44 protein-coding genes and 2 pseudogenes are annotated in these 47,729 nt (G+C 64.0%); 18 read left to right on the top strand and 28 right to left on the bottom strand.

What is annotated here, in order from left to right; translation table 11 throughout:
* The 3 genes and pseudogenes from CH293_RS12070 to CH293_RS12060 form a co-directional block, all read right to left on the bottom strand.
* Positions 1-208, bottom strand: a pseudogene (locus CH293_RS12070) (mammalian cell entry protein); the annotation flags it as partial.
* Between the two features lie 152 nt (positions 209-360).
* Entirely contained in the window at positions 361-1,251 is an 891-nt protein-coding gene (locus CH293_RS12065) for a CPBP family intramembrane glutamic endopeptidase (RefSeq protein WP_094720356.1), read from the bottom strand.
* A 94-nt stretch (positions 1,252-1,345) separates the two neighbouring features.
* Entirely contained in the window at positions 1,346-2,533 is a 1,188-nt protein-coding gene (locus CH293_RS12060; protein WP_094720355.1) for an MFS transporter, read from the bottom strand.
* Between the two features lie 53 nt (positions 2,534-2,586).
* Here CH293_RS12060 and CH293_RS12055 point away from each other — a divergent pair, with 53 nt between their 5' ends.
* Positions 2,587-3,777 carry an ROK family protein gene (locus tag CH293_RS12055; RefSeq protein WP_255122829.1) on the top strand — a complete coding sequence of 397 codons (1,191 nt, stop codon included), beginning with the start codon at positions 2,587-2,589 and terminating at the stop codon, positions 3,775-3,777.
* 10 nt (positions 3,778-3,787) lie between these two features.
* Here the strand turns inward: CH293_RS12055 and CH293_RS12050 are convergent, their stop codons facing one another.
* Positions 3,788-4,813, bottom strand: coding sequence for a Gfo/Idh/MocA family protein (locus tag CH293_RS12050; protein WP_019667725.1), 1,026 nt, complete (start codon positions 4,811-4,813; stop codon positions 3,788-3,790).
* A gap of 34 nt (positions 4,814-4,847) precedes the next feature.
* Positions 4,848-5,771, bottom strand: a complete 924-nt coding sequence (locus CH293_RS12045; RefSeq protein ID WP_019667726.1) for a sugar phosphate isomerase/epimerase — start codon at positions 5,769-5,771, stop codon at positions 4,848-4,850.
* A 213-nt stretch (positions 5,772-5,984) separates the two neighbouring features.
* Here CH293_RS12045 and CH293_RS12040 point away from each other — a divergent pair, with 213 nt between their 5' ends.
* Together CH293_RS12040 and CH293_RS12035 are read left to right on the top strand one after the other, a co-directional pair.
* Positions 5,985-7,016, top strand: coding sequence for a LacI family DNA-binding transcriptional regulator (locus CH293_RS12040; protein WP_094720354.1), 1,032 nt, complete (start codon positions 5,985-5,987; stop codon positions 7,014-7,016).
* Positions 7,017-7,138: 122 nt separating this feature from the next.
* Positions 7,139-8,092 (top strand): hypothetical protein, encoded by a 954-nt coding sequence (locus tag CH293_RS12035; protein ID WP_094720353.1) that lies wholly within the window; start codon positions 7,139-7,141, stop codon positions 8,090-8,092.
* Between the two features lie 80 nt (positions 8,093-8,172).
* Here CH293_RS12035 and CH293_RS12030 read toward each other — a convergent pair whose 3' ends face one another.
* Positions 8,173-9,474: an MFS transporter gene (locus CH293_RS12030; RefSeq protein WP_037112604.1), complete on the bottom strand. Its 1,302-nt coding sequence runs from the start codon at positions 9,472-9,474 to the stop codon at positions 8,173-8,175.
* Between the two features lie 64 nt (positions 9,475-9,538).
* Between CH293_RS12030 and CH293_RS12025 the strand changes: the two genes are divergently transcribed.
* Together CH293_RS12025 and CH293_RS12020 are read left to right on the top strand one after the other, a co-directional pair.
* Positions 9,539-9,985 carry a MarR family winged helix-turn-helix transcriptional regulator gene (locus tag CH293_RS12025; protein ID WP_094720352.1) on the top strand — a complete coding sequence of 149 codons (447 nt, stop codon included), beginning with the start codon at positions 9,539-9,541 and terminating at the stop codon, positions 9,983-9,985.
* A 179-nt stretch (positions 9,986-10,164) separates the two neighbouring features.
* Entirely contained in the window at positions 10,165-11,670 is a 1,506-nt protein-coding gene (locus CH293_RS12020) for an MATE family efflux transporter (RefSeq protein ID WP_255122828.1), read from the top strand.
* Here CH293_RS12020 and CH293_RS12015 read toward each other — a convergent pair.
* Complete coding sequence (locus tag CH293_RS12015; protein ID WP_094720350.1) at positions 11,652-12,263, bottom strand: GyrI-like domain-containing protein; 612 nt, start codon at positions 12,261-12,263, stop codon at positions 11,652-11,654. The genes CH293_RS12020 and CH293_RS12015 overlap by 19 nt on opposite strands.
* 180 nt (positions 12,264-12,443) lie before the next feature.
* Between CH293_RS12015 and CH293_RS12010 the strand changes: the two genes are divergently transcribed.
* Entirely contained in the window at positions 12,444-13,808 is a 1,365-nt protein-coding gene (locus CH293_RS12010; protein ID WP_094720349.1) for an MFS transporter, read from the top strand.
* 79 nt (positions 13,809-13,887) lie between these two features.
* Here the strand turns inward: CH293_RS12010 and CH293_RS12005 are convergent, their stop codons facing one another.
* The 14 genes from CH293_RS12005 to CH293_RS11940 form a co-directional block, all read right to left on the bottom strand.
* Positions 13,888-14,679 carry a TIM barrel protein gene (locus CH293_RS12005; RefSeq protein ID WP_094720348.1) on the bottom strand — a complete coding sequence of 264 codons (792 nt, stop codon included), beginning with the start codon at positions 14,677-14,679 and terminating at the stop codon, positions 13,888-13,890.
* Positions 14,676-15,707, bottom strand: coding sequence for a Gfo/Idh/MocA family oxidoreductase (locus CH293_RS12000; RefSeq protein ID WP_094720347.1), 1,032 nt, complete (start codon positions 15,705-15,707; stop codon positions 14,676-14,678). Before CH293_RS12000 ends, CH293_RS12005 begins: the two co-directional genes overlap by 4 nt.
* 173 nt (positions 15,708-15,880) lie before the next feature.
* Positions 15,881-16,519 carry an ABC transporter ATP-binding protein gene (locus CH293_RS11995; RefSeq protein WP_094720346.1) on the bottom strand — a complete coding sequence of 213 codons (639 nt, stop codon included), beginning with the start codon at positions 16,517-16,519 and terminating at the stop codon, positions 15,881-15,883.
* Complete coding sequence (locus tag CH293_RS11990) at positions 16,516-17,427, bottom strand: ABC transporter ATP-binding protein (protein ID WP_094720345.1); 912 nt, start codon at positions 17,425-17,427, stop codon at positions 16,516-16,518. The genes CH293_RS11995 and CH293_RS11990 overlap by 4 nt, the downstream gene beginning before the upstream one ends.
* Positions 17,424-18,245 (bottom strand): ABC transporter permease, encoded by an 822-nt coding sequence (locus CH293_RS11985; RefSeq protein WP_037112617.1) that lies wholly within the window; start codon positions 18,243-18,245, stop codon positions 17,424-17,426. The genes CH293_RS11990 and CH293_RS11985 overlap by 4 nt, the downstream gene beginning before the upstream one ends.
* Positions 18,238-19,308 (bottom strand): ABC transporter permease, encoded by a 1,071-nt coding sequence (locus tag CH293_RS11980; RefSeq protein ID WP_094720344.1) that lies wholly within the window; start codon positions 19,306-19,308, stop codon positions 18,238-18,240. Before CH293_RS11980 ends, CH293_RS11985 begins: the two co-directional genes overlap by 8 nt.
* Positions 19,263-20,876, bottom strand: a complete 1,614-nt coding sequence (locus CH293_RS11975) for an ABC transporter substrate-binding protein (RefSeq protein ID WP_094720343.1) — start codon at positions 20,874-20,876, stop codon at positions 19,263-19,265. Before CH293_RS11975 ends, CH293_RS11980 begins: the two co-directional genes overlap by 46 nt.
* 70 nt (positions 20,877-20,946) lie before the next feature.
* Positions 20,947-21,822, bottom strand: a complete 876-nt coding sequence (locus CH293_RS11970; protein WP_037112620.1) for a sulfurtransferase — start codon at positions 21,820-21,822, stop codon at positions 20,947-20,949.
* Positions 21,819-22,745, bottom strand: a complete 927-nt coding sequence (locus CH293_RS11965) for a TetR family transcriptional regulator (RefSeq protein WP_052059506.1) — start codon at positions 22,743-22,745, stop codon at positions 21,819-21,821. The genes CH293_RS11970 and CH293_RS11965 overlap by 4 nt, the downstream gene beginning before the upstream one ends.
* A 121-nt stretch (positions 22,746-22,866) precedes the next feature.
* Complete coding sequence (locus tag CH293_RS11960) at positions 22,867-23,640, bottom strand: enoyl-CoA hydratase/isomerase family protein (RefSeq protein WP_037112621.1); 774 nt, start codon at positions 23,638-23,640, stop codon at positions 22,867-22,869.
* Positions 23,637-24,398 carry a 3-hydroxyacyl-CoA dehydrogenase gene (locus CH293_RS11955; RefSeq protein ID WP_094720342.1) on the bottom strand — a complete coding sequence of 254 codons (762 nt, stop codon included), beginning with the start codon at positions 24,396-24,398 and terminating at the stop codon, positions 23,637-23,639. Before CH293_RS11955 ends, CH293_RS11960 begins: the two co-directional genes overlap by 4 nt.
* A 101-nt stretch (positions 24,399-24,499) precedes the next feature.
* Positions 24,500-25,330: an NAD(P)-dependent oxidoreductase gene (locus tag CH293_RS11950; protein WP_033188746.1), complete on the bottom strand. Its 831-nt coding sequence runs from the start codon at positions 25,328-25,330 to the stop codon at positions 24,500-24,502.
* 12 nt (positions 25,331-25,342) lie between these two features.
* Positions 25,343-26,533, bottom strand: coding sequence for a thiolase family protein (locus CH293_RS11945; RefSeq protein WP_094720341.1), 1,191 nt, complete (start codon positions 26,531-26,533; stop codon positions 25,343-25,345).
* Positions 26,534-26,566: 33 nt separating this feature from the next.
* Positions 26,567-27,964 (bottom strand): 4-hydroxyphenylacetate 3-hydroxylase N-terminal domain-containing protein, encoded by a 1,398-nt coding sequence (locus CH293_RS11940; protein ID WP_094720359.1) that lies wholly within the window; start codon positions 27,962-27,964, stop codon positions 26,567-26,569.
* Between the two features lie 265 nt (positions 27,965-28,229).
* On the opposite strand from CH293_RS11940, the gene CH293_RS11935 reads away from it, so the two are divergent.
* The 5 genes from CH293_RS11935 to CH293_RS11915 all read left to right on the top strand — a co-directional run bounded on the left by CH293_RS11935 (position 28,230) and on the right by CH293_RS11915 (position 34,620).
* Positions 28,230-29,777, top strand: a complete 1,548-nt coding sequence (locus CH293_RS11935) for an acyl-CoA synthetase (RefSeq protein ID WP_094720340.1) — start codon at positions 28,230-28,232, stop codon at positions 29,775-29,777.
* A gap of 175 nt (positions 29,778-29,952) precedes the next feature.
* Complete coding sequence (locus CH293_RS11930; protein WP_094720358.1) at positions 29,953-31,407, top strand: GntP family permease; 1,455 nt, start codon at positions 29,953-29,955, stop codon at positions 31,405-31,407.
* Positions 31,408-31,475: 68 nt separating this feature from the next.
* Entirely contained in the window at positions 31,476-32,681 is a 1,206-nt protein-coding gene (locus CH293_RS11925; RefSeq protein ID WP_094720357.1) for a CaiB/BaiF CoA-transferase family protein, read from the top strand.
* The gene (locus CH293_RS11920; RefSeq protein WP_094720339.1) at positions 32,681-33,634 is read left to right on the top strand and encodes a hydroxymethylglutaryl-CoA lyase; all 954 of its coding nucleotides are present in this window, start codon (positions 32,681-32,683) and stop codon (positions 33,632-33,634) included. The genes CH293_RS11925 and CH293_RS11920 overlap by 1 nt, the downstream gene beginning before the upstream one ends.
* The gene (locus tag CH293_RS11915; protein ID WP_094720338.1) at positions 33,631-34,620 is read left to right on the top strand and encodes a D-glycerate dehydrogenase; all 990 of its coding nucleotides are present in this window, start codon (positions 33,631-33,633) and stop codon (positions 34,618-34,620) included. Before CH293_RS11920 ends, CH293_RS11915 begins: the two co-directional genes overlap by 4 nt.
* On the opposite strand, the gene CH293_RS11910 is transcribed toward CH293_RS11915, so the two are convergent.
* Positions 34,608-35,390, bottom strand: a complete 783-nt coding sequence (locus CH293_RS11910) for an IclR family transcriptional regulator (RefSeq protein ID WP_094720337.1) — start codon at positions 35,388-35,390, stop codon at positions 34,608-34,610. The two genes, CH293_RS11915 and CH293_RS11910, sit on opposite strands and share 13 nt — an antisense overlap.
* Before the next feature lie 72 nt (positions 35,391-35,462).
* Positions 35,463-36,077: a TetR/AcrR family transcriptional regulator gene (locus tag CH293_RS11905; RefSeq protein ID WP_052059507.1), complete on the bottom strand. Its 615-nt coding sequence runs from the start codon at positions 36,075-36,077 to the stop codon at positions 35,463-35,465.
* A 116-nt stretch (positions 36,078-36,193) separates the two neighbouring features.
* Here CH293_RS11905 and CH293_RS11900 point away from each other — a divergent pair, with 116 nt between their 5' ends.
* From CH293_RS11900 to CH293_RS11875, 6 genes are read left to right on the top strand one after another with little or no spacing between them, the layout of a single operon-like run.
* Entirely contained in the window at positions 36,194-37,771 is a 1,578-nt protein-coding gene (locus CH293_RS11900; protein WP_094720336.1) for a carboxyl transferase domain-containing protein, read from the top strand.
* 5 nt (positions 37,772-37,776) lie between these two features.
* Positions 37,777-39,774, top strand: coding sequence for an acetyl/propionyl/methylcrotonyl-CoA carboxylase subunit alpha (locus CH293_RS11895; RefSeq protein WP_094720335.1), 1,998 nt, complete (start codon positions 37,777-37,779; stop codon positions 39,772-39,774).
* The gene (locus CH293_RS11890; protein ID WP_037112635.1) at positions 39,771-40,937 is read left to right on the top strand and encodes an acyl-CoA dehydrogenase family protein; all 1,167 of its coding nucleotides are present in this window, start codon (positions 39,771-39,773) and stop codon (positions 40,935-40,937) included. The genes CH293_RS11895 and CH293_RS11890 overlap by 4 nt, the downstream gene beginning before the upstream one ends.
* Positions 40,934-41,434 (top strand): MaoC family dehydratase, encoded by a 501-nt coding sequence (locus tag CH293_RS11885; protein WP_369597563.1) that lies wholly within the window; start codon positions 40,934-40,936, stop codon positions 41,432-41,434. The genes CH293_RS11890 and CH293_RS11885 overlap by 4 nt, the downstream gene beginning before the upstream one ends.
* The gene (locus CH293_RS11880; RefSeq protein WP_037112639.1) at positions 41,431-42,246 is read left to right on the top strand and encodes a CoA ester lyase; all 816 of its coding nucleotides are present in this window, start codon (positions 41,431-41,433) and stop codon (positions 42,244-42,246) included. The genes CH293_RS11885 and CH293_RS11880 overlap by 4 nt, the downstream gene beginning before the upstream one ends.
* 56 nt (positions 42,247-42,302) lie before the next feature.
* Entirely contained in the window at positions 42,303-43,121 is an 819-nt protein-coding gene (locus CH293_RS11875; protein ID WP_094720333.1) for an Fpg/Nei family DNA glycosylase, read from the top strand.
* Between the two features lie 37 nt (positions 43,122-43,158).
* Here CH293_RS11875 and CH293_RS11870 read toward each other — a convergent pair whose 3' ends face one another.
* Together CH293_RS11870 and CH293_RS11865 are read right to left on the bottom strand one after the other, a co-directional pair.
* Positions 43,159-43,917 carry an SDR family oxidoreductase gene (locus CH293_RS11870; RefSeq protein ID WP_094720332.1) on the bottom strand — a complete coding sequence of 253 codons (759 nt, stop codon included), beginning with the start codon at positions 43,915-43,917 and terminating at the stop codon, positions 43,159-43,161.
* A gap of 63 nt (positions 43,918-43,980) precedes the next feature.
* On the bottom strand, positions 43,981-44,838 hold the full coding sequence (locus CH293_RS11865; protein ID WP_241483901.1) for a helix-turn-helix transcriptional regulator: 858 nt from the start codon (positions 44,836-44,838) through the stop codon (positions 43,981-43,983).
* A 48-nt stretch (positions 44,839-44,886) separates the two neighbouring features.
* Between CH293_RS11865 and CH293_RS11860 the strand changes: the two genes are divergently transcribed.
* Positions 44,887-45,264 (top strand): VOC family protein, encoded by a 378-nt coding sequence (locus CH293_RS11860; RefSeq protein ID WP_037112643.1) that lies wholly within the window; start codon positions 44,887-44,889, stop codon positions 45,262-45,264.
* Between the two features lie 81 nt (positions 45,265-45,345).
* On the opposite strand, the gene CH293_RS11855 is transcribed toward CH293_RS11860, so the two are convergent.
* The 3 genes and pseudogenes from CH293_RS11855 to CH293_RS11845 all read right to left on the bottom strand — a co-directional run.
* The gene (locus tag CH293_RS11855; protein ID WP_094720331.1) at positions 45,346-46,134 is read right to left on the bottom strand and encodes a 2-keto-4-pentenoate hydratase; all 789 of its coding nucleotides are present in this window, start codon (positions 46,132-46,134) and stop codon (positions 45,346-45,348) included.
* Between the two features lie 122 nt (positions 46,135-46,256).
* A complete protein-coding gene (locus tag CH293_RS11850; RefSeq protein WP_141217171.1) occupies positions 46,257-47,441 on the bottom strand; it encodes an enolase C-terminal domain-like protein in 1,185 nt (394 codons plus the stop codon).
* Between the two features lie 104 nt (positions 47,442-47,545).
* Positions 47,546-47,729, bottom strand: a pseudogene (locus CH293_RS11845) (glyoxylate carboligase); the annotation flags it as partial.

Genomic DNA, 47,729 nt, shown 5'->3' with positions numbered 1-47,729 from the left:
GCACTTCACCGACGATCAACCCGCGAACCTTCACATCCGCATTGGTAGGCAACGCATTACCCACCGAATCGGTCACCAGATCGATACTGACGACCTTCTCGAAGGTCTTGCTGTACGAGGTGACCGACCACGTCACGAACACGATGATCATGAGAAACAGCAGCAGTCCCAGCAGCCTGCGCTTCACCGCGGAGGTGGATTCGATCATTGTTCGGAGCTTAATGTAACCGACGGTAACGTCCACTACGCGGCGTGCGTTACCTGTATCACCTGGAATGCGTCCAAGTGCAGCGCATCACATCTGCCGATCTCGCGTACCGCGGGTACGGATCATGAACCGGTCACGTCCGGGAGTGACGCCTACCGTTCGACGGGCGGCGTTGTCGGCCGCGAGACCTCATCGGACACTGGGTCGGACACTGGGTCGGACACTGGGTCGGACACAGGGGTGGACGGAATCCCTCCGAGGGCGCGTGGCACCAACCACATCGTCAACGCACCGAACATGATCAATATGTTCGCCCACTGGAGAAGTGTGGCGGCGCTGTCGAGCGGAATCACTCGGTCCAGCACCTGGATGTTCATGACGATTCCGTGAACGACGACGAGCACCCACAGTCGCCGGTACTTGAAGTACACCCACACTGCGGCCGCTCCCCACAGCGCGGCCCACACGAAGCCGCCGCCGCCGAAGAACAGGTACAGGAGCCCTCGCATGCACCCGGCGAGGATCATGACCCACCCGATGGGCATTCGACCTACCAAGAGCAACACTGGCAGTGCTGCCAGCAGCGGTTCTTCGCGTAGTCCGGCACACAGGGCGGTGAGCACTGCCAAGGCCGGAGATTCGACGACTGCGGGCACCGAGAAATCGAATCGCGCAACCGAGAGTCGGTCCAGCACGAGAGCGAGGGCCGACGCGGCGGCGATCGCGGCACACCAGGCGACTGCTGCGTCGACGGCCGTTCCTTGCCTGCGCGGGAGAAGTTCCCCGATGTCGGACCGCCGTAGGTACGCGACCGTGGTGATCGCGATCATGCCGAGTGCGAGTTGTACACCCAACACCACGAGGTCGGCGGCTTGATCTCGGACGCTCAGGATCGGCATCGGCGCGTTCGGATCGCGCAATCGCCAGAGAGCGCCGAGGATGCTGACCGAGTACACCGCCGTCCACAGCGACACCAGGACGACTACCAGCGCAGACGTGACCGCCGGGTTCGGGCGATACCAGTCGGCGGCGCGCCTCCACATGCGAGACATTCTCGACCCCGCCTTCGCTTCGTGTCGTCCGCGTCGCTCTGTAGGTGCTGCGCGGTCCGGCCTGTGTCTACCACGAGGGACACGGTCACGACGAGGTGGCGGAGGCCGAAACGGTGGTTCGGGCGAAGGATGCGACGAGCAAACCGGCGGCGACCAACGCTGCTCCCGTGAGTGCGAGGCCGCCGAGGCCGAGCCACGGCAGAACGATGCCTCCCACCCCGGCACCGCCCGCGATCCCCACGTTCGCCGTCGCGTTGATCCACGCGCCTGCGGTTTCCGGTGACGTCGGTTCTGTTCGGACTGCGGCGGACTGGTACATCGACGGAACTCCCCCGAACGCACCGGACCACACAGCGGCGCACACGAGAAGCGGCAACAACCACAGGTGTGTGCTCCCGACTGCCACGATCGATGTCGCGACGAGACCGAGCACCACGAGCATCGTTCGGCGCGGACTGCGGTCGAGCGTACGTCCGGTGAGCCACAATCCGAGCACGCCGCATGCTCCCAGGATCAAAAGCACCGGTCCCAGCGCGGATTCGACGACTCCGGCATTCAGAAGCAGGATGCTGATGTAGGTGTACACGGTGTAGTGGCCGAGGAAGGTGAGCGCGTTGGAAGTCACCACGACCGGGAGACTGCCGTGGCCGCGAGACTTTTCGCGTCGGCCCGCGTCGCCGGGGACTGCAGGGAGAAGGATTGTCACGGCGACGACGGTGGCGGCGGACAGCACGGCAAGTACCACGAACGACGATCGCCATCCGATGGCATTGCCCATCGATGTCGAGATCGGCACTCCCAGTACATAACCTGCCGTGGCACCACCTGCAGCGATCGCCAATCCCCTGCCGAGGTTCGCCGGTCCGACGAGTCGGGGCACGTACCCGATGCACAGAGAAAAGAACAATGCATGCGCGACGCCGCCGATGCCGCGGCCGAACGCAAGCCATTCGAGGGAGTGCGACAGGGCGACGACGAGGTTGCTGACGACGTATCCGCCGAGCGTCGCGACGAGAATCGGTTTACGTGGCAACCGGCGTGTCCAGATGGTCATCGGCACGGCGAGAAGCGCCACAAGTCCCGCATACAGGCTCACCAGAAGGCCTATCGACGATTCCGCGACGCCGAACGATCGGCCCATCACCGGGAGCAGCCCCACCGGCAGCATCTCGGTGGTCACCGCCAAGCACGACGCCAGCGACAGGGACAGCAGCCCCTTCGTATTGGTGCGCAGGCCCCCGTCGGTTCGCGTGCTCGTGTCTCCGGTCGACATCGGACGTAATATACTCAATTGTTGAGTTTAATCAAGTGAGAAGATGATCCGCGATGGCAACCACTTCCGATACGTCCGCGCGCGCTCGATGGCTCGGCGCGGCCCAGTTGACGGCCGTCGTACGCGCGAACCCCGGCATCACCAGGGTCGAAGCTGCTCAGCGTCTGGGCATCGGGAGCGGAGGGGCAACCGAGCTCGTCGCCCGACTGAAGCATGCGCGCATCCTCGACGAAACACCGGCGAAGACACGCGGCCGCGGTCGTCCGACGACGGTCCTCGGACCGCACCCCCAAGGTCCGCTGGTACTTGCTGCGGAACTCCGCTCGAGCGATTGGCGGCTGGCTGTCTCCGACATCTTCGGAGATCCGGTCATCGTGTCGCGCGCTCCTCGCTCGCGGCCGGATCCCGACGAGGTGCTGGCGGGTATGGCCGAGGAGATCGAGCGCATCCACCTCGAATCCGACGGCAGGGTCCGCGCGGTATCCCTTTCCGTGGCAGGCACGGTCAGTGACAACACACTCGTTCAGTTCACGCCGCGTGGCTGGACGGATGCAGACCTCACACCGATGACGGCGGGACTTCCGTCGGATGTGGCGTTCCTTGTCGGGAACGATGCGACATTGGCCGGGTTGGCGGAGGCGAGAACAGGTGCGGCCAGAGGCGCGTCGACGGCCCTGCATCTGATCATCGCCGTCGGAATCGGCGGGACGCTCGTCGTCGACGGCACGCCGACCACCGGTGCCCGCGGCGCGGCGGGCGAGTACGGCCACATACCGTTCGGGGACCCTGCCGTGCGGTGCCCGTGCGGTGCTCGGGGTTGCTGGGATCTGTCGATCGACGGACGCGCACTGGCCACGTCGATCGGCGACGCTCCCCCGGCGGATCCGGTTGGCTACGCTCGCGACCTCGTGGCGAGGCTTGACGCCGGAGACAACGGACTCGCCCATGCGTTCGACAGTGTCGCCGAGTCCCTCGGGCGCGGGATCGCCGGCTTGGTGAACTTGCACGACCCGGAGGTCGTCACGCTCGGCGGCCTCGCTCCCGCCCTTCGAGGCGCAGCGCAGGACAGTTTTCGCCGCGCGTACGTCGCGGGCCTCATGTCCTTCAGAAAAGCCGCTCCCCCGGAGGTTCTCGATGGGGTGCACGGCGACGACGGCCCGCTGTACGGGGCCGTGCACCGAGGAGTGGACCACATCACGACGGATATTTCCCTCGCGGAGTGGTCCACCCTCGGACTCGGGTGAAGCGGGTGTGTCAGATGCTGGAGCGGTCGACCATGTCGACGGCGACACGCTCACCGGACTCGAGCGACTTCACGCCCGCTGCACAGACGGCTGCAGCCGCGTAGCCGTCCCATGCGCCGGGTCCGTCGATGTAGTTGCCGGTCTCGGCGCCTGCCTTGACGGCGTTGACCCACCGCTGGATCTCGGTGTCGTACGCCTGACCGAAACGCTCCTTGAACGACGGAGTGATCGTGCCGCCCCAGTTGCCGGGCTTCGTCTTGCGCACGAGGCCGACGTCGAGGCCGATCTGCGCGCTGCCGAGTTCGGCGACGACCTCGGTGCGAACCTCGTACGCAACACCGGTGGTGACGAACACCTCGGCGTCGACGTGGCGTCCGGATTCGGTTGCGAAGATGGCGATCTGCGGATCCTGAAGGCCCTCGGGCGCATTCGCGTTCGCCGACGGCTTGATGATCTGGACCGACGTGATCTCCTCGTCGAGGAGGAAGCGGGTGACGTCGACCTCGTGCACCAGTGAGTCCTTGACGATCATCGCGCTGTCGAAGTTCGGCGGCACGGCGGGGTTGCGGTGCGCGCAGTGAACGACGAGCGGGCGGCCGATATCACCGGAGTCGATGAGCGCTTTCAGCTCTGCGTACTCGTTGTCGAATCGACGCATGAAGCCGACCTGGATGAGGGTCTTACCCAGTGCTGCTTCGGCTTTCACGACGGCGAGTGAGGTTTCGACCTCGGTGGTCAGCGGCTTCTCGCAGAGGACCGGCTTGCCGTGCTCGAGGCACGCGAGGAGCTGCTTCTCGTGGGTGGGTCCCGGCGTCGCGAGCAGGACGGCGTCCACCTCGGGGTCGGCAATGGCTTCGAACGGGTCGGCCACGGCACGAGCACCAGGGATCGTGGCTGCCAGTTCCTCGGCCTTCTCGGTGAAGTAGTCGTTGACCACGGCCACACGCGCGCCGGCGATCTTGTTGGTGATTCGAGCGACGTGGTCGGCGCCCATCATTCCGACACCGAGTACGGCGATGCGGAGTTCGTTCGACATTGAAGATCTCTTTCGTCAGGGTGCGGCGGGCGCGTTACTTGAAGGTGACGGAGGGAATTCCGCAGGAGCTCAGGTACTTCTGGGTCCTCTGCGCGATGGGCAGCGGCACATCGGGAGCGCACGGGTACATGTCCTGCTCGACGATTGCGAAGATGTCCGCGGTCAGCTTGCCCTCGTCGGCAAGGCGCTCGATGGTTCCGAGCAGCGGCGGCATGTCCGGGATTCCCAGCGGCGGCTCGGTCATCGCGCCGAGCTTGCACGCCTCACCGAACGGAAGATCCTCGGCTTCGACCTTGGCCCGGACCTCGACGTTGACCTGCTTGAGGTGGAGGTATCCGATGCGCTCGGGAGCGCGCTCGATGATGGCGATGTTGTCGCCGCCGCAGTAGCTGATGTGGCCGGTGTCGAGGCACAGGTTCACGAACTCGCTCGACGTTCCGTCGAGGAATCGGTAGACGTTCTCCTCGGTGTCGACGTGGCTGTCGGCATGCGGGTGGTACTGCGCCTTGACGCCGTACTGCTCGAACATGCGCTTGCCGAGCTCGTTCATTCCCTCGGTCTTCTTGCGCCACTGGTCTGCGGTGAGATTGCGGTCCTCGAGAACGGCGCCCGTGCCCGGGTCACGCCACATCTCTGGGATGACGACGACGTGTTTGCCACCGACCGCAGCGGTCAGCTTGGCGACGTCCTCGATCTGGGTCCAGACCGCATCCCAGGAGTCGTCCTGGTGCAGGTGTTCGAACACGGTTCCCGCCGAGAGCTTGAGGTTGTGTGCCGCCAACTCGTCGGAAAGCTGCTTGGGGTCGGTGGGCAGGTATCCGAAAGGACCGAGCTCGATCCACTCGTAACCGGATGCCGAAACCTCATCGAGGAATCGGGTGTACGGCGTCTGCTGCGGGTCCTCCGGGAACCACACGCCCCACGAATCCGGTGCAGATCCGACGCGGATCACGCTCATGGTTGTCCTTTCGAGAAGTCTCGGTGCGCGCCTCGACGCGCTTTCGAGGGAGACCTGAATCTGACGCGCGTTACTGACGCGCTTCAGTCGTATACTATGAGGATTCGCTGTGTGATTGTCAAGACATTTCAATTGCCGCCACGAGCGCGGTCACTTTCCAGGGGGGACACCGTGCATCCATCGACGGAATCAACGCCGCATCGACGTCCGACGATGGCCGATGTCGCCGCGCGTGCGGGTGTTTCGCGGACACTGGTGTCGTTGATCTTCAGCGACAAACCGGGTGCATCCCAGGAAACTCGGGATCGAGTTCTCGCCGCGGCCGACGAGCTCAGTTACCAACCGGATCGGGCCGCGCAGTTGCTCGCCCGTGGGCGGAGCCGCACTCTCGGAGTATTGACAGACGTGAAGCAGACGTTCCAGGCCGAGATGCTCGGGACCGTCTACGACGCCGCCGAAACAGCGGGATACGACGTGTTGTTGTCGGCCAGCGGCCCGACTCGCGACGAACGCAAGGCGATCGAGGCCTTGCTCAGCCACCGGTGCGAGGGGCTCATTCTGTTCGATCCACTCTCGGGCTCCGAATACCTGCGGTCCGTCGCCGCCAGAGCTGTGCTGACGATCGTCGGCCGCAAGATACCTGCGAGCGGGGCCGATTCTCCCCCGATCAACACGGTGCGTTCCGCGGACAGCAGAGGTATCCGCGCGTCGGTCGACCATCTCGTGGATCTGGGACACTCTCGCATCGTCCATGTCGATGGCGGCGATCATGCCGTGTCGAACGCGCGCAGACGCGCCTACGTCGCGGCCATGCGAAGGCACGGACTCGATGCGTTCACTCGAGTCGTGACAGGTGCCCACGACGAGGAGGCGGGCGCTGCGGCTGCTCGATCGTTCCTGTCCGAACCACAGCTTCCCACCGCGGTCATGGCCGGCAACGACCGATCGGCACTGGGAGTCATGGACGAACTCACCCGAGCGGGGGTGTCCATTCCGGGCGATGTGTCCATCGTCGGTTACGACGACTCGCCGCTGTCGCGGCTGGCGCGGATCGATCTGACCACGGTGCGCCAGGATGGCGAGCAGTTGGCCAGGAGGGCGCTCGAGTTCACCGTGACACGGCTGGACGACGAGAGGACCGGAGGTTTCGAGTGCGTCATCGAACCCGAGCTGGTCGTTCGGTCGACGTCGGGGACGCCGACAAGCGCGGGATCCGGCGGCACCGCCGACGTCCGCAACCCGTGAGACCTTGATCACACATGCGCTGCACGGTTTGCCGTGGAGGTGGGTGGGCTACCCGACGACATAGTGCCTGGCACGACAGTTGGCACGATCGGAACCACCCACTCGACCAACAGGAGCGCACGATGGCTACACCCACCCTGCTCGCGCAGTTGCGGGCCGTACTTCAGCTGACCAACACCGAAATCCAGGTCGCGGAAACCCGTGTGGCGCAAGCACGCACGGACGCAGTCCGTACCGAGCTCACGCAGAACGCCGCCAACGGCCGCGAACGTGCGGCCGCCATCGAGTCGGAATTGCGTGAGCTCGGCGGGCTTCCCGACATCGTCGGTCCTCTCGTGGGACGGACTCTTGCACTCTTCAAGACGCTCGCCGAGCAGGCCCAGCCGTTCGACGAAGCACTTCTGGGTGACCTTGCACTGGAGCACCAGCTCGTCAGTCGTTCCAAGTACATCAAGGCGCTTGCGACGGCGGATTCCGAGCGGAGCGTCGTACAGCTGGCAGACCGTCTCGTTCGTGCGCACTCGGCCACGGTCGAGTGGCTGGAAACCGTTCTCGCCGAGGAAGCACTAGGAGGCCCCGTCGCGTTGCGTAGAACACCGCTTCAGGCGGCTGCCGGTGGCGCCGTGAAAATCGTGAACGCACCCGCGACGTGGTCTGCTCGCGGTATCGACCGCGCTCTCGATGTCGCGCGATCCACACCGAATCGTCTGTCCGAGCTGTTGGGCCGCGGCGCGCATGCAGGCGACATCGCCGCTCGAACGCTGTCGGCAAGCCGCGACGCGGCATTGGAGGCTGCGGAGGATGTCGTGCGCGAGGAAGGTGTCGACGGTGTCGCCGACGCCATCCACTCTGCGCGGTCCGCCGCAGGCGTTCTGGACGCCGACGAGCTACCGATCGACGATTACGAGTCGTTGAACGTCACGGAATCCGTAGCAGCGATCAAGGACTTGAGTGATCCGAAAGAGCTTCGCACCATTCTGGCGTTCGAGGAAGCGCACAAGAACCGCCATGGTGTTGTCTCTGCTACGCAGACGAGATTGGCCGCGATCGCCGGTTCGGTCATCGCTGTCGACTGACTCGGCGGCGCGTCACCGACCATGTGCACATGACGGTCCGGTCCCACTTCAGTTGGGGCCGGGCCGTTTTCGTTGTGAGCTCAGGCCCGCGTCACCCGCGGCGGGAAGGTCTCCTTCAGCCCGCTCGGCCCGACGCCTCGGTCGAGCGCGACGAGCAACACCAGACATCCGATTCCGGACAGGATCAGCGCAACTCCGAAGACCGCGGTGAATCCGAATGCATCGCCGACCACGCCGGCAGCGAGCCCGGCCGCGCCCTGCGAGAACACCACCGCGCATGCGACCAAAGTGTAGTCGGCGCCCGCGAAACGCTTGTCCGCCGCATCCATCATCAATGCGAAGATCGCGACGGTCGCTGCGCCTCCGAGTACATGCTCGGCCACGCTTGCGGTGACGAGAAGCGGGAATCCGCCGACTCCGAACGATGCAACCACATACAGTGCCAGGCTGGCAGTTTGAGTAACGCCACCGACGAGCAGCGATTGCCGCCGTCCGTAGCGAAAGGTCAGCCACGCGCCGAGTCCGGCGCCGGCGAGCGCAGCCACCGAGGACAGTCCCCCGTCGACGAATGCGATCTGGGCGAGGGTCAGGCCGCTGTCGGACATGAACGGCCCGACGAGCGCCGACCCCATCGAGTTGCCGAACTTGAAGAGCGCGACGAGCCCGATGAACGCCACCATCCCTGGGCGTCGCAGCCTGGACAACCATCCGATGGTCAGGAGTGCAGTTCGCGGGAGTGAGCCGGCGTCGGATTCGACGGCGGTCTCCGTGTCGGCTTCGGCCAGTCGCCGACGGGCGAGCAGGACCGGAATCGTCGTGGCGATCAGCAGTACCGACATCGAGACGAACAGCGCACGCCATCCGGCGAGCGAGAAGAGCCACAGCAGCAACCCTCCGCCGCAGATCATTCCGATTCGGTACGCACCGACCTGGATTCCGTTGCCCACGCCGCGTTGTCGGACGCCGAGGAGTCGGACGGCGAGGCCGTCGGTAACGATGTCCTGGGTCGCGGACAGAGCGTTGACGACGAAGATTCCGACGAACAGCCAGCGCAGGGTCGTGGACAGTTCGAGGAACGCCATTCCCAGGGCCACGGCAGCTGCGCCCAGTTGAAGGCCGAGCAACCAACGTCGCCGGGTGCCGTAGCGATCCACGTACGGCGCCCACAGGAATTTCAATGCCCAGGGCAGGAACAGGAACCCGGTCGCGCTGATCTTGACGAGGGAGTATCCGGACTCGCGCAGGACGACCGGCAGCGCAGTGGTGAAGAATCCGTAGGGAAGACCCTGGGCGAAATAGAGCGCGGTGAGCAGCGTGAGAGTGCCGACCGTGAACGAAGTCCCCCGCAACGCGAACGTCATGACCGACATCGTGTCAGACATCGGAGTGAGGCAGGGATCGAGCACGTCGTTGACAGTTTGAACTCTAACGGTTAGATTTCTAACTATGACCGGACCTGAACTGAACCCCTCCAGCACTCTCGACCTACTGAGGTGGATCGGATGGGCTCAGCAGCAGGCCGGCCTCGACTGGATTCGTGAACGCGACCTCGGTCACCAGCAAAGTTTCGTCCTCGGTTACCTGACCAGGTCGCCGGGGGCGATCCAGCGGGACATCGCGAACATGACACGGACCACGCCCGCCAGTGTGTCGAGTCTTCTGCAGGGCCTCGAGGCACGGGGGTTGATCGAGCGTCGTCCTGATCCGGCGAACGAACGCATCAAACGGGTCTACGCCACAGAATCAGGCAGCGCTTTGATCGCCGGATTCGACGACGCGATGAGGGCGATCGAGGACAAGATCCTCGGACCGCTCGATGACGACGAACGAATCACTCTGCACGCACTTCTGAGCAAGGTCACCGCGAAGCTCGCACCCCCGTCCCGCGACTGACCGACCTCGCTCCGCACCTCCGACGCATCGACGACGCCGATGCGTCGACCAGCCATGCCCAGCTACCGCGTTGTCGCACAGGGCTTTCCCGCCTATGCCCGAGCCTCACCCATGCCCGGGTCCCACCATGCCCGGGTCCCACCATGCCCGGATCTCACCGTTCCACACGAGGAGTTGCCATGAATACCTCCCCCGCCTCCACCGCCTCCACTGCCTCCACTGCCTCCACTGCCTCCACTGCCTCCACCGAGACCGACATGGACATCACCATCGAAGGTTCGAACCGGTGGTATCTGTCGTCCGCACCGATTTTTCGGGCGCTCGTGCACTTGTGTATTCCGATGGCCGCCGCGCTGATCGTGACGGCGGTCTACAACGTGATCAACGCAGGGTTCATCGGTTCGCTCCACGACGCCACACTCCTCGCTGCCGTCACCCTCGGTTCACCGGTTCTGGGAATCGTGATGGCCGTGGGCGGAGTGTTCGGCACCGGCGGTAGCGCGTTGATCTCACGGCTGCTCGGAGGGTCCGAGGCCGATCCGTCGAAGGCTGGAGAGATCAAGCACGTGGCCTCGTTCTCGGTGTGGGGAGCTGCCGCGGTGGGTGTCGTGATCGGTGCCGTCGGAGTCGTTTTCGTCGATCCACTCGTTGCGTTGCTCGGCGCGCAGGGCAACGAGGTCCATGCCACGACGGCGTTCGTAGTGGTGATGCTGGTGTTCGTTCCGGTGCTGACGACGTCCTTCTGCCTCGAGCAGCTGGTGCGAGCAGAGGGCGCGACGCGGCAGGTGATGATCGGTCTGATCCTGTCGACCGTCGCGAACGTGGTGTTCGACGTACTGTTCATTCTCGTACTGCACTTCGGTGTCGCCGGTGCGGCACTGTCGGTCGGCCTCGCGAACGTTGTCACCGCCGTGTACTTCGTGACGTGGCTGTCACGGCACAGTGAACACGTCAGCCTCGCGCCGAGGCATGTGAGGCTGACGCGGTCGATCACCGGGCCGGTGTTCGGAATCGGCGTCGGTGAGCTGACTCAGGCAGGTTTCCTGGTGGTCACCTCGTTGGTTCTGAACAACCTCGCCGCTGCGTACGGTGACGGACCGCTCGCGGCCATGGGTGTAGCGGTACGCATTGCGCAGGTGCCTGAATTTCTCATCATGGGTGTCACGCTCGGTTGCCTGCCGCTGCTCGCCTACGCCTACGGCAGGGGTGATGCTCGGCGACTGTATGCATCGGTGCGCGGTGCCGGTGTGGCCGTCGGCGCCATCGCGCTTGTGTTCTCTGCTGTGGTGTTCGTGTTCCGCGAGCAGGTGTTCGGGGCGTTCGTCGCAGACAGCTCACTGCTCGCCCTCGGCGGTGTCGTGATCACGGCTCAGTTGGTGTCGATGATCTTCAACGGTGTCGCCGGACTGGTCACCACACTGTTCCAGGCAACCGGTCGCGCACTTCCGGCGACGATCATGTCCATGACGCAGGGTCTTGCGTTCGTCCCCATCGTCGTTCTCGGCAATCTCTGGTTCGGGCTGAACGGCATCATCTGGGCGTTGACCGTCAGTGAGGGTCTCGTTCTCGTTGCAGGTGTGGCCCTCTGGCTCGCCTCGCGGACTGCGATCGCACGAGGTCTGGACGAGGTCGATCCCCAACCGGCCGACGCCGTACTCGGTGCCGGTCAGGAAGAGATGGGTTGACGCAGAATCGTTCTGAGCCTGGACGGCTCGACCCGTCGTGCATCGCTCAGGTAGATCTCGTGATGCTTCCCCGTCATCGACGCGCCGGTTCGTGGGATGAACTCGTCGTGCATCGTCGCCAGAATTTCCGCCTCGTCGTCGTACGGACCGACGTGCAGTGTCTGCACGCACCGGCCTTCGTCCAGCGTCGAGGTTCTGATTCGCCGAAGTCCGACCGGGTTTCCTTTACGCTGGACGGAATCCTGGGCTGCGGAGACCATGTCGTCCTCGATCCAGTCGGGGATCATGATCATCGACGTCCACCTCCAGCGCGTCTTGTCTCGGGCGGTGGTGAAGGAGTTCATGTTCCGCGCCCACCAGAGTGCTTCGAGCGGCATGACGACGTAGTCGCGCCCGAGGTCGTTCTTGCTCGAGAACTTGATGGCATAGGCGACAGGAAACAATGCTTCGAGCGCCTCTCGGTACTCCGGGGCGGCGTTGGGGTCACCGGAGCCGTCGATCGCGATGTACCGCAGGGGCGGAACCTCCACGACGTCGAAGTGCCCCTGCCGTGCGGAGTAGGTGGGAATCGTCTTCTTGAAGTCGATTTTCATAGCCTGCTCCCCTCGCGCCGTTCAGGTGGCCAGGGGATCACCGTACCGCCAGGAGTCCGTCGCGTGCGATCTTCTCGGCGGACCGGATACCCCCATGCGGGGGTAGTCGACTATGGCGCGCGTCACATAACGTCTCGATCCTGAACCGACCACCCTTTCGGCGCCGATTCCTGGAGAGACATGACATCACTGACACCCGACGACGCGGTCACACGTCGAACCCCGAATACGACACCGTCGTCCGCACCGAATGCAGCCCCGACGACGAGTGTCCGCAAGGTCGCGGTCGCGAGCGGCATCGGCACCACCATCGAGTTCTACGACTTCTTCATCTACGGCACCGCAGCCGCGCTTGTCTTTCCGACGGTGTTCTTCCCTGCTCTCGGCTCGACGGCAGGAACGGTCGCATCGTTCGCGACCTTCGCGGTCGCGTTCATCGCACGTCCGGCGGGCGCGGTGCTCTTCGGCCATTTCGGTGACCGGATCGGCCGTAAGAAGACGTTGATCTCCACGCTCCTCCTCATGGGAATCTCCACCTTCGTGATCGGACTTCTGCCCGGTGCTGCCACGATCGGTGTTGCGGCGCCGATCATCCTGGTCGTTCTCCGGTTCGGACAGGGGTTCGCAGTGGGTGGTGAATGGGCGGGAGCAACGCTGTTGACCGCGGAGTACGCGCCTGCGAAGAAGCGCGGCTTCTACGGTATGTTTCCGCAGCTCGGCCCGTCGGCGGCATTCATTCTCTCGAGTGGGACCTTCCTCATCACAGGCGCGGTGTTCGGTGACACCAACGAGGTCTTCCTCGACTACGGCTGGCGAATTCCGTTCCTTCTCAGCGCAGTTCTCGTGTTGATCGGCCTCTACATGAGGCTGGCTATCGAAGAGACACCGATCTTCCGAGCGAACCAGGCAGAGGAAGAGAAGGTGCAGGCCCGTGCGACGAAGCTCCCCGTGCTCGACGCGTGGCACGTGCAGAAGCGCGAGGTCCTGCTCGCCGCAGGTGCACTGGCATCGCTGTTCTCCCTCTTCTACATGGGCACTGCCTATCTGACCAGTTACGGGACCAAGACTCTGGGATTCGACCGGCCGTTCGTGCTGTGGACCGGAATTCTCGGGGCCGTGGTGTTCGGCATCGCAATCGGGCTGTCCGCGGTGTACTCCGACCGTGTCGGCCGTCGCCACGTCATCATGGCGTCCTGCTCGGTGGCGATTCCGTGGACACTCGTTCTGTTTCCGCTGCTCGATACCGGTAACCCTGGTGCGTACGTGTTCGCGATGTGTGTGACCCTGTCCATTTTCGGTATTGCGTACGGTCCCACGGGCGCCCTGCTTCCCGAGCTGTTTCAGACCAGGTTCAGGTACACCGGAGCGGGACTCGGGTACAACCTGGCGGGTGTCCTGGGTGGCGCGATTCCTCCGCTGCTGGCGGCCCCGCTGACCGCACAGTTCGGCAGTATCGCCGTCGGCGTGATGCTTGCCCTGCTGTCCGTTCTCAGCCTCGCCTGCACCAAGGCCCTCGTGGAGACGAAGGCTGTGGACATGACCTGACCCACACGTAGCCGGTCGACTGCCCGGGGACGCCACCGACGGTGTCCCCGGGCCTCGTCCGTGTCTGTGTCGTCGCGGGTCAGCGCCTGGCTGCGGCAAAGGCTGTCTCGAACGCGTCGAGAGCATCGTCGGAGTCTGCGGACGCCCATGCTTCGAGCCCCACGACCCCGGTGTAGCCGATGCGTTTCAGCGCGGACGCAACTGCGGCGTAGTTGACCTCTCCGGTACCGGGCTCACACCTGCCGGGCACGTCCGCGACTTGGATCTCACCGATGTACGGCAGAGCTTCCGTAACCGACTCGATGAGATTTCCCTCCCCGATCTGAGCGTGATACAGGTCGAGATTCATTCGGAGGTGGGGATGATCGACAGCGCGCACCAGGGACAGGGTGTCCGCGGCGGATGCAAACGGTGTGCCGGGATGATCTACCGCGACGTTGAGGTTCTCGAGGACGAACGTGCGGCCTGCCTTCTCCCCCAGCTCCGCGAGCGTGCGCAACGTGTCGGCAGCCGTGAGCCACATCGTCGGTGTGACCACCTGTACGGGCCGTAGTGGCAGACCGCCCTCGCCGAGGCCGGTACCGTGCAGATTCAGCCGAGGGCATGCGAGACGGTCGGCAACGTCCAGGGACCGCGCGGCGGACGCGAGTATCTCCGCGATACCGTCGGGTTCGGTCAGGTTTCCGGTGAGATAGCCGGTCATGGAGGAGAATTCGGCCCCGGACGAGGCGAGAGCATCGATGTCCTTGTTCGACCAATCCCAGATTTCCACCAGTAGGCCGCGATCGGAGATGCGCCGAATTCGTTCGAGCATCGGCAGATCGAGATAGAGCATCTCCGCGCACGCGGCAAGGTCGACCCCGCCGGTCATGCGCCGAACCCGGTTGCGTCGATGTCCACGGAGCGTGCGGTGGCTACGCTCTCCATGGCCGCGAGTGCGACGGTCAGTGCTGTGCGCGCGTCGTGACCGGTCACCGGCGCATCGGTTCCCTCTCGGATCGCATTCACGAATGCGACGAACTCACCCAGGTACGCCTCGCGCAGCAGATCGGTATCGCGACGGGCAGTGTCGACTCCGATTCCGTCGGGACCGTAGTAGGTCATGTCGCTCGACCGTGCGTTGCCTGCGGTGACCATGCCGCCCGATCCGAACACTTCGGCGCGTACGTCGTACCCGTACAGCGCACTGAAGTTGGCCTCGGCAACAGCAATTGCGCCGTTGTCGAATTCCACGGTGACGACGGCAGTGTCGAGGTGGCCGTCGGCTTTCGCGTCGGGACGGATCAGCGCGTCGGCGATTGCGGTCACGCGCGTGGGGCGCGCACCCGGATTGAGGAACGCCAGGGCGTCGAAATCGTGGATCAGTGTCTCGAGGAAGATCGTTCCCGGAGGGATTCGTGCCGGATCGGCTGTGAACGGACCCGGATCACGCGTGACCGACCGCAGTAGCTGAGGAGTGCCGACTCGTCCGGAGTCGATCGCGGCGCGAGCAGCGATCCAGCCGGCCGCGAAACGGCGATTGAACCCGACCTGCAGCACCACGTTCGCAGCGCCGGCAGCGGCGATCGCTCGATCGGCGTCGGCCAGCGTGATGGCCATCGGCTTCTCGACGAAGACGTGTTTGCCGGCTTCGGCGGCCGCGACGACGAGCTCTGTGTGCGTCCTGGCCGGCGTGGTGATGACAACTGCGTCGACGTCGGCGCGCGCGAGGATCTCCGCTGCGGATGTCTCCACGATGTCGACGCCGAGTAGATCGGCCAGCCGTCCACCGCTCGGCGTCGGGTCCGCAATGGCGACGAGCTCGCCTCCGAGGACGTGGCGGGCGATGAGTTCAGCGTGGCTGGAGCCGATCCGTCCGGCACCGATCAGCGCCAGTCGAACTGGATTCTTCGTGGACATCGTTCTTCCATTCTGACGACTAGTACGTACTAGTAGTACGTTCCAGTGCAGAGTAGGGCTACACCGGTCGACGGTCAACCACGTGCCGCCCGAAAGTGCTCTCTACAGCGCCGCGATTCCTTTCTCGGCAGGTCTTGTTGCCGGTGAATCACAGCCCTCGGGCCACTTCGTCTTCAACTCCCGATGAACGTGGTGTCCGCGCCGATCGCAGCCAGGAGTTCGATGTCGTGACTGATCATCAACACACCCATGCCGGCGGCATGTGCATGCCCTTGGATCAATCGAATGATTGCTGCCGTCGTCGCGGCATCGAGCATGGCCGTGGCCTCGTCGCAAATCAAGTACTCGGGTTTCTGCGCGAGAGCCCTTGCCACGCAGGCACGTTGAAGTTGACCGTCACTGACTTGATGCGGTCGCCTGGCCAGCAGGTCGGTGGTCAATCCGACGCTGTCCGCGAGCGCGTCGACATTCGTAGTGCGACCCGCGATCACAGCGGGTTGCTCGATGATCGACCGCAGCGTCATGCGCGGATCGGTCGCCGATCGCGGGGACTGAAAGAGCAGCGCGACCTTTCGACGTATCTCGGACGGCACCGAGAATCCCACCTCGGCCACGTCGACGCCGTCGATGCGGACAACACCCTCACTCGGCGCGAGAAGTAACGCGAGGACACGCGCCATGGTGGATTTGCCGGAGCCGGACGGTCCGGCGAGCCCGACGAGTTCACCGGCCGGCACCGACAAGGATTGCCGGACCAGGATATCGGCTGTGCCGGGGTATCCGGCTGTGACCTCCCAGGCGTCGAGACTCATGGTGTCGCCTTCCTCCTGTACGACCTGGCCCCGACGGTGACCAGCTCCGTCGGTCCACCCGAGAACGTGGTGTCCGGTCGGCGGAGGTGGTACACGCACTCGTCGGGCAAGTCGGTCAGCTGTGGAGGGATCCCCGGCATCGGGTTCAGACCACGGGACGGCAGGGCGTTCACGAGGTCACGGGTGTAGTCGTGCAGCGGGTCGTCGAGCACCGACCGAGCAGGACCCGTTTCCATGATGCGCGACGCGTACATGACGGCGACTCGATCGGCGACGGAAGATCTGACGAGGGACGACAGGTCGTGGGTGATGAGCAGGACAGCGGCGCCGTTGTCCGCCGACCGACGCAGCAGCGCGAGCACGCGGTCGGCGAGTTCGGTGTCGAGGTTGGCCGTCGGTTCGTCGGCGACGATCACCGATGGGTCCCCGACGAGAGCCCCGGCAATCGCAACTCGTTGTGCCATGCCACCGGACAACTCGTGTGGATGGCGGTCCAGCTCCGCCGGGTCCAACCCGACTCGGAGGGCCAAGTCGTTCGCGGTGTGGGTGGACCCGAGCACCCGAATCGTCTCGTCCAGTTGTGAGCGCGCTGTGCGTACGGGTGTCAGATACGACGAGGCCGACTGCGGAATCAGTGCCACATCCCGGCCGCGGAAGGACTTGTCGGTGAACACGTCGATCGTCCGGGTTTCGGTCCTGACGGAAATCGAGCCCGTCACCGACGATTCCACGGGGAGCATCGACATCACGGCGGACGCGAGAATCGATTTGCCGCAGCCGGATTCGCCGACCAGGGCCGTGACCGTACCTCGTTCGATCGAGAGATCCACGTCGCTGGCCGCATGCACGACGCCACCGCCACGCACGGGAATCCTGATGGTCAGATTCTCGATGGTCAGAGCGCTCACAACCGCAGCTCCGATGGTGCGGGTGGTGCGATCGTCGAGCGCAGGGCCGAGCCCGCCAGCGCCACGGACACCGTTGCCAGCACGAGAATTCCCGCCGGAAACGCCAGTGTCCACCATCCTCCGAGCAGCAACGAGCTTCTCGCTTCGGACAACAGAGTTCCCAGGCTCGGCTGGTGCGGTGGAAGTCCGAAGCCCAGGAACGACAACGTCGACTCGTGCCAGATGGCGTGCGGTAAGAGGAGTACGACGGCGATCAGGGCTTGCGGCATCACGGCGGGCAGCAGGTGCCGCACGATGACGTGACGTCTACTCGCGCCCGCAAGAATTGCGGCATCGATGTAGGGCCTGCCCTTCAGTCCAAGGATCTCCGAACGAACGATGCGGGCGACCTGCGTCCAATGTGTGAGTGCGATCGACAGCATCACTGCCGCCGCACTGCCTCGGAACATCGCGACGACGACGATACCGAGCAGCAGATGCGGAAGCGCGTTGACGGCGTCGGTACTGCGCATGACGACTCGGTCCACCCAGCCACCGCGGAGTCCGGCCACTGCACCGACGGCGGTTCCGATCAGTGTGGCGAGCAGCGCGCACGACCCAGCGATCACGAGCGACGTTCGTATTGCGCTTGCGCTGCGTACGAACAGATCTCGGCCTGCCGAATCGGTACCGAACCAGTGCGAGAACGACGGTGCCAGCCTGGCCTGCTGAAAGTCGGTGATGCGATCGTCGACTCCGGACAGCCACGGAACGCCGACGGCGTACAGCGCAAGAAGCGACAGCACGGCGACAGCGACGATCAACCGTCGCCTAGCCATCGGTGTTCACCCGGGGATCCAACACTGCTGCGGACACGTCGGCGATCAGGGAGCCGAGCATGACCGCAACAGTGGTTCCGATGGTGAGGAAGGCCAGCAGCGCCATGTCGAGGTCCCGCGCGGACTGAACCAGGGCGCCTGCGATTCCCGGCCACGAGAACACTTCCTCGACGAGTACGGCTCCGACGACGAGCTCCGGCAAGCGCGCCCCGACCACGTTGACGAATGGAGCGAGAGAGGCCGGGACGATGTGCCGGGTCGTCACTGTCCGGCCCGGAATTCCCCGCGCGACGGCGCCCGCCACGAAGTCCTCTCCGCGAGAGGTCGATACCGATTCGCGCACCGCCAGCAACAACCACGGTAGCTGCGACAGGGCCAGCACCGAGACAGGAAGGGCAAGGTGCCTGAGCACTCCGACAGGAGTCGGGTCGGCGCCTGCGTCGGTGAGTCCTGCCACCGGCAGCCATCCCAGCCCAAGCGCGAAGATGGCGATCGCGCCGAGAGACAGAACGAACGGCGGCACAGCCTGTACTACCAGGCAGACCCCGGTCACCGCGCGATCGAGCCACCCTCCGCGACCACTACCGGCCAGAACGCCGAGCACCAGTGCGAGGGTCGCGGCCAGCACCAGACCGAGTCCTGCGAGCAGCAGAGTCCACGGCACGCGCTCCATCAACACCTGAGTCACGGGTTGTCCGAACGACCTCGACATCCCCAGATCGCCGGTGACAACGCCGTGCAGCCACTGTCCGTACGCGTCGTACCACGAACGGTCCAGACCGAGTTGTTCGGTGAGAACAGCCTTGTCGGCCTCCGACGTCGTTGTGTACCGCACCCCCAGGTACGCCACGAGCGGATCGAACGGCGACGCCGACGCAGCCGCGAACAGCCCGACCGAGACGGCCACGCAGACCGGCACCACGAACAGCAGTCGCCTGCGCACCATGGCTACGATCGACCGCCGTCTGGCGTGTCGATCCGGCCGAGCAGTCACCTGTTGCCGAGGCAGTGTGGAGGTCACGGTGTCGTCGTCCAGGTCTGCAACGACCACCACGGCCCCCACGTGACGCCGTGCGAGTGCGGTTCGAGAATCGGTCCCGACATCGTCCAGTCCGAATCCTTCGAAACGTAGGTGTGATCGAGAAAAACCAGGTACACGTATCCGGGATCCTCGATGTAGGCGCGCTGGACGTCGCGGTAGGCACGGTCACGCTCCGCGATGTCCAGACTGCGACGCCCCAGCTCCAACCCAGCATCGACGTCCGCGTTCGAGTAATCGCTCGCGTTGTCGTAGACGCTCCCCACATCGGGACGGAGAAACACGGAGTTCAGCGCGTTGTACGCCTGCGTGTCCGGGTCGTACGGTTCGGAACCACCGCCGAGCAGTGTCCCGTCGTACGAGATCCTCGGATCGATCCGGTCCCAGGACAACGCCTCCAGCTTCACGTCGATGCCGACGGCCGATGCGTCGGACGCGAAGGCCTGAGCGAGGTCTCGACGCACGGTATCCGTCGAGTTGTACATGACGGTGAATTCCGCGCGGGTGCCGTTCCTGGTGCGCACCCCGTCCGCAGCGAGCCGCCAACCCGCACCGTCGAGGATTCGTGCCGCGCTGTCGGGGTCGTACGAGAACACCGCCGACGGCTCGTACGCGTCACCGTAGACCGCCGGGATCGGCGTAGCCGCCGGCCGCCCGAACCCACCGAGGATGCCGTCGACCATCGATTGCCGATTCACTGCGAGGTTCAACGCCATCCGCACGGCCTTGTCCCCCGCCACCGGGTTGTCCGTCGGGAGGGACACTCCGCGCCAGTCCGCGGAGGTGTTGGACGTCAGCGACATTCCGTCGCGGTTGTCGAGTGACTCGGCGAGCAGTGGAGGAAGATTCGTGCCGTCGATCTCTCCGGCTGCCATGCGCTGAGCGCGCGTGTTGTCGTCCGGCACGTACAGCAAGGTCAACTTCTTCACTTCGGGCGCGCCGCCGAAATAGTTCTCGTTCGCTTCGAGTATCGCGCGGTCGGGCGCCAGGTCCACGAGTGTGTAGGGTCCGGTACCGATCGGCGCGGTGTTGAGGCTCGATTCCGCAGCAAGGCCCGGCGCGGCCACCGATTCCGAGGGAACGATGCCGATCAGGAGCTTCGTGGGCAGCGCAGAGTACGGATAGGCAAGCCGGAACTCGACCGTACTGTCATCCACTGCGACGACGTCGCTGATCATGTCGAACGACGACCGTGCTTCCGAAGCCGATGCCGGGTCGAGGATCGCACGGTAGGTGGCCACCACGTCGGCGGCATCGAAATTCGAGCCGTCGGAGAACGTGACGCCGCCGCGCAGAGGAACTGTCCACACCGTCGCGTCCGCGTTGGCTGCAGGGAGCTCGGTTGCAAGTGCAGGTGTGAATCCCGGGAGACCTGGTGTGCCGTCCAGACGTAGGAGGCCGTCGTACATCTTGGCCTCGCCCGCGGAGCCGTACCCTGAGATCGGGTTGTAGTCACCGAGTCGATACCCGTCGGCGAGGACGATACCGCCCTCGGACGATCCACCCGTCGAACCGGTGGGCGCGCCGCAGGACGCGAGCGTGAGGATGCAGGCTGCTCCCACGGCGCAGCAATGTCCGAAGCGTGTGTTCATCGACCTTCTTCGTTCGTACGGAAGTTCAAATGTACAAACGTTCAGATGAAAATGCGCGTCGGCGGTGCACTCACTCGCGACGTCCACCGGTGGCCGACTCCGGTCCGGTCGCGACAGGCCGAGTCGAGTCGTTCGACCACTGCGACCACGAACCCGGATACAGAGCGGCCTCCATGCCCAGAATGTTCAGGCCCGCGATCACATGTGCGGCGGTGACCCCGGATCCGCAGTACACCGCGCCGACGTCGGTGCCGCTTCCCACATGGTCGATCAGCGCCGATCGAAGTTCGTCGTCGGCAAGGAAAGTCCCGTCCTCCGCGAGCAGAGCACTGGTCGGGAAATTTCTCGCGCCTGGAATATGACCGGCCTTCGGGTCCACGGGTTCGACTTCGCCTCGAAAGCGCTCGGCTGCACGTGCGTCCACAAGTCGACCCGCTTCGGCGAACCGCGCTGCGCCATCGGCGTCCACGGTCGGTTGACCACCCTCCCTCAGCGTCACGTCGCCGGCCTCGACCGATGTCTCGCCCGTTTCGACCGGACGACCCGACCGGGTCCATGCAGCGAACCCGCCGTCGAGGATCCGAACGTTCGCAATTCCGGCCCACCTCAGCAGCCACCACGCCCGCGCCGCCGACGTACTCGGGCCCGCGTCGTAGACGACCACGTCATCGCCGTCGTCGATCCCCCACCGACGCGCGGACGCTTGGAGGGCGGCTACGTCCGGTAACGGATGTCGGCCGGATCCAGGTCCTGCGTGCCCGGCAAGTTCTGTGTCCAGGTCCACGTACACAGCGCCGGGTATGTGCGACTGCAGGTACAGCTCTCGGCCGTCGCTGCGGCCGAGTGCCCACCGCACGTCGAGAACCCTCGTGCCGTCCGCCGAAACGGCACGCCCGAGTTCCTGGACGCCCACGAGCACCGAATTGCGGAATGTCTGCGAAGTCATGTCCGTGTCCTACGGTCGATGGATTCTGGAACATCGGGTCGATGCTTGACCAGGTCCAGAGCGAACTCGATGTACGCGGCTGCGACGTCCTCCGGGCGCTCGTTGCGCGCTGTGTCGAACCACTGGGCCACGGCGACGCACATCGCCACGACGGCGCGCGCGGCCTCGCGTGGCCGCGTGGTGCCGAACAACCCTTGCTCCACCCCCGCGTACACCTCGGCATCCACCATGCGCTGCACCTCGACACGTTTGGCTGCGATACGCGAATAGCTGGAGTCCTCGAGACTGCGCATTTCACTGGACCCGATGAACCCCAGCTCTTTCCGGTAACTGTGATAGAGCGTCAGGCTCTCGACCAGCCGAGCCAGTCTGCTGATCGGAGAATCTCCCTCCTCCTCGTCGCGTGCAGCGGTGACACGACGTAGGAGGTCGGTCATCGTGAGTTCGAAGATGGCAACGAGCATTGCCTGCTTACTCGGGTAGTAATGGTAAAGAGCGGATACACTCGAGTTCGCTTCTTCGGCAATGTCACGGATGGATGAGCCCTCGTATCCCTTCCGCACGATGCACGCCACCGCGGCTCGAAGCACGACATCCATCTCGAGGTCACCGTACTCACGCCAGTTCGGCGGACGATCTCCCACCGAGGTCGAGTTCGGGCTGCCGGGCCCTGCAGGGGCGCCGGCGAACAAATCGCCGGGTGCGATATCGAGAACAGTCGCGATAGCGTGCAAACGATCGATGCTCATCGTGGTGCGACCGGTCTCGAGGGCGGTGATGGTTGCCGGGCTCAGATCCAGGCGTCGCGCCAACTCTCGAAGCGATATCCCCTGCCGGGTACGCATATCCCTGACCCGGGCACCGACGTACGCGCCGGGACTCGTCGACGATTCTGCGCTGCTCGTGGATCCTGCACTGCTCATACGTTCAGCTTACCGGCTCACAGTCGTTCACCGTGACTGAACAGCGACAGGGCAACACCGGGCCGGACTGCTCCGTCCTGTCGATTATCTCGCGGTAGCACTCCGTTTTCGGACCAATCGATCATGTGGCAGCGAAGCGAGCGATACGGCGTTGGGCATCGTCGGACGTGCTGACCTCGGCGATCGTGTCGGCTTCCTGATCCAGATGCTCCTGATACGACGATGCCATCGCCCTGCGCATCAGCCGCCGTGTTTCCCCGAGTGCCGGATGGGCACCGGCAACGAGGGTCGCGGCCAGTTCTTCCGCGCGGGTGGTGATGTCGGAATCGTCCACGAGGTCGGTGATCAGGCCCGTGTCGAGCGCTTCCTGGGCGGAGACGACGCGGGATGTCAGCAACATCCGAGCTGCGTTGCGTGCGCCCACGACCGCCGGAAGCAGCGCGGACACTCCGCAATCCGGAGGCAGACCCACGCCCGCGTACGCCGCAGCGAACGTGCTCGACGGTCCAGCGACGACGAAATCGGAAGCGAGAACGAGGCCGAGCCCTGCACCCGCGGCCGCACCCTGTACGGCAGCAACGACCACGACCGGCACTGTGTGAAGCTTCGCCAGTGCCCGGTGAACCACACCGGCCAGACCGCGTAGAAATGCGGCAGTGTCCTCCGCCGCCGCCATCTGGCGCACATCGCCACCCGCACAGAAGTTCTTGCCGTCTCCGCTCAGCAGGACCACGCGGACCGACGGGTTCGCGGCGACATTCTCGACCGCTCGTTCGAACGCCTCGGCCAGATCCGTGTCGATGGAGTTGGACGCGGCGCCGCGCGAGAGATGGATGCGAGCAAGCGCGCCGTCTGTCGAGAACGTCACCGGCCCTTCGACGACTGCGTCGGTCATCGTGGTGCCATACGGATGGCGCCGTCCAAGCGGATGACCTCACCGTTCAGCATCGGGTTCTCGACGATGTGGCGTACGAGCGCGCCGAACTCGTCCGGGTCACCCAACCGAGACGGATGCGGCACCTGCGCACCGAGGGATGCCCGCGCGTCCTCCGGCAGCGTCTTCAGGAGCGGTGTATCGAAGATTCCGGGTGCGATGGTCGCGACACGGATCTGGTGACGCGCGAGCTCACGGGCGATGGGGAGAGCCATCGACACGATGCCGCCTTTGGACGCCGCGTAGGCAGGCTGACCGATCTGGCCGTCGAAGGCCGCCACGGACGCCGTGTTCACGATGACACCGCGCTCGCCGTCGACACTGTCCGTGGTCGCAATCCTCTCTGCAGCAAGGCGAATGACGTTGAACGTGCCGAGGAGGTTGATACGAACGATACGTTCGAAGTCCTCGAGCGGAAGCGGGCCGTTCTTTCCGAGGACTTTGCCGGGAGGGCCGACGCCTGCGCAGTTCACCACGACACGGAGCGGTCCCTGCTCCGACAGTACGTCGAGTGCTTGCGACACGTCCTCGGTCGAGGTCACGTCTCCGGGAAGGAACGTGACGGATCCCGCCTGCGCTTGCGCGACGGCCTCGCCGGGGGATCCGGGCAGGTCGAGGATGCCTACATGGGCTCCCGCAGCTACGAGCGCCTCGGTGGTGGCCAGTCCGAGACCGGACGCACCTCCCGTGACGAGAGCGATGATGTTGTCGGTCTTCAACGAAGAGCTCCTGTTCCATGTCCACGACGAATGCCGTCCGTCATGAGTCCGATTCGATCGTGTGCGACGCGCGATGCTGCCCCGTCGGAACGGGGCGATGTTCAGCGTGGGTCGACGAAGATGTCGTAGTCGAGTGGTTCGACTCCCCCGTACTGCTGCAGGTCGGTGACTCCGGCCTCGGCCAGTACGTCGACATCGATGGTCGTTCGTCCCGTTCGGCGGCTCGGGCGGTGAGCGAGCAGCAGCGCCGCTGCGTCCGCCATGATCTGCGGATCGCGCGCGTGAGACGTTCCTTCTTCTCCGCCCAGCAGGTTCTTGACGGCAGCGGTTGCGATCGTGGTCTCGGGCCACAGGCAGTTGCTTGCAATACCGAACTCGGCGAACTCGGCGGCGAAACCGAGTGCAAGCAGGGTCATTCCGTATTTTCCGAGCATGTACCCGGGATGTTTGCCCAACCATTCGTTCGACATGTTCATCGGTGGAGACAGCGTCAGAACCTGCGCGGAATCGGACTTCTTCAGGTGCGGAAGGCACGCCTGCGTCAGCGCAAACGTCCCGCGCACGTTGACCTGCTGAATGAGGTCGAACCGTTTGAGCGGCAGGTCCTCTGTCTTCGCGAGATTCAGCACGCTCGCATTGTTGATGCAGAAATCGATTCCGCCGAACGTGTCCATCGCGGTCTGGGCAGCTCGCTGAACGTCGGCGTCGATGCGCACGTCTCCGACGACTCCGACGGCCTTCCCGCCTGCGGCCTCGATCTGTTCGACGGCGGAGTGAATGGTCCCGGGAAGCCGGGGGTCCGGGTTGTCGGTCTTGGCCAGCAGGACCAGGTTGGCACCACCCTTCGCCAGCTGTGTGGCGATGGCCAAGCCGATTCCTCGGCTGCCACCGGACATCACCGCGGTGAGTCCGTCGAAGCGTAGGTCGCTCATGATGTTCCTCCGTCAGATTCGTTCGATGATCGTCGCGTTGGCCATGCCGCCGCCTTCGCACATGGTCTGCAGGCCGTACCGACCGCCCGTGTGCTCCAGGTAGGTCAGCATCGAGGCCAGAAGTCGACCGCCGGACGCTCCGAGGGGATGCCCGAGCGCGATCGCGCCGCCTGCGGGGTTCAAGCGCTCGGGGTCGGTGTCGAAGTGGCTCTGCCACAGCAACGGAACCGGCGCGAACGCTTCGTTGACCTCGTACGCGTCGATCCGGTCGAGCGTCAGACCCGACTTGGCGAGAATCTTCTCGGTTGCCGGAATCGGACCGGTCAGCATCAGGAGCGGATCACTACCTGCGACGCTGAAGCTGTGGAACCGAGCGCGGGGGGTCAACCCGAGCGCCGACGCCTTCTCCTCGCTCATGATGAGGGCCGCCGACGCGCCGTCGGTCAGTGGCGAGGAGTTTCCGGCGGTGATCGACCAGTCGATCTCCGGGAACCGGGCGGACATCTCGTCGGTGCGGAACACCGGACGAAGCGATGCCAACGACTCTGCGGTAGTGGACGATCGGACGGTCTCGTCGACGCTCACCAATACGTCGTTTCCTGATGCGTCCGTGGTCCTGACGGGCACGATCTGATCTGTCTGCAGACGTTCGGCTGCCCCGGCCGCCAGCCGGTGCGAACGGGCAGCATATGCGTCCAGTTCCTCGCGATCGAACTTCCACCGCGCTGCGATCAGTTCGGCTCCGATGCCCTGTGACACGAGCCCGTCGGGAAATCGCGCCTTCAGCGGGCCCACGGTGGGATCGGCTCCGCCGACGTTCGAGAACATCGGGGCTCGGCTCATCGACTCGACGCCGCAGGCGATCACGATGTCGTATGAACCCGCCGCAACTCCCTGAGCGGCGAATGCTGCGGCCTGCTGGCTGGATCCGCACTGGCGGTCGATGGTCGTGGCCGGTACGGATTCGGGGAATCCGGCAGCCAGAACCGCGGTACGGGCGATGTTCACGGCTTGCTCACCGGACTGAGTGACGCACCCCGCGATGACGTCGTCGACGAGGGCCGGATCGAGATCGTGCTTGCGAACCAGCTCTGCCAACAAGTCGGCGAGAAGGGTGGCTGGGTGGACCGATGACAGCGAGCCGCCGGGCTTGCCCTTGCCCGACGGTGTGCGGATGACGTCGACTATCACAGCTGTTCTCATGTGAATGAATTCCTCGCTCGGGTGAAGGAGATATCAGAAACCGAGAAGCTCGGACACGTAGCGCCGAGCTCTGGATGCATCGAAAGACCGTGCGATTTGCATCTTTTCGGCCTCGGCCGAACCTTCTGCGTGGGTAGCGAGTACCGCCTGGTACCCACCCCAGCTTCCAGTGCACAGATCGCCGATCAGATTGATCAGCCGAAGTCGTTGTTCGGCCGGAACTGCTGCCGCGAAGTACTTCTCGAGGACCTTGCGGGTGTCGGGGTCCGCCCAGTCACCCGCGCCGGGACCTGTGGCCACCAATCCGCCTGCGAGATCGAGAACAGCTGCGGTCGCCGCATGGAATCCGTGTGCGAAGTGGTACTTGGCCATGTTCACCGAGAGTGGGTCGGGCAGCTGAACGCCGTTGTCGCCCTGCGTGGATCGGATCGCGGCGAGCTGGCCGAAGCCTCGAACGGTCTCGGTGTACGAGATCAGCTCCGTCAACTTGCTTTTCACGTGACCGGCCTTGGAGATTCCGTTGGCCTCCGCGATCATCGTCGCCGATCCGACGAGCAGGTCGAGCAGAGGCAACTTGTAGTGGATAGCCGTGTATCGGTGGTAGTCGACGAAGGCGATCGCGAGCGGACCTGCCAGTTCGGGTTGCCGAGCGAGAAACACGCGGTTCTTCGGGACCCGAACGTCGTCGAAGACGGTCAGGCTCTCCAAAAGCTTGTGCTTCGACGAGAGGGGGTGGGTGAATTCGTCCCTGTCGCCGTGCAGATAGGGCGAGACGTACAGGGTGAGCCCGGGTGTATCCACAGGCACGGCGAAGCTGAGTGCATAATCCGCGTCCGCGGGACCCATGGCGCGTGTGGGCAGGACCAGGATTTCGTCGGCATTCGCGGAGAAGGAGGTGTGCACTTTCGCGCCGCGAACTGTGATCGTGTCGGCGTCCTCGTCGACGATGCGGAGGTACAGGTCGGGATCGGCCTGTTGATGTGGAGCGAGCATACGGTCGCCCTTGACGTCGGTCTGCGCGACCGCGATGGCGACGTCGTTCGCGCAGCAGTGCTCGTAGAACGACTTTGCGTTCTCCAGCCCCTCACCGGACAGAGCCCGCAGGAGACCGAACAACGCGTCGCTACCGACCTCTTTCAAGACGATCGTGCCGGTCCCGAGTGTGCACACACTTTCGATCAGTCTCCCGCGGCGCTCGATGTCCTCGGCGGTGCGTGGCACGCGATAGAAGGCGGTGTACGGTCCCTGCCCGTCGTCGGCGATGGCGAGATCGGGTTCCAGTTCCGCGATGTCGTACGCAAGCCCCGAGTGAGAGATCGCCGTGTCGAACTCCGGGAACGTCGTGACGTCGTCGATCTTCCGGCCCTGGTACACGACGTTGCGGCCGTCGCGCAGGCCCTCGCGATACTGACTTGCTGTGCGAATGCCCATCCATGCAGCCTCTCGGGTCGTGACACGTGAACGGCACACGACTACCTGATTTCGAGGACCGTTCAATCGCTCGATTTTGTTCAGCTTGGCAGAGCCTTGCTCGAGTGTCAACGAATTGGGTGCGCCGGGTGAACGAATAGCCCTCCCACACTTGAACATCAAGCAGTCGTCGGTTCGATCGGCGACGGCGTTTCCCGGTTCGCCGGCTCACTTCGTTGGTAGGGTTTGAACGATCGAACGATAACCGTTCAGCGAAAGGAAAGCCATGTATCCCGGGGCCCACGTAGCGACCCAGCCGAACAAACCTGCTGTCGTCATGGCCGAATCCGGCGACACAGTGACCTTTGCCGAACTGGAATCCCAGTCCGTCCGCATTGCTCGGTATCTGCACGACGCCGGACTTCGCGAAGGCGACCACATCGCGCTCGTCAGCGACAACACGGCCAGGGTGTTCGAGGTGTACTGGGCTGCACTCCGGTCGGGCCTGTACATCACTGCGGTCAACCGCCATCTCACCCCCGCCGAGATGGCGTACATAATCGATGACTGCGGAGCACGCGCCGTCATCACGTCCGCTGCACTCGGAGACACCGCGACAACGGTGTCCGACTTGGTCGAGGGCGTGGACATCCGCCTGACCTTCGGGGGTACGGTTCCGGGCTTCGACGACCTCGACGACGCAATCGTCGGCCTGTCGGACGAGCCTCCCGCCGATCAACCCCGCGGCGCGGACATGCTCTATTCCTCGGGAACCACCGGTAAGCCCAAAGGTATCGAGCCGTCACTTCCGAATCGGCAGATCGAAGAACCCGGTGACACGATGGCCACGTTGGCGTCGACGATCTGGAGTGTGGATTCGGACACTGTCTATCTCTCGCCTGCACCGCTTTACCACGCCGCTCCTCTTCGTACTGCCGCTGCGGTGCAGGCTCTCGGCGGAACCGTCGTCGTGATGGGGAAATTCGATGCCGAGCGCGCGCTGTCCTACATCGAGAAGTTCGCAGTGACTCACAGCCAGTGGGTGCCCACCATGTTCGTACGCATGCTGAAACTTCCCGACGAGGTAAGGGCGAAGTACGACTTGTCGACACTGCAGGTGGCCATCCATGCGGCGGCGCCGTGCCCGGTCGAGGTCAAACGAGCCATGATCGAGTGGTGGGGGCCGATTCTCGTCGAGTACTACTCCTCCACCGAACTGGCCGGATTGACGAGCATCACGTCCGCCGAGTGGCTGAGGAAGCCCGGTTCGGTCGGTCAGGACGGGTTTCTGGGCAACGTGCGCATCTGTGGCCCCGACGGCCAGGTCCTGCCTCCCGGTGAGATCGGCGACGTCTACTTCGAGCGAGACGTCATGCCGTTCGCGTACCACAACGACCCGGCCAAGACGAAGAGCGCACAGCACCCGCAGCACGAGAACTGGTCCACTACCGGGGACGTCGGCTACCTGGACGCGGATCGCTACCTGTTTCTCACCGACCGAGCAACGTTCATGATCATCTCCGGTGGAGTGAACATCTACCCACAGGAAATCGAAAACGTTCTCGCGTCGCATCCGAGCATCCTCGACGTTGCTGTGATCGGAGTGCCCGATCCGGAGATGGGCGAGCAGGTGCTCGCCGTCGTCCAATTGCTACCGGGCGTCGAATCCTCCGACGAACTGGCCGAGTCGATCCTGATCGTGGCGCGAGATTCATTGGCACGGTACAAGGTGCCACGCCACGTTGTGTTCACCTCGAAACTTCCGCGTACACCGACGGGCAAGCTCGTGAAGGGAGAACTGAGGGGCAAGTACGACAACGTCGTACTCGGTTGATCCGAATGCTTCCACCCGACGAGCCCCCACCCGCGCACGCTGGTCTGATTGCGTCGTTGCCCGGACCCGCTCTTGCTCACGAAGTAAATGTATGCCCATAATGTGAGTGACAGTGTGGCACGTCACAGCCGAGATCTCTCATGACGCCACTCACAACTCGTGGGAAGACCAACCGATGTCCGACATGTGGATCGTGCTCAACACCGCCATAGCAGTACTGGCGGTCGTTGTCTTCATCGTTCGCTTTCGTTTCAACCCCGTCGTTTCGCTGGTTCTCGGCGCCGCCTATCTCGGCCTCGCGACCAAGCTGGGCGTGGACAAGACGGTCGACACCATCGCCGGCGGGTTCGGCGAGATCATGGCCGAAGTCGGCCTCCTCATCGCTTTCGGAGTCCTCATGGGCTCCGTGCTTCAGGAGATGAACGCAATTCAACGGCTGGTGGGCACGCTGCTGCGTACCTTCGGCCCGAAGCGAATGCCGTACGCCTTGTCGCTCACGATCGCGACCGTACTTCAATCCATTTTCCTCGATGTACTTCTCGTCATCTCTGCACCGCTCGCCCGCAACCTCGGGCCGAAGATCGGCAAGTACGGCACCGCCCGGATGGCCACGGCGCTGGCCATCGCACTCGAGTGCGGCATCGTGTTCATGGTTCCTGGCGTCGCCGCCCTCGCCCTCGCCGGCCTGCTGGGTGTGCCTCTCGGCAAGATGATGATCTACGGACTCATCCTCATCGTCCCCGTCGTCGTACTCTCGGTTGCCATCATGTCGTTCGTCTTCCGCCACGGCTGGTGGAACGAGGAGAAGGACGAGGAGCAGGTCGCGGTCATCGACGAGACGGTCGGACCGGTGGACGGTGCCGACTCGGACGACGAGCTGGGTGGAACGGCTGCCACGGAAGGTACCGGTACGTCGAGCGAAAGCACTTCCGCCGGCGGCGGTTCGGCTGCTGTCGGTGTCGCGGAGAAGGTGCGCCAGGAGAAGCAGACTCGCCTTGTCGTGCTGCTCTCGCCGCTGCTTCTTGCGCTCGTCCTGATCGCCACCGGTGCGGTCTTCGAGGTCGCCGAGCTCTCGCAGCCCATTGTCGAGTTCGTGGCCAGCCCGGTCATCGCTCTCCTCTTCGGCCTGGTCGGAACGTGCCTCATCGGCCGCTACCACGTAGGCCAGCAGCGCGTCGAGAAGGCACTTGCCCGAGGATTCGCCGAAAGCGGACAGATCCTCATCCTCACCGGTGTCGGTGGATCGTTGGCAGCAGTCATCAACGAAGCAGGACTGGGCGAGATCCTGGGTCGGTACTTCACCGCGAGCACCGCAGCGCCACTCCTGATGGTGTGGGTCATCGCCGCTGCACTGCACATCGCAGTCGGCTCCGTGACGATCTCCGCCATCACCTCGGCCGGAATCCTCGCCCCTGTCGCTCCGCTGATCGGACTCGACCCCGTCTTCATCGCCCTTGCGGCAGGCGCCGGTTCGTTGTTCGCGGTTCACGTCACGAGCAACACCTTCTGGCTTCTGCAGTCGCTGATGGGACAGACAACCCGCGGAACACTCAAGACGTGCTCCGTCGGCGTGTCCGTCGCCTCCGTGATCGCCCTCCTGCTGATCATGCCGATGAGCCTCGTACTGTGAGCGCCCACACGACCCCCACAGACCGTGCACCCGACGAGAATGCAGGGCAGAGTACCGAAAGGAACACCATGACCGACCGAGATCTACCACTGAGCGGGGTACGGGTGCTCGAACTCGGCAACTACATCGCCGCACCGACCGCAGCCCGTATGCTGGCCGATTTCGGCGCCGAGGTGATCAAGGTCGAGCGACCGGACACCGGCGACGAGCTCCGCAACTGGCGCCTGTACTCGGGCACCACCTCGATGCTCTACCGCACCATCAATCGCAACAAGAAATCCATCGTTCTCGATCTTCGCACCGACCAAGGTCGACAGGACGTCATCGATCTCGCCGCGAAGTGCGACATCGTGCTGGAGAACTTCCGTCCGGGGACACTGGAGAAATGGGGGATCTCGCCGGAGGTTCTCAGTCGGAAGAACCCCGACCTCATCGTCACCCGAATCTCCGCGTTCGGACAGACAGGCCCCATGTCCGAGCGCCCCGGATTCGCCGCAGTCGCCGAAGCGTACGGAGGTTTCCGCAACCTCGTCGGCGATCCGGACCGGCCACCGGTGCGCGTCGGAGTCTCGATCGGAGACTCGATCGCAGGCCTGTACGCGGCGTTCGGCTGCGTCATGGCCCTGTTCCAACGTCAGACTGCGAAATCCGCCCTGTCCCTGACACAGCGGTCCATCGACGTGGCACTGAACGAATCCATTCTGTCGATGATGGAATCGCTGATTCCGGACTATCTTGCCTACGGAGTCGAACGCGAACGCGTCGGAGGCCGCATGGAGGGTATTGCCCCGTCGAACGCGTACCCGTGCAACGACGGTCACTCCATCATCATCGCGGGCAACGGTGACGCTATCTTCCAGCGCTACATGGAGACGATCGATCGGCCCGACCTGGGCGCAGATCCCGATCTCCAGACCAACGCCGGTAGATGGAAGCGTCGCGACGAGCTGGACGCCGCGATCAGCGCCTGGACCGGGCTCCACTCACGCGACGACGCGCTGATGCTCCTCGACGCAGCCGGCGTTCCGTCCGGCCCGATCTACACCGCCGCCGATGTCGTGGCCGACGCGCAATACAACGCGCGCAACATGATTCAGAACTTTCGGGTCGACACCGGTGAGAGCGAGCCGACAAACGTGGGTTTCGTGGGCATCGTCCCTGTCATCGGCGGCACCTCGCTGCCGATTCGATCCGTCGGCCCCGAACTCGGTGAACACACTGCAGAAGTACTCAAAGACCTCCTGGGTAGAGAAAACGAAGAGATCGGCGCCTGATGTACCAGTTCACTCCAACAGCGCAACTACGAGACGTCACGTTGCGCGACGGGCTCCAGCTGACAGGCAAACTGTTGTCCGTCGCACGGAAGCTCGACATCACCCGCCAGCTCATTGCTCTGGGCGTGCCGGAGATCGAATTGGGCTCTCTCGCCAGGCCGGACAAGGTTCCCCCCATGGCGGGAACGCTCGAACTCATCGGCGAACTCACGCCCGAAGAACTGGAGCGATGCTGGGTGTGGGTCGCCACGCCACGGCACGTCGAGAAGGCGGCGGCGGCCGGCGCGCGCAACTTCCAGTACTGCCTGTCGGCGTCCGATGCGCACAACCAGGCCAACATCGGCCGTTCGACAGAGACGTCCATCGCCGCGATGCCCGATGCCACCGCGATCGCCGAGTCGGTCGGCGGCAAGATCGAGCTGTGTATCGCAACGTCGTTCACGTGCCCGTTCGACGGCCACGTTCCGGAGGATCGTGTTCTGTCCATCGCCAACGACGACAGAACGGCCGGTTCGGTCGACATCGTCATCTGCGACACTCTCGGACAGGCTGTCCCCACCCAAGTGACGTCGCTCGTCGAGCGGGTCGCTGCCGAGTCCCCGCAGCGCCGCATCGTCTATCACGGTCATGACACATGGGGTCTCGGAGTGGCGAACACACTCGCCGCGATCACTGCAGGGGCCACTCTGGTCGACGGGTCCCTCGGTGGTCTGGGAGGGTGCCCGTTCGCACCCGGCGCGAGCGGAAACACCTCGACGGAGGACATCCTCTTCGCGACTCGCCCGGACTGGTTCGACCCCGATAAACTGGCCACCATGGTCGAGCTATCGGAGAATCTGCTTGCCGAGCTCGGTGAACCCATGCGGTCCAAGACGGTGCAGGGTGCACGCTCGAGCCGCAGCGACCGTTCGGAAGGCACCGGATCCGTCAACCCGTTCGAGTGGGTCGTATGAGCAAGATTCTCGTCACGACGCCTATCCCCACTCCCGGGATGGACATTCTCGCTGCGGCCGGTGAGGTCGAGGTGCTCGCACTCGATCACGCGGGGCTCGTCGAGAGATGCGCGTCGGGTGAGTACTCGGTAGTCGTATCCCAACTTCGCGACAGATTCGACGCCGAGTTGCTGGAATCGGCCAAGCTCACCGGAATATCGAATTACGCAGTCGGATTCGACAACATCGACGTGGCAGCGGCAACGGCACGCGGCATCACCGTCGGAAACACTCCTGGTGTGCTGACCGACTCCACCGCAGACATCGCGTTGCTTCTGATGCTGTCGACGGCACGCCGCGCAGTGGAGGCGGACAGCCTCGTGCGATCCGGAGGCTTCACCGGCTGGGCCCCTGAGTTCATGCTCGGCACGGACGTGTCCGGGCGGGTTCTCGGCCTCGCCGGTTTCGGCCGGATTGCGCGCGCGACGGCACGGCGCGCACTCGGTTTCGGTATGCAGGTCAAGTTCTGCCCACGTCCGCCGTCGGATCGAGACGTCAGCGACGCCGAACTCGGTGAATTCGCGGGCCGCGTCGAGCATGTCACGTGGGACGAGCTGGTGACGACGAGTGATTTTCTGTCCCTTCACGTTCCGCTGACCGACGCGACGCATCACCTCGTGGACGCCGACGTGATGAAGGCGATGAAGGACTCGGCGATTCTGGTCAATACAGCTCGTGGTCCCGTTGTGGACGAGACCGCGCTCGTGGAGGCGCTCGGTAACCGAACGATCGCCGCTGCAGGACTGGACGTGTTCGAACGCGAGCCGGCTCTGGCGCCGGGTCTCGCGGAGCTCCCGAACGCCGTACTACTCCCCCATGTAGGTAGCGCGACGGTATCGGTGCGGTCGGAGATGGCCAGGTTGTGCGCCGAGAACGCCGCCGCGATGGTCAGCGGCGTCCTTCCTCCGCATCCGGTCAACCCCGATGCGTGGCCTCACGCCGGGTAGCGACCACCGAGAGTTCGGGTGATCTGCTCGGCGTGCGAGACCAGCAGATCCACCCACTCCTCGCATTTCGACAGGGGCATCCGGAGAGTGGGTCCGCTGATCAACACGGCCCCGATGATGTCGGCCGCGGAATTGAACACCGGCGCCGACAATCCGGATGCTCCTGTGTCTCGCTCGCCAGTCGTGATCGCGTAACCGTCGGATCTGGTCTTCCGCAGCAATTCCCGAAGAACGTCGGGTTCGGTCACCGTCAGATCCGTCACCGGTTGAAGATCCTGTGCCAGGATCTCTTCCGCCAAGTCGTCGTCGTACGCGAGAAGCACGCGTCCCGCCGAGCCCGCGTTCAGCGGAGCGATCTTGCCTACGTACATGTCTCGCCGGAGCGGATGTCGCGTTTCCGCCAACGCCACACAGACCCGATAGTGCTGTTCGGCCCGAAAGAAGCACGTGGTCTCCGTTGTCTCGTCACGTAGGTTCTTGAGAATCGGGGTGACGATGGACAGAACATCGAGATCTTTGGCTGCAGTGGCGGCCCAATAGGACATCCTCACGCCGATCCGAATTCGGTCGCCGCTTCGATCGAGAAACCCTTGTTGCACCAGGTTGGTGACAAGACGCTGAACGGTCGACGTCGGAAGACCGGTGGCCTGCTGAATTTCACCGAGCGTCAGCGACGGACGATCGAAGGAGAAAGCGTCGAGGATTTCGGTGATCTTGCCCAGAACGAGCAAGGGTTGCTGCTTGGATCCCGAGGAGTTGTCCGTGCTCACAATTCAAATGTATCCCGATATGCCTACGGTCCGACACATCCGAATCGCAGTAGCGGTCCGCATTCGTGCGCCTCACCCGTCGATTCCCAGCGCCCCGGTGGCCATTCCCCGCAGCAGTGGGCGCACGTTCTTGGATCGTGTGCGCCCCGCACTGTACGGAGTCGAGTTGATCAACCCGAAGACTGCGTGAGCTTGTGTACGAGCATCGATTTCGCTGAGCGCCTCGTCGTGGACCCTCAGTTGCGCAACCCACAGCTCCACGTACTCGCGCTGCATCCGACGCACCTTGCGCCGGGCTGCATCCGGGAGGTTCTGCAGGTCGCGGTCCTGGATTCGGATGAGGGCCGGAGATTCGAAGGCGAAGTCCAGATGAAATTCGATGAGGTCGTTCAGGACCTCACGACCTGCAGGCTGACGGTTCGCTACTCGCCTTCCGCCCTCGAGCAGGTACTCCGAAATACCGACGAGCAGCTCCACGAGTACGGACTCCTTGTTGGGGAAGTGCCGGTAGACGGCCGGCCCACTGACCCCGACTGCTGCGCCGAGATCTTCGAGTCGCACGGATGCGAAACCGCGGTCGGCGAACAGTTCGGCGGCCGCAGAAAGCAACTGCGCGCGCCGTTCTGCCTTACGGCGTTCACGTAGCGTTTCCGGTTTGGACTCGCCGACCACAGTCTGTTCCGTCACTGATTCCTCTCCCCCATCCTGGACAACTCGGTTAATCCTAGTTTACTATCATTCCAGTTATTTCTAGTTAACTGAAATCAATCGCTTCGCACGATCGGACCGAAGGCGCGCACCATATGGCACATGAACCGACCGCGAGCAGGGCAGAACACCAGCTCCTCACCGCCGAACTCGCCGAACGCCTGGCCGGCGCCGCGCTCGGCGGTAGCGAGAAGTCGAGAGAACGCCACGTTGCCCGAGGCAAGCTGCTCCCCCGCGACCGCGTGAACGAGCTGCTCGACCCGGGCAGCCCCTTCCTCGAGATCGCTCCGCTCGCAGCCAACGGCCTGTACGACGACGAATGCCCGGGCGCAGGGGTCATTGCGGGAATCGGCAGGGTGTCGGGGCGTGAGTGTGTCGTGATCGCCAACGACGCAACGGTCAAGGGCGGCACCTACTACCCGATGACGGTGAAGAAGCACTTGCGCGCTCAGGAGATTGCACTGCAGAACACGCTGCCGTGCGTTTATCTGGTCGATTCCGGCGGTGCGTTCCTTCCCCGCCAGGACGAGGTGTTTCCTGACCGCGACCACTTCGGCCGCATCTTCTTCAATCAGGCCACCATGAGCGCCAAAGGAATTGCGCAGATCGCTGCGGTGATGGGGTCGTGCACCGCCGGCGGCGCGTACGTTCCGGCCATGAGCGACGAGGCCGTCATCGTCAGGAATCAGGGAACCATTTTTCTCGGTGGTCCGCCCTTGGTGAAGGCTGCCACCGGAGAGATCGTCACGGCCGAGGAGCTCGGCGGCGGTGACGTGCATTCGAAGATCTCCGGCGTCACCGACCACCTGGCCGAGGACGATCGCGACGCCCTGGACCGAGTGCGGAAGATCGTCTCGACGCTCGGGCCTCGCACGCCGTGCCCGTGGGACGTCGCTCCGTCCCGTGAACCGATCGCAGACCAGCACGAGTTGTACGACGTGGTCCCCACCGACCCCCGAACTCCGTACGACGTGCGGGAAGTGATCACCCGAGTCGTCGACGCAGGTGAGTTCGACGAGTTCAAGGCCGAATACGGTAAGACACTCGTCACCGGCTTCGCGCACATCCACGGTCATCCCGTCGGTATCGTCGCCAACAACGGTGTTCTCTTTTCCGAGTCGGCAATGAAGGGCGCCCACTTCATCGAGCTCTGCGACAAGCGCAGCGTCCCACTTGTGTTCCTGCAGAACCTCTCCGGCTTCATGGTCGGGCGCGACTACGAGGCGGGTGGAATCGCCAAACACGGTGCCAAAATGGTGACTGCCGTCGCGTGTGCCCGCGTTCCGAAGTTGACCGTCGTGATCGGTGGATCGTACGGTGCAGGCAACTACTCGATGTGCGGGCGCGCCTACTCTCCCCGCTTCCTGTTCATGTGGCCCAACGCGCGCATTTCGGTCATGGGCGGCGAGCAGGCCGCGTCGGTGTTGGCGACCGTACGCAGCGACCAACTCGACGCGGCGGGCAAGCCCTGGTCGGAAGAAGATCAGGAGTCGTTCAAAGCGCCGATTCGCGCCCAGTACGAGACACAGGGCAACCCGTACTACTCGACGGCCAGGCTGTGGGACGACGGAATAATCGACCCGGCCGACACCAGAACTGTTCTCGGACTGGCATTGTCGGCGTGCGCCAACGCACCGCTCGAACCGGTCTCCTACGGCGTTTTCAGGATGTGAGACAAATGGTCGAAAGAATCGATACCGTACTGATCGCGAACCGCGGTGAGATCGCAGTCCGCGTGGCTCGAACCCTGCGCACGATGGGAATCACCTCCGTTGCTGTCTACAGCGATGCGGACGCAGGAGCTCGGCACGTCACCGAGGCCGATACCGCCGTACGCATCGGACCAGCTGCAGCGAAGGACAGTTATCTGTCGATCCGCAACGTGATCGAGGCAGCCGAACGCACAGGCGCCCAGGCGATTCATCCTGGCTACGGTTTCCTCTCCGAGAACGCGGAGTTCGCAGCCGCGTGCGCGGAGGCCGACATCGCATTCCTCGGGCCATCGGCCACGGCCATCGCCGCGATGGGCGACAAGATCACGGCAAAGGACGCCGTCACCGAGTTCGGGGTCCCAGTCGTTCCGGGCATCTCGCGGCCCGGGTTGACCGACGCCGATTTGATCTCCGGCGCCGACGAGATCGGCTTCCCGGTGCTGGTCAAACCGTCGGCAGGCGGAGGCGGAAAAGGAATGAGGCTGGTCGAACGAGCAGAAGATCTGCCGGCCGCCCTGGCCAGCGCGCGCCGTGAGGCTGCGTCGTCGTTCGGCGACGACACGCTGTTCCTCGAGCGGTTCGTCCTCCGGCCCAGACATATCGAGGTGCAAATTCTGGCGGACCAGTACGGCAACGTCGTTCATCTCGGGGAACGCGAGTGCAGCCTGCAACGCCGTCACCAGAAGGTGATCGAGGAAGCGCCGTCGCCACTACTCGACCCGCAGACCCGCGCCCGTATCGGCGAAGCGGCGTGCAACACGGCCCGCAGCGTCGACTACACCGGCGCAGGAACTGTCGAATTCATCGTCTCCGCAGACAGCCCCGACGAGTTCTTCTTCATGGAGATGAACACCCGCTTGCAGGTCGAGCACCCGGTCACGGAGATGGTGACCGGACTCGATCTCGTCGAATGGCAAGTTCGTATTGCTGCAGGTGAGGTACTGACTCTGCAGCAGAACGACATCGTTCTCACCGGTCACGCGATCGAGACCCGCGTGTACGCGGAGGATCCTGGCCGCGGCTTTCTTCCCACCGGTGGCACCGTCGTCGGGCTCCGTGAACCCGGTGGTGACGGGGTTCGGGTCGATTCCTCGCTCGCCGTCGGCACCGAGGTGGGAAGCGCCTACGACCCGATGGTGTCGAAGGTGATTGCGTACGGGCCCGATCGAGCTACCGCCCTGCGCACACTCGATCGTGCGTTGTCGGAGACGGCCGTACTGGGCGTCGTCACCAACATCGAGTTCGCCCGATTCCTGCTTGCCGACGACGACGTTCGAGCGGGCACGCTCGACACCGGTCTGTTGGACCGCCGACTGGAAGATTTCACTCCTGAGTCCGTGCCGGATCAGGCGCTGATCGCGGCTGCAGCCGTCTCCTGGCTCGAGACGTGGACCGGCGCCGGGTCCGACATCTGGTCGTCCCCGACCGGATGGCGGGTGGGCGAGCACGCGCCGTTCACTGTGCGATTGTCCACAGGCGAAGCGGCAGTGCACGTCTCGATCACCGGTGTTCCTGGATCGGCGAAGGTCGCCGTCGGCGATGGGCCATCCAGGCCCCTGCACGCCGAAGTACGAACGGACACCATCGTGACCGTCGTCGACGGGCACCGTGTGACTGCGCGATTCGCCCACGCCGAGAATGCGACCTGGATTTCAAGTTCACGCGGAACCTGGTCGATTTCGACGGTGTCCGAGCCGAGTGTTCGCGCCGAGGAAGCCCACTCGGACGACGCCGAGATCCTCAGCCCGATGCCCGGTTCGGTCATCGCAGTCGAGGTCATTGCCGGTGACGTCGTGACCGCAGGAACCGCCATCGTCGTCGTGGAGGCGATGAAGATGGAACACACCCTGACCACCCCGGTCGACGGAACCGTCGAACTCGCGGTGTCGGTCGGTGACCAGGTTCAGGTCGACCAAGTTCTCGCCCGCATCACTCCCAACGAAGATTCAGAGGTGCAATCGTGACCGACTACCTGTCGTCGTCGTCCTTGCCGGACGAGTATCGCCAACTCAGAGACTCGGTAGCCGATTTCGCGAAGACGGTCGTCGCGCCGGTGTCGGCGAAACACGACGAGCAGCACTCGTTTCCGTACGACGTCGTGGCGAAGATGGGCGACATGGGCTTGTTCGGGCTTCCGTTTCCCGAGCAGTACGGCGGCATGGGCGGCGACTACTTCGCGCTCTGCCTTGCCCTCGAGGAGCTCGGCAAGGTCGATCAGAGCGTCGCGATGACTCTCGAAGCAGGGGTGTCCCTCGGAGCGATGCCCGTGTTCCGATTCGGAAACGACGCGCAGAAACAACAGTGGTTGCCGAAATTGACCACGGGTAGGGCGCTGGCGGCCTTCGGTCTCACCGAGCCGGGAGCGGGCAGCGATGCCGGCGGCACCAAGACCACCGCGAAACGCGACGGCGGTGACTGGATCATCAACGGCAGCAAGCAGTTCATCACCAATTCGGGAACCGAGATCTCCGAGCTGGTGACGGTGACCGCGGTGACCGGGACCGACGAGGCGACAGGCAAGAAACGCATCTCGTCGATCCTCGTGCCGACCGACACTCCGGGATTCGTCGCCGAACCCGCCTACAACAAGGTCGGGTGGAACGCGTCGGACACACATCCGTTGAGCTTCACCGACGTCCGCGTACCCGAGGAGAACCTGCTCGGGGACGAGGGGCGCGGGTACGCGAACTTCCTGCAGATCCTCGATGAAGGCCGTATCGCCATCGCTGCCGTGTCCGTCGGTGCGGCACAGGGATGTGTCGACGAGAGCGTCAAGTATGCGAAGGAGCGCGAGGCCTTCGGCGCACCGATCGGACGCAATCAGGCGATTTCGTTCAAGATCGCGCGGATGGAAGCGCGTGCACACACCGCCCGTACCGCGTACTACGACGCCGCCGCACTGATGCTGGCAGGTAAACCGTTCAAGAAAGCAGCGTCGATCGCCAAGCTCGTCGCCTCCGAGGCTGCGATGGACAATGCCCGAGACGCGACGCAGATCCACGGTGGATACGGATTCATGAACGAGTACGTCGTGGCTCGGCATTATCGGGACAGCAAGATCCTCGAGATCGGCGAAGGAACGACCGAGGTCCAATTGATGTTGATCGCGCGGGGGCTGGGGCTGTGAGCGGGAGAACTATTCGGCAGCGAGGCCTGTGGTTCGAGGAAATGGAGGTCGGCGTCACCTACGAGCATCGGCCCGGCCGAACCGTCACCGAAGCGGACAACACGCTGTTCACGACCCAGACGATGAACACTCAGGCACTGCATCTCGACGCCGCGTACAGCGAGAGCACATCGTTCGGTGAGCGGTTGGTCAATTCGATGTTCACGGTGTCCACTGTCGTGGGCCTGTCCGTCGCACAGCTGACCCAAGGCACCATCGTGGCAAATCTCGGATTCTCCGAGGTGACGTTCCCCAAGCCGCTGTTCCACGGTGACACGCTGTACGCCGAGACTTCGATCTCGGACAAGCGTGAGTCCAAGAGCCGGCCCGGCGAGGGCATCGTCACGTTCACGCATACCGGGCGAAACCAGCACGGCGACGTCGTCGTGGTCGCTGTCCGCAAGACACTGGTTCGGATGAAGCCGGCCACGGACTCACTCTCGGAGGATCGTTCATGAACTGGGTGCCGCCCGGTCCGGCCTGGTTGTTCTGCCCAGCGGATCGACCGGAACGGTTCGAGAAAGCGGCTGCGCGCGCAGACGTCGTCATCCTGGACCTCGAGGACGGCGTTGCACCGGCGGACAAGGCTGCGGCACGCGAAGCACTGGTTGCCGCCCCACTCGACCCGGCCAGGACGATCGTCAGAGTCAACGCGCACGGCACCGACGACTGCACTGCGGATCTCACAGCACTGGACAGAACCGACTACACCCACGTGATGCTGCCCAAATGCGAGAGTCCGCAGGACGTAGCGGCCTTGGCTCCCCGCGATGTGATCGCGTTGTTCGAGTCACCCACCGGCGCCGTCGAATGCCACCGTGCGCTGGGCGCCGAGAACGCTGTCGGTGCGATGTGGGGAGCCGAGGACCTCATCGCTGCTCTGGGCGGCAGCTCCAGCCGGTTACCGGACCGGTCGTATCGAACTGTGGCGCAGCATGTCCGGTCGCAGGTTCTACTCGCCGCGAAGGCGCGCGGCTTGTTCGCGCTCGACTCGGTGTATCTGGACATCCCCGATCTCGACGGTCTGCGTGAGGAGGCGGACGACGCCGTTGCGGTGGGTTTCGACGGCAAGGTCGCCATCCATCCCAGTCACGTCCCGGTGATTCGCAGCGCCTTCGCGCCGACGGACGACGAGATCGACTGGGCAGAGCGAGTTCTGGGCGCCGTACAGTCGAACCGCGGTGTGTTCAGCCTGGACGGCAAGATGGTCGACGCGCCAGTGCTCACCCATGCTCGACGAATCCTGGCGCGTCGTTCTCCGTTCTCGTAGCGACGGCGCGTAGAAGAGCAGGGGTAGACGATTGCCCGACGGGGTAAAGACTGTCGGTGCCGGAACTACCCGAAGTCGAGAACGCCAGACAGGTCGTCGAGAAGGCGCTCGGTCGCGTCATCGTGGAGATCGACGACGCCGATACGTTCGAGTGCCGACCCCATCCCCCAGGCGAGATCGCGCAAGCGCTCACCGGCGGTGTGCTTACCGAAGCGTGTCGCCGCGGCAAAGCGATGTGGTGCGAGACCGAACTCGCCGACGGTTCGGAGGGCCCGACTCTCGGAATACACCTCGGCATGGGCGGGCGCATCATCGTCACAGCACCGGACGGTGAGCAAACGTCCCGGTACGGCGGCGGCGATCCCCATGTGGGCGAACGTGACACCGACAAACCCGAGTGGACTCGGTTCGCGATCACCTTCGACGACGGCGGCCAGCTCCGTCTGTTCGACAAGCGCCGGCTCGGCCGCGTACGGCTCGAACCCGACATCGACGCGCTCGGTCCGGATGCCGCCGAGATAACCCGCGACGACTTTCGGCACCGCATCGGGATGAGCGCAGCACCGCTCAAAGCCCGCTTACTGGATCAGGCTGCGGTATCGGGGATCGGCAATCTTCTCGCCGACGAGGTCCTGTGGCAGAGCGAGATCTCACCGTCACGCCGCGCCAAGACCCTGACGACCGACGAGCTCGACGAACTCCGGGTGGTTCTGCGCCGTGCGATCAGGTCCGCTATAAAGAAAGGCGGAGTACACACCGGTGAGATCATCCCGTTCCGCAAGAAGGATGCGACGTGTCCTCGCTGCGGCGCACCGATGTCTCGCGGAACCGTCGGCGGCCGTACGACGTGGTGGTGCTCCCGCGAGCAGCGGTGACAAACTGATCATCGTCCCCACGCAGTCGAGTCGACGCTCAGCCCCGCCCCATGTACGGCATCCGGTTCGCCATGATCGTCATCGTCGGGACGTTCACGTCCAACGGCAGATCCACGAGATGCACGACGGTGTCGGCGACGTGCACCGAATCGAATGTCGGTTCCGGGCGGGTGGTTCCGTCTGCTTGCCGCGCTGCGTGTGCGATCCCCGCGGTCATGTCGGTCGCGGCATTTCCGATGTCGATCTGGCTGCAGCAGATGTCGAAGGCACGACCGTCGAGCGCGATCGATTTGGTCAGCCCGGACACGCCGTGCTTCGTTGCGGTGTAAGCGACGCTTTCGGGGCGCGGTGTGTGTGCCGAAATCGAGCCGTTGTTGATGATCCGGCCACCTCGCGGGTCCTGGACCTTCATGATGCGCACGGCTTCGCGCGCGCAGAGGAACGCCCCGGTGAGGTTCGTGGCGACGGTATGAGACCACGCTGCGGGATCGACCTCGTCGATGCTGCCGGGCGGCCCGAAGGTACCTGCGTTGTTCACGAGGACGTCCAGTCTTCCGAAGTCCGTGAACACGCCCTGGAACAAGCGATGGACTGAATCCGGAACGGACACATCGCATTCGCGAACGTCGGCGCGGTCGTGTCCTTCGGCCACCTCGTCGAGAGTCGCTCGCGTCCTGCCCACCAGCACCACCCGATGACCGACGCCGAGCAAGGCGGTTGCCATGGCTCGCCCCAGCCCGGATCCAGCGCCGGTCACGACGATCACACGCGGCACACGTCCCACTTCGGTCACCATCAGACCATTCCATCACGCCGGACCGGCGGCGTGAGCGTCCTAGGAAGAAACGCAACCCCTCGCTCACACCGCGCGCGGTCGGGGCTCCTTCGGTCGTGCCTGCATGTATGTCCCGGGCGAAACACCGACGAGTTCGGTGAACTCCCGGGTGAAGTGAGCTTGGTCGAACCAGCCGTACCGAGCTGCCAGGTCAGCCAGAGACCCTGCATAGCCGTTGTCCAGATCCGTCACCGCGTCGTGAATGCGGTAGCGCGCGAGGACCCACTTGGGCGGCGCGCCGACAAGTCTTTCGAACAATCGCTGCAGCCGCCGCGCTGCGATTCCGCACCGCTCTTCGACCTGCTGCACTCTGATCAGCTCTCGGTCGTGCAGCATCACCTCGACGACGTCGAGGACTGTCGAGTAATCCGGTTCGACGTCCCGAACGTAAGGGCGAAGCACGGCGTCCATATGCGATCGACACTCGTCCGGTGCGAGATGAGCACCCAGAGTCGCCAACGACTCGACGGTGGCCGGCAAGAACGCGATGGGAGGCGCGACTGGTACGTCGCGCAGCTCTCGGGCACGAGTGCCGGTGAACGCCGCGAATCCTCCCGGGCGAAACTTGGCACCGAACACCCATCCGGAACCGGCCAGCCGTACGTCGAATCTCCTGGTGAGTACTCCTGTGACGACAACGGAATCAGTGACTCCCTCACGCACATGCCCGCGTTCGACGCTCAGGGTGCATGCCGGGTGTGGAAGCGTCGAGCTCCGGAACGACGTTCCCGACGGCAGATCCCAGCGCAACAGCCAATAGTTCTCGATGTATGGAGACAGGGGCGCCGAGCAGGGCAGCCGGGCAAGTTCGACGTGGCGCGCGAGTTCAGCGGGTCGCAGAACACCCGCAGTCGTCGCTGTCGCATTTTTCCTATCCGCCACAGGGAGCAGTCTAGGAGGCTGTGACGACACCGTTCGTCAGGAGAGAACATGAACCCCACGCCCGTAGCAACACTGAAGATGGTCACCCTGGACTGCACTGACCCCGAGGCAAGTGCGAAATTCTGGTCGTCCCTGCTCGGATGGGACGTGGTGCACGCCGAGAGGGACTACGCGATGGTGGCCGGACCCAGTAACGCGTTGGGGTTCGGGCGTGTCGAGGACTACGAGCCTCCGCAGTGGCCCAACCAGCACGGCAGCAAACAGTTCCACTTCGATCTCGCCGTTGCCGATTTGGACGAGGCAGCGAGCGCGGCCGTCGAACTCGGCGCGACCCTGCCCGACGAACAACCGGGAAACACCTGGCGCGTGCTGCTCGACCCGTCCGGCCATCCGTTCTGTCTGACGAATGCCGACAGCTGGGGATGATCCGTTCGGCCGGCCACGCGTCGGCTGCTATCGGACCACCTCGTTGGTTTGCCCGCCGCATCCGCTCGAGGTGCTGAGGAACTAGCCGAAGGTCGCCGTGACACGTCCGATTCCGGCGATCTCCGCGGTGTACGTCGACCCGGGGTTCACCGTGACGACAGGACCGAGCGAGCCGGTCAGAATCACGTCGCCTGACCGGAGTCGCGATCCGTGCTCGAGGCTGGTTCTCGCGATCCACGACAACGCACTCCACGGGCTTTCGAATGCGTCCCATCCGTATTCACCGAAGACTCGCTCGCCGTCTTCCGTCATGACCACCGCGGTGTCGACAAGACCGTTCGTGTCGACCGGACGCACTGCATCTCCGAGGACGTACAGCCCGGACGACGCATTGTCTGCAATGCTGTCGGCGACACTGATGTCCCAGCTCGCAATTCGGCTGTCCAGGATCTCGAAGGACGCGCACACCTGCGAGACGAATTGCGGTGCTTGCGTTGCGGAGACCGGTTCCGATATGTCTGCAGAGAGAACGAGTGCGATCTCAGGTTCGATCCGCGGCTGCATCAAACGCCCGAGGTCGATCACCGCATCGGCACTGACGTCGAAGTCGTCGAGCAGGACACCGAAGTCGGGCTGATCCACACCGAATTGCGTCTGAACTGCGCGCGACGTCAGGCCGATTTTACGTCCCGCTACTGTTCGACCCGCCGTCAAGCGCGCACCGATGTTTCGAGCCTGCACCCTGTAGGCCGCATCGAGGTCAGCACTACCGATCAGGTCGCGCACCGGCGCGCACGGGGTACGGGTCGCCCCTGCCGACGAGAGCCTGTCGGCAGCTTCACTGATCACGTTCTGTTCCACGATAGTCATGAATCGAACCTAGTAGCCGTAATCATCGATACGTAGGGTTCGATCCGCTCAACGGGACGAAAACATCTGTGCACCGGTTGTTCTCGAAACTCCATCGCAAGCAATCGATCGTGCTCCGGCCGTCAGACCTGAATCGTGTTCGACTTTTCGATCTTCGAACTGTCCAGTTCGATGCCGAATCCTGATCGTCGGGGAATGTCCACACTCCCGCCGATCGCCACCGGTGGATCGATCTCGAAGAAATGCCGTAGCGGAACGATATTGACCAGATATTCGACCTTCGGGCACACGATAGGCGACTGACTGGCAGCCACATGCAATGCCGCGTGAATGTTGTGGCCGTGCGCAATCATCGGAATGGCATGAAGCTCTGCCATTGCGCAAATCCGAACGAGCTCGGTGACACCCCCACACCATTCCGGATCCGACTGCACCACAGCGAGAATCCCATCGTTCAGATAGGGCACCAGATCGTTTCGATCGTACAAATGCTCACCCGCAGCCAGGGGTACCGAGGTTGCCCTGTGCAGTTCCGCATATGCGGCGAAGTGGCTCGGCAGGAACGGTTCCTCGAGCCAGGTTGGATGCAAGTCCTCGACTCGGCGTGTCCACGCCTTGGCGTAGGCCAGGTCCCATCCGCGGAACACGTCGAACATCATGTCCGCCTCGTCGCCGATCGAACGCCTCACCGAGCGGGCTACGTCGACGTTTCTACGCAGACCTTGCTCACCGTCGGACGGGCCGTCACCCAGGAACCATTTCTGGCCTTCGAACCCCTCCCCCTTGGCCCACCTGACCTGCTCCACGACCGAGTCCTCGTCCAGAGGGGTGCCCAGCATGCTGGCGTAGGCCGGAATGGATTCGCGCGCGGAACCACCGAGCAATTGCCAGACCGGCGCGTCGAACACCCTGCCGCGCAGATCCCACAGAGCGTTGTCGACGGCGCTCATCGCCATCTTGAAATGTCCATGGCGCGCGTGCCGGTCCACTCGATCCAGCGCGTCCCATGTGACGGTGACCGCCAGCGCGTCACGCCCGATAAGGCGTGGACCTATCTGCGCAATCAGCGGTGCCACGACTTCCGCATCGATCGGTCCGTAGATTCCTTCGACTCCTGCATCGGTGCCTATTCGAAGGTATCGGGCTGTCATCGAACCACCTGCACCGAACGGATTTTTCGGAAAGGTACGGAATTCAGGATAGATCCGGGCGGCATTGACCTGCGCCGGCCATCGACGATCCGGGTCGGCCGGAGACGGTCCGGTGACCTCGACGATCTGGACACTCGTAATCACGATCTTCTTCAACACAATCTCCGTTGACTTCTATTGTTTCGAACGCGCTTTTCGACCCTAGTGGAACTGAATCGGGGTACTACCGAATCTTTACCGCCCGTGTTCGACGGCCATCCTCAGCTCGGTGAAAGCAGGGCAGTCGGCGCCGCGTCAGGGCCGTCGACTAGTTCCTCGAATTCATTGATCGCATCGATGTCGTTCCCCATAGCGATGTTGGTGACGCGTTCGAGGATGATTTCCACGACGACCGGGACTTTGTGTTCCGAGGCGAGGGTTCGGGCACGGCGGAGTGCGTCGCCG

It is taken from the genome of Rhodococcus sp. 14-2470-1b (assembly GCF_002259415.1).
Taxonomy (GTDB): domain Bacteria; phylum Actinomycetota; class Actinomycetes; order Mycobacteriales; family Mycobacteriaceae; genus Rhodococcoides.
The sequence above is the reverse complement of the archived record's forward strand: the minus strand, read 5'-3'. Positions and strand labels throughout refer to the sequence as shown.

Excerpts from the sequence above, each read along its gene's own strand:
- CH293_RS12065 (WP_094720356.1), bottom strand. The coding sequence starts at position 1,251 with ATGTGGAGGCGCGCCGCCGACTGGTATCGCCCGAACCCGGCGGTCACG.
- CH293_RS12060 (WP_094720355.1), bottom strand. The coding sequence starts at position 2,533 with ATGTCGACCGGAGACACGAGCACGCGAACCGACGGGGGCCTGCGCACC.
- CH293_RS12055 (WP_255122829.1), top strand. The coding sequence starts at position 2,587 with ATGGCAACCACTTCCGATACGTCCGCGCGCGCTCGATGGCTCGGCGCG.
- CH293_RS12050 (WP_019667725.1), bottom strand. The coding sequence starts at position 4,813 with ATGTCGAACGAACTCCGCATCGCCGTACTCGGTGTCGGAATGATGGGC.
- CH293_RS12045 (WP_019667726.1), bottom strand. The coding sequence starts at position 5,771 with ATGAGCGTGATCCGCGTCGGATCTGCACCGGATTCGTGGGGCGTGTGG.
- CH293_RS12040 (WP_094720354.1), top strand. The coding sequence starts at position 5,985 with ATGGCCGATGTCGCCGCGCGTGCGGGTGTTTCGCGGACACTGGTGTCG.
- CH293_RS12035 (WP_094720353.1), top strand. The coding sequence starts at position 7,139 with ATGGCTACACCCACCCTGCTCGCGCAGTTGCGGGCCGTACTTCAGCTG.
- CH293_RS12030 (WP_037112604.1), bottom strand. The coding sequence starts at position 9,474 with ATGTCTGACACGATGTCGGTCATGACGTTCGCGTTGCGGGGGACTTCG.
- CH293_RS12025 (WP_094720352.1), top strand. The coding sequence starts at position 9,539 with ATGACCGGACCTGAACTGAACCCCTCCAGCACTCTCGACCTACTGAGG.
- CH293_RS12020 (WP_255122828.1), top strand. The coding sequence starts at position 10,165 with ATGAATACCTCCCCCGCCTCCACCGCCTCCACTGCCTCCACTGCCTCC.
- CH293_RS12015 (WP_094720350.1), bottom strand. The coding sequence starts at position 12,263 with ATGAAAATCGACTTCAAGAAGACGATTCCCACCTACTCCGCACGGCAG.
- CH293_RS12010 (WP_094720349.1), top strand. The coding sequence starts at position 12,444 with ATGACATCACTGACACCCGACGACGCGGTCACACGTCGAACCCCGAAT.
- CH293_RS12005 (WP_094720348.1), bottom strand. The coding sequence starts at position 14,679 with ATGACCGGCGGGGTCGACCTTGCCGCGTGCGCGGAGATGCTCTATCTC.
- CH293_RS12000 (WP_094720347.1), bottom strand. The coding sequence starts at position 15,707 with ATGTCCACGAAGAATCCAGTTCGACTGGCGCTGATCGGTGCCGGACGG.
- CH293_RS11995 (WP_094720346.1), bottom strand. The coding sequence starts at position 16,519 with ATGAGTCTCGACGCCTGGGAGGTCACAGCCGGATACCCCGGCACAGCC.
- CH293_RS11985 (WP_037112617.1), bottom strand. The coding sequence starts at position 18,245 with ATGGCTAGGCGACGGTTGATCGTCGCTGTCGCCGTGCTGTCGCTTCTT.
- CH293_RS11975 (WP_094720343.1), bottom strand. The coding sequence starts at position 20,876 with ATGAACACACGCTTCGGACATTGCTGCGCCGTGGGAGCAGCCTGCATC.
- CH293_RS11970 (WP_037112620.1), bottom strand. The coding sequence starts at position 21,822 with ATGACTTCGCAGACATTCCGCAATTCGGTGCTCGTGGGCGTCCAGGAA.
- CH293_RS11965 (WP_052059506.1), bottom strand. The coding sequence starts at position 22,745 with ATGAGCAGTGCAGGATCCACGAGCAGCGCAGAATCGTCGACGAGTCCC.
- CH293_RS11960 (WP_037112621.1), bottom strand. The coding sequence starts at position 23,640 with ATGACCGACGCAGTCGTCGAAGGGCCGGTGACGTTCTCGACAGACGGC.
- CH293_RS11950 (WP_033188746.1), bottom strand. The coding sequence starts at position 25,330 with ATGAGCGACCTACGCTTCGACGGACTCACCGCGGTGATGTCCGGTGGC.
- CH293_RS11945 (WP_094720341.1), bottom strand. The coding sequence starts at position 26,533 with ATGAGAACAGCTGTGATAGTCGACGTCATCCGCACACCGTCGGGCAAG.
- CH293_RS11940 (WP_094720359.1), bottom strand. The coding sequence starts at position 27,964 with ATGGGCATTCGCACAGCAAGTCAGTATCGCGAGGGCCTGCGCGACGGC.
- CH293_RS11935 (WP_094720340.1), top strand. The coding sequence starts at position 28,230 with ATGTATCCCGGGGCCCACGTAGCGACCCAGCCGAACAAACCTGCTGTC.
- CH293_RS11930 (WP_094720358.1), top strand. The coding sequence starts at position 29,953 with ATGTCCGACATGTGGATCGTGCTCAACACCGCCATAGCAGTACTGGCG.
- CH293_RS11925 (WP_094720357.1), top strand. The coding sequence starts at position 31,476 with ATGACCGACCGAGATCTACCACTGAGCGGGGTACGGGTGCTCGAACTC.
- CH293_RS11920 (WP_094720339.1), top strand. The coding sequence starts at position 32,681 with ATGTACCAGTTCACTCCAACAGCGCAACTACGAGACGTCACGTTGCGC.
- CH293_RS11915 (WP_094720338.1), top strand. The coding sequence starts at position 33,631 with ATGAGCAAGATTCTCGTCACGACGCCTATCCCCACTCCCGGGATGGAC.
- CH293_RS11900 (WP_094720336.1), top strand. The coding sequence starts at position 36,194 with ATGGCACATGAACCGACCGCGAGCAGGGCAGAACACCAGCTCCTCACC.
- CH293_RS11895 (WP_094720335.1), top strand. The coding sequence starts at position 37,777 with ATGGTCGAAAGAATCGATACCGTACTGATCGCGAACCGCGGTGAGATC.
- CH293_RS11880 (WP_037112639.1), top strand. The coding sequence starts at position 41,431 with ATGAACTGGGTGCCGCCCGGTCCGGCCTGGTTGTTCTGCCCAGCGGAT.
- CH293_RS11870 (WP_094720332.1), bottom strand. The coding sequence starts at position 43,917 with ATGGTGACCGAAGTGGGACGTGTGCCGCGTGTGATCGTCGTGACCGGC.
- CH293_RS11860 (WP_037112643.1), top strand. The coding sequence starts at position 44,887 with ATGAACCCCACGCCCGTAGCAACACTGAAGATGGTCACCCTGGACTGC.
- CH293_RS11855 (WP_094720331.1), bottom strand. The coding sequence starts at position 46,134 with ATGACTATCGTGGAACAGAACGTGATCAGTGAAGCTGCCGACAGGCTC.